Source organism: Faunimonas sp. B44, assembly GCF_052655945.1.
In genome coordinates this window covers 107,800-162,546 of the sequence record NZ_JBQYEX010000007.1, presented here as the reverse complement: position 1 = coordinate 162,546, position 54,747 = coordinate 107,800, and the positions used below count along the sequence as shown (strand labels likewise).

General features: G+C 69.7%; 55 protein-coding genes (2 of these 55 cut by a window edge). 32 read left to right on the top strand and 23 right to left on the bottom strand.

Translation table 11 applies throughout. The annotated features are described in order from the left end of the window. The 3 genes in view from murG to murB are tightly spaced (at most 17 nt apart) and all read left to right on the top strand, a layout consistent with a single transcriptional unit that may run on beyond the window. On the top strand, positions 1–1,018 hold the 3' portion of the coding sequence (murG, locus tag ACUN0C_RS14145; protein ID WP_445467027.1) for an undecaprenyldiphospho-muramoylpentapeptide beta-N-acetylglucosaminyltransferase. The gene continues 104 nt to the left of window position 1, outside the view; 1,018 of the gene's 1,122 nt are visible here — the last part of the coding sequence; the start codon falls outside the window, past its left edge; it ends in the stop codon at positions 1,016–1,018. After that, positions 1,015–2,421 carry a UDP-N-acetylmuramate--L-alanine ligase gene (murC, locus tag ACUN0C_RS14140; RefSeq protein WP_445467026.1) on the top strand — a complete coding sequence of 469 codons (1,407 nt, stop codon included), beginning with the start codon at positions 1,015–1,017 and terminating at the stop codon, positions 2,419–2,421. The genes murG and murC overlap by 4 nt, the downstream gene beginning before the upstream one ends. A 17-nt stretch (positions 2,422–2,438) precedes the next feature. Next, positions 2,439–3,389: a UDP-N-acetylmuramate dehydrogenase gene (gene murB / locus ACUN0C_RS14135; protein WP_445467025.1), complete on the top strand. Its 951-nt coding sequence runs from the start codon at positions 2,439–2,441 to the stop codon at positions 3,387–3,389. A gap of 69 nt (positions 3,390–3,458) precedes the next feature. On the opposite strand, the gene mdoH is transcribed toward murB, so the two are convergent. Both mdoH and ACUN0C_RS14125 read right to left on the bottom strand, forming a co-directional pair. Further along, complete coding sequence (mdoH, locus tag ACUN0C_RS14130; RefSeq protein WP_445467024.1) at positions 3,459–5,618, bottom strand: glucans biosynthesis glucosyltransferase MdoH; 2,160 nt, start codon at positions 5,616–5,618, stop codon at positions 3,459–3,461. Then, positions 5,615–7,126, bottom strand: coding sequence for a glucan biosynthesis protein (locus ACUN0C_RS14125; protein ID WP_445467023.1), 1,512 nt, complete (start codon positions 7,124–7,126; stop codon positions 5,615–5,617). The genes mdoH and ACUN0C_RS14125 overlap by 4 nt, the downstream gene beginning before the upstream one ends. Positions 7,127–7,405: 279 nt before the next feature. On the opposite strand from ACUN0C_RS14125, the gene ACUN0C_RS14120 reads away from it, so the two are divergent. Further along, the gene (locus ACUN0C_RS14120) at positions 7,406–10,138 is read left to right on the top strand and encodes a bifunctional acetate--CoA ligase family protein/GNAT family N-acetyltransferase (RefSeq protein ID WP_445467022.1); all 2,733 of its coding nucleotides are present in this window, start codon (positions 7,406–7,408) and stop codon (positions 10,136–10,138) included. On the opposite strand, the gene ACUN0C_RS14115 is transcribed toward ACUN0C_RS14120, so the two are convergent. From ACUN0C_RS14115 to ACUN0C_RS14105, 3 genes are read right to left on the bottom strand one after another with little or no spacing between them, the layout of a single operon-like run. Further along, entirely contained in the window at positions 10,120–11,292 is a 1,173-nt protein-coding gene (locus ACUN0C_RS14115; RefSeq protein WP_445467021.1) for an osmoprotectant NAGGN system M42 family peptidase, read from the bottom strand. The two genes, ACUN0C_RS14120 and ACUN0C_RS14115, sit on opposite strands and share 19 nt — an antisense overlap. After that, positions 11,292–13,085 (bottom strand): N-acetylglutaminylglutamine synthetase, encoded by a 1,794-nt coding sequence (gene ngg, locus ACUN0C_RS14110; RefSeq protein WP_445467020.1) that lies wholly within the window; start codon positions 13,083–13,085, stop codon positions 11,292–11,294. The genes ACUN0C_RS14115 and ngg overlap by 1 nt, the downstream gene beginning before the upstream one ends. A gap of 10 nt (positions 13,086–13,095) precedes the next feature. Next, the gene (locus ACUN0C_RS14105) at positions 13,096–14,871 is read right to left on the bottom strand and encodes an N-acetylglutaminylglutamine amidotransferase (RefSeq protein ID WP_445467019.1); all 1,776 of its coding nucleotides are present in this window, start codon (positions 14,869–14,871) and stop codon (positions 13,096–13,098) included. 94 nt (positions 14,872–14,965) lie between these two features. Here ACUN0C_RS14105 and ACUN0C_RS14100 point away from each other — a divergent pair, with 94 nt between their 5' ends. From ACUN0C_RS14100 to ACUN0C_RS14085, 4 genes are all read left to right on the top strand, one after another. After that, on the top strand, positions 14,966–15,514 hold the full coding sequence (locus tag ACUN0C_RS14100) for a MarR family winged helix-turn-helix transcriptional regulator (RefSeq protein ID WP_445467018.1): 549 nt from the start codon (positions 14,966–14,968) through the stop codon (positions 15,512–15,514). Then, positions 15,507–15,983 (top strand): MgtC/SapB family protein, encoded by a 477-nt coding sequence (locus ACUN0C_RS14095; protein ID WP_445467017.1) that lies wholly within the window; start codon positions 15,507–15,509, stop codon positions 15,981–15,983. Before ACUN0C_RS14100 ends, ACUN0C_RS14095 begins: the two co-directional genes overlap by 8 nt. 226 nt (positions 15,984–16,209) lie before the next feature. Further along, entirely contained in the window at positions 16,210–17,097 is an 888-nt protein-coding gene (locus ACUN0C_RS14090) for a cyclase family protein (protein ID WP_445467048.1), read from the top strand. 77 nt (positions 17,098–17,174) lie between these two features. Beyond that, on the top strand, positions 17,175–17,924 hold the full coding sequence (locus tag ACUN0C_RS14085; RefSeq protein WP_445467047.1) for a potassium channel family protein: 750 nt from the start codon (positions 17,175–17,177) through the stop codon (positions 17,922–17,924). Between the two features lie 50 nt (positions 17,925–17,974). Here ACUN0C_RS14085 and ACUN0C_RS14080 read toward each other — a convergent pair whose 3' ends face one another. From ACUN0C_RS14080 to ACUN0C_RS14065, 4 genes are read right to left on the bottom strand one after another with little or no spacing between them, the layout of a single operon-like run. Continuing rightward, positions 17,975–18,535, bottom strand: a complete 561-nt coding sequence (locus ACUN0C_RS14080; protein WP_445467016.1) for a DNA-3-methyladenine glycosylase — start codon at positions 18,533–18,535, stop codon at positions 17,975–17,977. Positions 18,536–18,587: 52 nt separating this feature from the next. Beyond that, positions 18,588–18,773, bottom strand: coding sequence for a hypothetical protein (locus ACUN0C_RS14075; RefSeq protein WP_445467015.1), 186 nt, complete (start codon positions 18,771–18,773; stop codon positions 18,588–18,590). A gap of 23 nt (positions 18,774–18,796) precedes the next feature. Further along, positions 18,797–20,203: an NAD(P)/FAD-dependent oxidoreductase gene (locus tag ACUN0C_RS14070; RefSeq protein WP_445467014.1), complete on the bottom strand. Its 1,407-nt coding sequence runs from the start codon at positions 20,201–20,203 to the stop codon at positions 18,797–18,799. After that, positions 20,200–20,508 (bottom strand): hypothetical protein, encoded by a 309-nt coding sequence (locus tag ACUN0C_RS14065; protein WP_445467013.1) that lies wholly within the window; start codon positions 20,506–20,508, stop codon positions 20,200–20,202. The genes ACUN0C_RS14070 and ACUN0C_RS14065 overlap by 4 nt, the downstream gene beginning before the upstream one ends. 190 nt (positions 20,509–20,698) lie before the next feature. Here ACUN0C_RS14065 and ACUN0C_RS14060 point away from each other — a divergent pair, with 190 nt between their 5' ends. The 6 genes from ACUN0C_RS14060 to ACUN0C_RS14035 all read left to right on the top strand — a co-directional run bounded on the left by ACUN0C_RS14060 (position 20,699) and on the right by ACUN0C_RS14035 (position 24,507). After that, positions 20,699–21,046, top strand: a complete 348-nt coding sequence (locus ACUN0C_RS14060; RefSeq protein WP_445467012.1) for a DUF6665 family protein — start codon at positions 20,699–20,701, stop codon at positions 21,044–21,046. Between the two features lie 134 nt (positions 21,047–21,180). Next, positions 21,181–21,576 (top strand): BA14K family protein, encoded by a 396-nt coding sequence (locus ACUN0C_RS14055; RefSeq protein ID WP_445467011.1) that lies wholly within the window; start codon positions 21,181–21,183, stop codon positions 21,574–21,576. 147 nt (positions 21,577–21,723) lie between these two features. Next, the gene (locus tag ACUN0C_RS14050) at positions 21,724–22,554 is read left to right on the top strand and encodes an aspartyl/asparaginyl beta-hydroxylase domain-containing protein (RefSeq protein WP_445467010.1); all 831 of its coding nucleotides are present in this window, start codon (positions 21,724–21,726) and stop codon (positions 22,552–22,554) included. Between the two features lie 202 nt (positions 22,555–22,756). Next, positions 22,757–22,969 (top strand): cold-shock protein, encoded by a 213-nt coding sequence (locus tag ACUN0C_RS14045; RefSeq protein WP_445467009.1) that lies wholly within the window; start codon positions 22,757–22,759, stop codon positions 22,967–22,969. Positions 22,970–23,209: 240 nt separating this feature from the next. Next, on the top strand, positions 23,210–23,587 hold the full coding sequence (locus ACUN0C_RS14040) for a septal ring lytic transglycosylase RlpA family protein (RefSeq protein WP_445467008.1): 378 nt from the start codon (positions 23,210–23,212) through the stop codon (positions 23,585–23,587). A 269-nt stretch (positions 23,588–23,856) separates the two neighbouring features. Continuing rightward, a complete protein-coding gene (locus tag ACUN0C_RS14035) occupies positions 23,857–24,507 on the top strand; it encodes a cold-shock protein (protein ID WP_445467007.1) in 651 nt (216 codons plus the stop codon). A 98-nt stretch (positions 24,508–24,605) separates the two neighbouring features. On the opposite strand, the gene ACUN0C_RS14030 is transcribed toward ACUN0C_RS14035, so the two are convergent. Continuing rightward, entirely contained in the window at positions 24,606–24,836 is a 231-nt protein-coding gene (locus tag ACUN0C_RS14030; protein WP_445467006.1) for a hypothetical protein, read from the bottom strand. Positions 24,837–24,893: 57 nt separating this feature from the next. Continuing rightward, positions 24,894–26,096 (bottom strand): pyridoxal phosphate-dependent aminotransferase, encoded by a 1,203-nt coding sequence (locus tag ACUN0C_RS14025; RefSeq protein WP_445467005.1) that lies wholly within the window; start codon positions 26,094–26,096, stop codon positions 24,894–24,896. 110 nt (positions 26,097–26,206) lie between these two features. Between ACUN0C_RS14025 and ACUN0C_RS14020 the strand changes: the two genes are divergently transcribed. The 5 genes from ACUN0C_RS14020 to ACUN0C_RS14000 all read left to right on the top strand — a co-directional run bounded on the left by ACUN0C_RS14020 (position 26,207) and on the right by ACUN0C_RS14000 (position 29,834). Further along, positions 26,207–27,517 (top strand): NAD(P)H-dependent oxidoreductase, encoded by a 1,311-nt coding sequence (locus ACUN0C_RS14020; RefSeq protein ID WP_445467004.1) that lies wholly within the window; start codon positions 26,207–26,209, stop codon positions 27,515–27,517. Positions 27,518–27,662: 145 nt separating this feature from the next. Then, complete coding sequence (locus ACUN0C_RS14015) at positions 27,663–27,953, top strand: YggT family protein (protein ID WP_445467003.1); 291 nt, start codon at positions 27,663–27,665, stop codon at positions 27,951–27,953. Positions 27,954–27,956: 3 nt separating this feature from the next. Further along, positions 27,957–28,271 (top strand): DUF167 family protein, encoded by a 315-nt coding sequence (locus ACUN0C_RS14010; RefSeq protein WP_445467002.1) that lies wholly within the window; start codon positions 27,957–27,959, stop codon positions 28,269–28,271. A gap of 130 nt (positions 28,272–28,401) precedes the next feature. Further along, positions 28,402–28,842 carry a baeRF12 domain-containing protein gene (locus ACUN0C_RS14005; RefSeq protein WP_445467001.1) on the top strand — a complete coding sequence of 147 codons (441 nt, stop codon included), beginning with the start codon at positions 28,402–28,404 and terminating at the stop codon, positions 28,840–28,842. Between the two features lie 8 nt (positions 28,843–28,850). Further along, on the top strand, positions 28,851–29,834 hold the full coding sequence (locus ACUN0C_RS14000; RefSeq protein ID WP_445467000.1) for a ribose-phosphate diphosphokinase: 984 nt from the start codon (positions 28,851–28,853) through the stop codon (positions 29,832–29,834). Here the strand turns inward: ACUN0C_RS14000 and ACUN0C_RS13995 are convergent. Then, positions 29,803–30,858 (bottom strand): hypothetical protein, encoded by a 1,056-nt coding sequence (locus tag ACUN0C_RS13995; RefSeq protein WP_445466999.1) that lies wholly within the window; start codon positions 30,856–30,858, stop codon positions 29,803–29,805. The genes ACUN0C_RS14000 and ACUN0C_RS13995 overlap by 32 nt on opposite strands. Positions 30,859–30,989: 131 nt before the next feature. Between ACUN0C_RS13995 and ACUN0C_RS13990 the strand changes: the two genes are divergently transcribed. Beyond that, on the top strand, positions 30,990–31,127 hold the full coding sequence (locus ACUN0C_RS13990) for a DUF3096 domain-containing protein (RefSeq protein ID WP_445466998.1): 138 nt from the start codon (positions 30,990–30,992) through the stop codon (positions 31,125–31,127). Between the two features lie 3 nt (positions 31,128–31,130). Here ACUN0C_RS13990 and ACUN0C_RS13985 read toward each other — a convergent pair whose 3' ends face one another. The 3 genes from ACUN0C_RS13985 to phaC form a co-directional block, all read right to left on the bottom strand. Further along, positions 31,131–32,291, bottom strand: a complete 1,161-nt coding sequence (locus ACUN0C_RS13985; RefSeq protein ID WP_445466997.1) for a cell wall hydrolase — start codon at positions 32,289–32,291, stop codon at positions 31,131–31,133. A gap of 306 nt (positions 32,292–32,597) precedes the next feature. After that, the gene (locus ACUN0C_RS13980; protein WP_445466996.1) at positions 32,598–33,737 is read right to left on the bottom strand and encodes a hypothetical protein; all 1,140 of its coding nucleotides are present in this window, start codon (positions 33,735–33,737) and stop codon (positions 32,598–32,600) included. A 72-nt stretch (positions 33,738–33,809) separates the two neighbouring features. Then, the gene (gene phaC, locus ACUN0C_RS13975) at positions 33,810–35,630 is read right to left on the bottom strand and encodes a class I poly(R)-hydroxyalkanoic acid synthase (protein ID WP_445466995.1); all 1,821 of its coding nucleotides are present in this window, start codon (positions 35,628–35,630) and stop codon (positions 33,810–33,812) included. 126 nt (positions 35,631–35,756) lie between these two features. On the opposite strand from phaC, the gene ACUN0C_RS13970 reads away from it, so the two are divergent. The 9 genes from ACUN0C_RS13970 to ACUN0C_RS13930 all read left to right on the top strand — a co-directional run bounded on the left by ACUN0C_RS13970 (position 35,757) and on the right by ACUN0C_RS13930 (position 43,189). Then, complete coding sequence (locus ACUN0C_RS13970) at positions 35,757–36,191, top strand: hypothetical protein (protein WP_445466994.1); 435 nt, start codon at positions 35,757–35,759, stop codon at positions 36,189–36,191. A gap of 73 nt (positions 36,192–36,264) precedes the next feature. Beyond that, complete coding sequence (locus ACUN0C_RS13965) at positions 36,265–37,485, top strand: LL-diaminopimelate aminotransferase (protein ID WP_445466993.1); 1,221 nt, start codon at positions 36,265–36,267, stop codon at positions 37,483–37,485. Between the two features lie 33 nt (positions 37,486–37,518). Next, on the top strand, positions 37,519–38,835 hold the full coding sequence (locus tag ACUN0C_RS13960) for a homoserine dehydrogenase (protein WP_445466992.1): 1,317 nt from the start codon (positions 37,519–37,521) through the stop codon (positions 38,833–38,835). Positions 38,836–38,852: 17 nt separating this feature from the next. After that, entirely contained in the window at positions 38,853–39,845 is a 993-nt protein-coding gene (gene glpX / locus ACUN0C_RS13955) for a class II fructose-bisphosphatase (protein ID WP_445466991.1), read from the top strand. 440 nt (positions 39,846–40,285) lie between these two features. Continuing rightward, on the top strand, positions 40,286–40,573 hold the full coding sequence (locus ACUN0C_RS13950) for an ArsR/SmtB family transcription factor (RefSeq protein WP_445466990.1): 288 nt from the start codon (positions 40,286–40,288) through the stop codon (positions 40,571–40,573). After that, positions 40,570–41,628, top strand: coding sequence for a permease (locus tag ACUN0C_RS13945; protein WP_445466989.1), 1,059 nt, complete (start codon positions 40,570–40,572; stop codon positions 41,626–41,628). Before ACUN0C_RS13950 ends, ACUN0C_RS13945 begins: the two co-directional genes overlap by 4 nt. Positions 41,629–41,640: 12 nt before the next feature. After that, a complete protein-coding gene (locus ACUN0C_RS13940) occupies positions 41,641–41,877 on the top strand; it encodes a thioredoxin family protein (RefSeq protein WP_445466988.1) in 237 nt (78 codons plus the stop codon). Then, positions 41,874–42,785 carry an MBL fold metallo-hydrolase gene (locus tag ACUN0C_RS13935; RefSeq protein WP_445466987.1) on the top strand — a complete coding sequence of 304 codons (912 nt, stop codon included), beginning with the start codon at positions 41,874–41,876 and terminating at the stop codon, positions 42,783–42,785. Before ACUN0C_RS13940 ends, ACUN0C_RS13935 begins: the two co-directional genes overlap by 4 nt. After that, positions 42,785–43,189, top strand: a complete 405-nt coding sequence (locus ACUN0C_RS13930) for an OsmC family protein (RefSeq protein WP_445467046.1) — start codon at positions 42,785–42,787, stop codon at positions 43,187–43,189. The genes ACUN0C_RS13935 and ACUN0C_RS13930 overlap by 1 nt, the downstream gene beginning before the upstream one ends. A gap of 306 nt (positions 43,190–43,495) precedes the next feature. Here the strand turns inward: ACUN0C_RS13930 and infA are convergent, their stop codons facing one another. From infA to ACUN0C_RS13910, 4 genes are all read right to left on the bottom strand, one after another. Continuing rightward, entirely contained in the window at positions 43,496–43,771 is a 276-nt protein-coding gene (gene infA, locus ACUN0C_RS13925) for a translation initiation factor IF-1 (RefSeq protein WP_445466986.1), read from the bottom strand. A gap of 11 nt (positions 43,772–43,782) precedes the next feature. Further along, on the bottom strand, positions 43,783–45,159 hold the full coding sequence (locus ACUN0C_RS13920; protein WP_445466985.1) for a DEAD/DEAH box helicase: 1,377 nt from the start codon (positions 45,157–45,159) through the stop codon (positions 43,783–43,785). A 245-nt stretch (positions 45,160–45,404) separates the two neighbouring features. After that, positions 45,405–46,028, bottom strand: a complete 624-nt coding sequence (locus ACUN0C_RS13915) for a Fic family protein (protein ID WP_445466984.1) — start codon at positions 46,026–46,028, stop codon at positions 45,405–45,407. 24 nt (positions 46,029–46,052) lie between these two features. Next, the gene (locus tag ACUN0C_RS13910) at positions 46,053–46,286 is read right to left on the bottom strand and encodes a hypothetical protein (protein ID WP_445466983.1); all 234 of its coding nucleotides are present in this window, start codon (positions 46,284–46,286) and stop codon (positions 46,053–46,055) included. 218 nt (positions 46,287–46,504) lie between these two features. Here ACUN0C_RS13910 and recJ point away from each other — a divergent pair, with 218 nt between their 5' ends. Then, on the top strand, positions 46,505–48,328 hold the full coding sequence (gene recJ / locus ACUN0C_RS13905) for a single-stranded-DNA-specific exonuclease RecJ (RefSeq protein ID WP_445466982.1): 1,824 nt from the start codon (positions 46,505–46,507) through the stop codon (positions 48,326–48,328). A gap of 41 nt (positions 48,329–48,369) precedes the next feature. Here the strand turns inward: recJ and ACUN0C_RS13900 are convergent, their stop codons facing one another. Together ACUN0C_RS13900 and ACUN0C_RS13895 are read right to left on the bottom strand one after the other, a co-directional pair. Then, a complete protein-coding gene (locus tag ACUN0C_RS13900) occupies positions 48,370–49,383 on the bottom strand; it encodes an NAD-dependent epimerase/dehydratase family protein (RefSeq protein ID WP_445467045.1) in 1,014 nt (337 codons plus the stop codon). 73 nt (positions 49,384–49,456) lie between these two features. After that, complete coding sequence (locus tag ACUN0C_RS13895; protein ID WP_445466981.1) at positions 49,457–51,421, bottom strand: polysaccharide biosynthesis protein; 1,965 nt, start codon at positions 51,419–51,421, stop codon at positions 49,457–49,459. Between the two features lie 199 nt (positions 51,422–51,620). Here ACUN0C_RS13895 and ACUN0C_RS13890 point away from each other — a divergent pair, with 199 nt between their 5' ends. Together ACUN0C_RS13890 and hpf are read left to right on the top strand one after the other, a co-directional pair. After that, on the top strand, positions 51,621–52,565 hold the full coding sequence (locus tag ACUN0C_RS13890; RefSeq protein ID WP_445466980.1) for a helix-turn-helix domain-containing protein: 945 nt from the start codon (positions 51,621–51,623) through the stop codon (positions 52,563–52,565). A 27-nt stretch (positions 52,566–52,592) separates the two neighbouring features. Continuing rightward, complete coding sequence (gene hpf, locus ACUN0C_RS13885) at positions 52,593–52,910, top strand: ribosome hibernation-promoting factor, HPF/YfiA family (RefSeq protein WP_445466979.1); 318 nt, start codon at positions 52,593–52,595, stop codon at positions 52,908–52,910. 65 nt (positions 52,911–52,975) lie between these two features. On the opposite strand, the gene pcaD is transcribed toward hpf, so the two are convergent. After that, complete coding sequence (pcaD, locus tag ACUN0C_RS13880) at positions 52,976–53,764, bottom strand: 3-oxoadipate enol-lactonase (RefSeq protein ID WP_445466978.1); 789 nt, start codon at positions 53,762–53,764, stop codon at positions 52,976–52,978. Continuing rightward, positions 53,764–54,747, bottom strand: the 3' portion of a protein-coding gene (gene pcaB / locus ACUN0C_RS13875; RefSeq protein ID WP_445466977.1) for a 3-carboxy-cis,cis-muconate cycloisomerase. It continues 384 nt past the right edge of the window; only the last 984 of its 1,368 coding nucleotides appear in the window; its start codon lies off the right edge, out of view — the gene reads right to left on this strand; it ends in the stop codon at positions 53,764–53,766. Before pcaB ends, pcaD begins: the two co-directional genes overlap by 1 nt.

Sequence of the window (54,747 nt, the reverse complement as noted above, 5' to 3'; positions counted from 1 at the left end):
GCGCGTCCGGCTTGCGACCGATCCGCGCGTCGGCGACTTCGTCGAGGGCGTCCCGCCGGAGGAGCGTCACGTCGTGCACGCGGCGGCACTCTCCGGCGGCAGCCCGGCTGCCATCCTCCGATCGATGGCGACGATGGGGCGGGGCCTCCTCCAGTCGCGGCGCCTGATGCGCGCCGTCTCGCCCCGGATCGTCGTCGGGTTCGGCGGCTATCCGACCGTGCCGCCGCTCATCGCAGCGCGGCTCGCGCGGATCCCCATCCTGGTCCACGAGCAGAACGCGGTGCTCGGGCGGGCGAACAGGCTGCTCGTCCGCTTCGGCGCGCACCTTGCGACCGGCTTCGACCATCCGAAGGGCGGCGAAGCTGCGCGGGCGCAGACCTTCGTCGGCAACCCCGTGCGGGCGGCGATCGCGGCGATGGCGGAGCGCCGCTTTCGGGCACCGGGGGAGGACGAGCCGTTCAACCTCCTCGTGTTCGGCGGCAGCCAGGGCGCCCGCGTCTTCGCCGATGTCGTGCCGGCCGCGCTCGGCGAGCTCGGAGAAGCCGAGCGGCGCCGGATCGCGGTCGTCCAGCAATGCCGGCCGGAGGACATCGTCCGCACGCGGGCGAGCTATGCCCAGCTTGGGATCGCGGCCGAACTGGAGCCCTTCTTCAGGGACATGCCCCGGCGCCTGGCCGATGCCCATCTCGTCGTGAGCCGCGCCGGAGCCTCAACCGTCACGGAGATCGCCGTGGTCGGCCGCCCGGCCATGCTCGTGCCCTATCCGCACGCGCTCGACCACGACCAGGCGGCCAATGCGGCCGCGCTCGCCGCGGCCGGCGGCGCCTGGCTCGTGCCGGAGACGGAGTTCACGCCCGGGGCCTTTGCGAAGCGGCTCGCGGCCCTTATTGAGGCGCCTGGGGAACTGGAGAGCGCGGCCCGGGCCGCGGCCGGGCAGGGCCGCCCGGATGCCGCCGAGTGCCTTGCGGACCTCGTGGCGGGGATCGCAAGCGGCGGCCACGGAGTTGATGCCGGATGAAAATGCCTCGTGACATCGGGCCGGTCCATTTCGTCGGGATCGGCGGCATCGGGATGAGCGGCATCGCCGAGGTGCTTGCCAACCAGAACTATCGCGTGACGGGATCCGACGTCGCCGAAAGCGCCAACGTGCAGCGGCTGCGCGAGCACGGCATTCCGGTGCAGATCGGGCATCGTCCCGAGAACGTCGAGGGCGCGGCCGTCGTGGTCGTGTCCTCCGCGATCAAGCGCGACAATCCGGAGCTGAGGGAGGCGCGCGCCCGCGGCCTGCCGGTCGTCCGGCGTGCCGAGATGCTCGCCGAGCTGATGCGGCTCCACTCGGCGATCGCGATCGGCGGCACGCACGGCAAGACCACCACCACGTCGATGGTGGCGGCGCTGCTCGACGCCGGCGGCTTCGACCCGACGGTCATCAACGGCGGCATCATCAACGCCTACGGCACGAACGCCCGCATCGGGTCGGGCGACTGGATGGTGGTGGAGGCGGACGAATCGGACGGCACGTTCGTGAAGCTGCCCGCCGACATCGCGATCGTCACCAACATCGACCCGGAGCATCTCGACCATTACGGCTCGTTCGACCAGGTCCGCGCGGCCTTCCGGGCCTTCGTGGAGAACGTGCCGTTCTACGGCTTCGCCGTGATGTGCCTCGACCATTCGGAAGTGCAGGCGCTCGTCGCGCGCATCGAGGACCGCCGCATCATCACCTATGGCCGCAATCCCCAGGCCGAGGTGCGGTTCGCCGACCTGCGCCCGGACGGGGGGCTGTCGCACTTCACCGTCGAGCGGCGCGACCGCGTGACCGGCGAGATGGAGACCATCGCGGACCTGACCCTGCCGATGCCGGGCGTGCACAACGTCTCCAATGCGACGGCGGCGATCGCGGTGGCGCGCGCCCTCGGCATCCCCGCCGACGCGATCCGGAAAGGGCTCGCCGGCTTCGGCGGCGTGAAGCGGCGCTTCACCCATACCGGCACCTGGAACGGCGTCGACGTCTACGACGATTACGGCCATCACCCCGTCGAGATCGCGGCGGTCCTGCATGCCGCACGGTCGGCCGCGAGGGGGCGGGTCATCGCCGTGGTGCAGCCGCACCGCTATACGCGGCTGCACGCCCTCTTCGCCGAGTTCTGCACCTGCTTCAACGAGGCGGACACCGTGATCGTGGCCGAAGTCTATTCCGCAGGCGAGGCGCCGATCGAGGGCGCCGATCGTGATTCGCTGGTGGAGGGGCTGCGCGCCGGCGGCCACCGGGACGTGCGCCCGCTCGCCGGCGAGGAAGCGCTCGCTCCGATGGTCGCGGGCCTTGCCCGTCCGGGCGACATGGTGGTCTGCCTCGGCGCCGGCTCGATCTCCCGCTGGGCGAACGCGCTGCCGCAGGCGCTCGCCGTAGTGAAGTCCTGACCTCGGGTTTCCGCTCCATGACGAACCATCTGCTCGACCGTCTGCGCGACCGCCTCGACGGCTTCCGGGGCTCGCTCCAGCCGGATCAGCCGCTTGCGCCGGTCGTGTGGTTCCGCGCCGGCGGCCCGGCCGAGATTCTGGCGATGCCGGCCGACCAGGAGGATCTCGCCTTCCTGATGCGGGCGGTTCCGGAGGAGGTGCCGGTCACGGTGATCGGGCTCGGCTCGAACCTCCTCGTGCGCGACGGCGGCGTGCCCGGCGTGGTTATCCGCCTGTCGGCGCGCGGCTTCGGCCAGGTCTCGGTCGAGGGCACCCGCATCCGCGTCGGCGCCGCGCTCGCCGACCGCCGCGTGGCGGCGCATGCGCTGGAAGCCGGGATCGGCGGGTTCGCCTTCTACCACGGCATTCCCGGCGGCATCGGCGGCGCGCTCAGGATGAATGCGGGTGCGAACGGCGTGGAGACCAGGGAGCGCGTCCTCGAGGTCGTGGCGATCGACCGCCGCGGCGAACGGCACGTCCTGACCAACGCGGACATGGGTTATTCCTACCGCCATTCCTCGGCGGCGGACGATTTGATCTTCGTCGAGGCGCTCTACGAAGGCCATGCCGAGGAGCGCGAGGCGATCCGGGCGGCGATGGACGCCGTCCAGGAACACCGTGAGACGGCGCAGCCGATCAAGAGCCGGACGGGCGGGTCCACGTTCAAGAACCCGCCCGGCGACAAGGCCTGGCAGCTGATCGATGCGGCCGGCTGCCGCGGGCTTTCCATCGGCGACGCGCAGGTCTCCGAGATGCACTGCAACTTCCTGCTCAATGTCGGCAATGCGACCGGGCACGATCTGGAGCTCCTCGGGGAGACGGTGCGCGCCCGCGTGCTGGAGCGATCCGGCATCCGCCTCGACTGGGAGATCAAGCGGATCGGCCGGTTCGGCCCGGGCGGCGTCGTGGAGCCCTTCCTCGGCGCCTGACCGGGACAAGCGACCGCAGCGATGCCGCGACGAGCGTCGGCGCGGTTTCTCCGCGCCGGCTGCTGCGCCTCAGGCGCGGCGGGCGACCGCCTCGGGCACATCCGCCGCGATGGCATCGACCGGGAGCCTGGCGATCGCTTCGGCGAGATCGGCGTGGGCGGCGACGTAGAGCCGCTCGCGCCCCTTCAGCCAGGACAGCGCCTCCGCCTGCGTCGCCGCCTCGCGCACCTTGGCCGTCGCGGTCAGCTGCTCGGGCTCGGGATGCCCGCGGCGCGGCGCCGGCGGCTCGCCCACGCGCTCGAAATGATTCTGCCGCGCAACCGGATCGCAGACCAGCGCCTCGATGCCGTCCGCAGGCAAAGCGGGTAGGGCGGCTTCGATGGCATCGGCCCGCAGGAGGATCGGGTCGGGCCGGGTCTCCTCCGGCGTGACGAGCACGCCGGCCCGCGCGAGCGCGTCGCCCGCCCGTGCGCTGCCGCTCATCCAGGAGAGCGGGATCGAGAAGGCGAGGCCGATGATGACCGGCGAGAGCCAGGCGAGCATGACCGGCGCGATGAAGGCGGCGAGCACGGTCACGGCGATGCCGGCCACCGTATGCCAGCGATGCCTTATCATCGCCTCCGCCCAGTCCGCCGCCTCGTGGCCGCGGCGCTGCTTCGCCCAGCCGGAATCGCGGCCGAGCAGGATCTCGAAGACGTGGCGGCTGTGGACCAGCATCATGATCGGCGCGTAGAGCGAGGTGATCAGGATCTCCAGGATCGCGCTGGCGACGAGGCCGAGCGCGCCGCCGGAGCCCCGCCGCAGATCCGGGTCGAGCAGCGCCCGCACCAGGCCGAGCATCTTCGGGAAGAAGAGCACGCCCATGGTGAGGATGAAGAGCTGGATCATGCGCTCCGAATCGAAGCGCGGCCAGGTCGGGAAGAGCTGGAAGTCCTTGGCGAAATATTCCGGCCTGATGAAGTGCGCCTGCGTGGACAGGGCGAGGCCGGCGATGATCAGCAGGAGCCACATCGGCGAGGCGATGTAGCTCATGATCCCGGTCGCGAAGTGGACGCGGCTCGGCCAGGCGAGCCCGCGCGCGCCGATCACCTTGCCGTGCTGGAGATTGCCCTGAGCCCAGCGCCTGTCCCGGATCGCCACGTCGATGAGGGAGGGCGGGCTTTCCTCCCACGAGCCTTCGAGCTCGGAGGCCATCTCCACGCGCCAGCCGGCGCGCCGCATCAGCGCCGCCTCGACGAAATCGTGCGACATGACGTGGCCGCCGAAGGGCTTGCGGCCGGGCAGGTCGGGCAGGCCGCAGGCGCCGGCGAAGGCGGCCGTGCGGATGATCGCGTTGTGGCCCCAGTAATTGCCGTCGAAGCCCTGCCAGGCGGCCAGCCCGCGGGCGACGATCGGCCCGTGGATGCGGCCGGCGAACTGCTGCAGCCGGGCAAACAGCGTGCGGCTGTTCGCCAGCACCGGCACCGTCTGCAGGATCCCGAGGCGCGGGTCGGCCTCCATCGCACGGGCGAGCGCCACCAGCGTCTGCCCGCTCATCAGGCTGTCGGCGTCCAGAACCACCATGTGGTCGTAGCGGCCGCCCCAGTTCTCGACGAAGTCCTTCAGGTTGCCGGCCTTCTTGGCCGTGTTGTGCCACCGCCGGCGGTACCAGACCGGCATCGTGCCGGCGAGAGCGGATGCCAGGCGGCTGACGGAGGTGGTCTCGCGGATCCAGGCGTCGGCGTTGGTGGAATCGCTCAGGATCACGATCTCGAAATTCGGGGCGGCGCCGAGACGGGCGAGATCCTCCGCCATGGCCTGGAGGCACGCGGTCGTCCGCCGGGGATCTTCCTGGTAGATCGGCATGACCAGCGCGGTGCGCGCCGAGAGCGGCCGCGGGTCGACGGCGAGCGTGCGCATCCGCGGGCCGGCGATCACGCCGGCGAGCGCCGTCGTCGCGGCAAGCGCGATCCAGGCAAAGGTGACCGTGAAGAGCGCCGTCATGACGCCTTCCAGGATCGTGGTGCCACCGATCGAGACCACCGCGACCATCTGGTAGAGGCCGAAGATCGTGAGCGCGAGCGCACCGCCGAACGTCACGAACCGCGCCCAGGCCACCCTGAGGTCCGGCCGGTCGGGCATCACGCCCTCCGGCGCCTTTCCGAGATCCTGCACGGGCATGGGCAGCGGCTCGCGGGGCGGCATGCCGGCGCCGGTGACGAGCTGAAGAACGGAGGTTTCCGTGGTCATCGTCTGGTCCATCGGTAGAGCCAGGTCTCGCTCGCGGGCTTGCCGTCGGCGGTGATCCGAAGGCGGAGCTCGGACAGCGCCTCGTTGCCCGGGTCGAGTTGGAAGGAGGCGCGGATCGTGCCGTCGTTCGGGTTCTGCTGAAGGACGGGGTGGACGACCTCCCCGGCCGACGCGCCGACCTCCAGGGTCAGCGTATCGATCGGCGGCAGGTTCGGGCTCTTGAAGTCGACGGCGAAGATGCGCCGGTTCTGGTTCATGGTCAGGCCGGATCGCGAGGCGGTGGCGGCGAGGAGCTCGTGCTCGACATTCTGCAGCCAGCGCAGCCGGTAGCGGCAGGTCCAGGGTTCGCCCTGCGGCAGCGGATCGGCGGGCCGCCAGAAGGCGGTGACGTTGTCGTGGATCTCCATGTCGACCGGGATTTCCAGGAGAACAACGTGGCCCGGGCCCCAGTCGCCGAGGGGCTCCACCCAGACGCTGGGTCGCCGTTCGTAGCGCGCCTCGAGGTCCTGGAAGCGGTCGAAGCTCCGCGCGCGCTGCATCAGGCCGAAGCCGCGCGGCGCCTGGTCGCGAAACGCCGAGAGCTGAAGCTCGGCCGGGTTGGCGAGCGGGCGCCACAGCCATTCGCCGTTGCCCGTCAGCATCAGCAGGCCGTTCGAATCGTGGACGGCGGGGCGGAAGTCGTCGAAGCGGAACCGGTTGGTCGCGTCGAACAGGAACATGGAGCTGAGCGGCGCGAGCCCGAGCCCGCCGAGCTCGGTGCGCGGGTAGAGCGTTCCCTCCACCTCCATGACCGTTTCCACGCCCGGCTGGATCACGAACCGGTAAGCGCCGGTCGTGGACGGGCTGTCGAGGAGGGCGTGGATCGTGATCTCGCGCGTCTGCGGTCCGGGCGCCTCGATCCAGAAGCGGGTGAAGCGCGGGAATTCCTCGCCTTCCGGCGCCGCAGTCTTGATCGCGAGGCCGCGCGCCGAGAGCCCGTAGACCTGGCCCTGCCCGACGGCCCGGAAATAGGAGGCGCCCTGGAAGACCAGGAACTCGTCCCAGACGTCGGGCGCGTTGATCGGGTGGCGCAGGCGGAACCCGGAAAAGCCGACATCGGCGTCGGCCGGCGGCTGCGGAGCCTTCCCGAAGTCGAACAGCTCCGGCGTATAATGGATGCGCCGGGCCTCGCCGTTCTCCACCAGCGCGATGTCGACGCGGTCGCGATAGATGAACCCGCGATGGAACAGGTCCACCGTGAACGGCATCTCGGTCCCGGCCCAGATACGGGCCTCCGGCCGATACCGGATGTCGCGGTAGAGATCGTAGCCCATGTCGCCGAGATCGCCCGGCAGCGCGTTGTTCGGTTCCCGGTAGGCTTCTGCGGAAAGCGCCTGTGCGGTCTCGAGCAGCCAGTCGCGGCTGAACGGCACGGGATCGTCGAGAAGCGGCAGCGGCGCCTGCGCAAACGCGGCGGGCGAGCGCAGGGCGGCACTGGCCACCGCCAGTGCCGCCGGCAGACCGGACACAAAAGTTCGCCTGTTCATGAACGCCCTATGCGGCCGACGGAGACATAGCGGTGCCGTCGACACTCTCCTGAGAAGTCACAACGATCCGGCAGCCCGCTCGGTTGCGGCTGTCCATCTTTTTCGCATTTGCGAGATAATTCCGCCGACTCGGCGGGCGACAAGGTTGATCAATGCCGTTGGCTCCCGCAAGAGGTCCATGGGCGTACCCGGCGCGTCCGAGCGTCGGTGCTCGGCCTGCGGGCAGCCCGGATCGCACTGCAGCAAATCCGAGGCCAGATCATGACCACCAGAAACCTCGGCAAGGTGTTCGAGCCGCGCTCTGTGGCGCTCTTCGGCGCGAGCGACCGTCCGGGCTCGATCGGCAACACCGTTGCCAGGAACCTCCTGCAGGGCGGGTTCGCCGGCAAGGTCTTCCTGGTGAATCCGCGCCGCCCGCTCGTGGAGGGAAAGCAGAGCCTCGCCGATGCGGGCGAGCTGCCGGAACCGGTCGATCTCGCCGTCATTGCCGCGCCGCCGCCCGCAATCGCGGGCGTCCTCGACGCCGTGGGCGTGCAGGGCACGCGCGCGGCCGTCGTGATCAGCGCGTTCCCGGCAGACGCCGAGGGGCAGGCGGCTCAGGCGGAGATGATGGCCGCGGCGCGCCGGCACGGCATCCGTCTCGTCGGGCCGAACTGCATCGGCATCCTGTCGCCGCATGTCGGGCTGAATGCGAGCTTCGTCCATCGCAACGCGACGCCGGGGCGCCTCGCCCTGATCTCGCAGTCCGGCGCGATCCTGACCGCGGTCCTCGACTGGGCGACGTCGCGCGGCGTCGGCTTCTCGCACCTCGCCTCGGTCGGCAACATGGCGGACGTCGATGCCGACGACCTGATCGACTATTTCGCGGCGGACCCGCAGTGCCGCGCGATCCTGCTCTATCTGGAGGGCATTGCCGACGCCGCGGCGTTCATCTCCGCCGCGCGTGCGGCGGCGCGCATCAAGCCGGTCGTGGCGATCAAGGCGGCGCGCGCGAAGGCGGGCGTGCAGGCCGCGCGCACGCACACCGGGGCGATGGCCGGCTCGGACGCCGTCTACGACGCGGTGCTCGAGCGCGCCGGCGTGCTCCGGGTCGACGACCTCGACGACCTGTTCGGCATGGCGGAGATGCTCACCCACATCGCGCCCTTCGAGGGGGAGCGCCTCGGCATCCTGACCAATGGCGGCGGCGCCGGGATCCTCGCCGTGGACAGCCTCGAGGCGGCCGGAGGCGAGCTCGCAACGCTCGCGCCGCAGACGTTCGAGCGCCTCGACGCGCAGCTGCCGCCGACATGGTCCCACGCCAATCCCGTCGACATCATCGGCGATGCAGGGCCGGACCGCTATCGCGCCGCGCTGGAAGCGATGCTGGACGATCCCGGCGTGGATTCCGTGCTCGTGCTCTATTGCCCGACCTCCGTCACGACCGGCTCGAGCGCGGCGTCCGCCGTCATCGACGTCGTCCTCGCCCACCGGCGGGACGGCACGAAGCGCAAGCCCGTCCTGACCGTCTGGCTCGGCGCGGAATGGGTGGAGGTCGCCCGCCGCGCCTTCGCGGAGGCCGCAATCCCCACCTACGAGACGCCGGGCGCGGCGGTCGAGGCCTACATGAAGCTCGTGCGGTATGCGCGCATCAGGAAGGGCCTTCTCAGCATACCGCCGCGTGAAACGCCGACCTTCCGCCGGGATCGCGCGCGGGCTGCCGCGATCATCGACCCGGCCACTGCTTCGGCCGGGGGCTTCATCAACTGGCCGAAGGCGCACGAGGTGCTGGCGGCCTATGACGTTCCGGTCGTGGATGCGGGCCTGGCACGTTCGCCGGAGGAAGCGTCCGAGATCGCCGGGCGGATCATCGGCCGCGGCCGGCGCTGCGCGATGAAGATCGTTTCTCCCCAGGTTATCCACAAGTCCGATGTCGGCGGCGTCCGGCTCGACATCGCGAGCGCGGAGGAGGCCCGCGAGGCGGCGGCCGCGATGGCGGAATCCGTGCGGCGCGCAGTGCCCGGGGCGACCGTCGAAGGCTTCATGGTCGAGGAGATGATGGAGCGCCGGCGCGCGATCGAGCTGATCGTCGGCCTGGCGGACGATCCGACCTTCGGGCCGATCATCCTGTTCGGCGCCGGCGGCACCGCGGTGGAGGTGATCGGCGACAAGGCCATCGCGCTGCCGCCGCTCGACCGCGAGCTTGCGCTGCAGCTGATGGGCCGCACGCGGATCATGAAGCTCCTGCGCGGCTATCGCGACGTGCCGCCGGCGGACATCGAGGCTGTCGCCGACGTGCTGGTGAAGGTGTCGCAACTGGCCATCGACTTCCCGGCGCTGCGGGAGCTCGACATCAATCCGCTCCTCGCCGACGCGTCCGGCGTCGTCGCCGTCGATGCCCGCATGACGGCGCGCACCGTGGAGGGCGGCGCGAAGAACGGCGTCGCCCGCTTCGCGATCCGGCCCTATCCGGAGGAGCTCTCGGAGACGATGACGCTCCTCGACGGCAGCGAGGTCTTCGTGCGGCCGGTGAAGCCGGTCGATGCCTGGCTCTACCAGGACTTCTTCGAGCATCTCGACCCGAACGACATCAGGCTGCGGCTGTTCTCCTACCGCAAGCAGTTCACCGAGGAATTCGTCGCCCGCCTCACGCAGGTGGACTACGCGCGCGCCATGGCCTTCGTCGCCTTCACGCCCGACGAGGCCCACATCCTCGGCGTTTCCCGGCTGATCCTCGATCCCGATTGCGAGCGCGCGGAATACGCCGTCATGGTGCGCAGCGACCTGAAGGGGCGGGGGCTCGGCTGGCTGCTCATGACGAAGCTCATCGCCTATGCCGGGAGCGAAGGCATTCCCGAGCTTTACGGGCACGTCCTCAAGGAGAATGCGAGCATGCTCCAGATGGCCGGCGAGCTCGGCTTCCGCACCGAGCCCGAGCCGGACGACATGTCGGTCGTGCTGGTGCGGCTCGACCTCCGGCAGCGTGCCGCGGAGGATCAGCCGTCGCCGGGCTGAGGATCGGCGACCGTGATGTCGCCGGTGAGGGTCTGCTCCGCCTCTTCCATCGGCAGCGTCGGGAAGCCCTTGAGCCCGGCCGCGATCAGCGCATCGCGGGGCACTTCGAGCGGGCTCATGACATAGGCCGTCAGCAGTTCCGACAGCGAGCGCAGCGCGTGCATGTGGATCCGCTCGTAGCCGTGCGAGGCATCGACGCCGAAGGCGATGAGGGCGGTCCGCACGTCGGCGCCGGATTCCAGCGCCGAGGCGGAATCGGAGCGGTAATAGCGGAAGACGTCCTTGGTGAAGCGGATGTCCTCCTCGCGGCAGAGCCGGACCATCTGGTGCGTGAGGTGGTAGTCGAACGGGCCGGTCTGGTCGGCCATGGCGATCGTCACGCCGAACTCGGATGAATTCTGTCCGGGTGCGGAGGTGCCGTTGTCGACGGTCACCATCGAGGCGATGTCGGGCACCAGGATCGACGACGCCCCGAGGCCGACCTCCTCCGCGATCGTGAAGAGCCAGTGGGTGTCCACGACGATGTCCGCGCGCTCGCGGACCAGCGCCTCCATGGCCGCGAAGAGCACGGCGACGCCGGCCTTGTCGTCGAGATGGCGGGAGACGATGAAGCCGTTGGCCAGGAATTCGGGCTGCGGGTCGATCGCGATCGTGTCGCCGACGTCGATGCCGAGGCGTTCCAGATCCGCGCGCGAGCGCGCGAGCGCGTCGACGCGCAGTTCGACATGCTCCCAGCCCGTCGGCTGCGTGTCGACCTTCTCGTTGAAGGTGTGGCCGGAGGCGAGCAGCGGCAGGATGCTGCCCCGGTAGCTGCCGTTCTCGGAGAAGATCGTGCAGCGCGCGCCTTCCGCGAAGCGCGCCGACCAGTGGCCGATCGGAACGAGCTCCAGCCGGCCGTTCTCCTTCAGCCGCTTCACCTGGGCCCCGAGCGTGTCGACATGCGCGACGATCGCGCGCCCGGCGCCGCGATTGCGGCCGCGCATCGTGGCGCGGATCGCGCCGCGCCGGGTCAGCTCGTACTCCACGCCGAGGCGGGTGAGCTCGCGGCAGCATTCGCGCACCACGACGTCCGTGTAGCCGGTCGGGCTCGGAATCGAGAGCAGCGCCTCGAGCCGGTCCTGCAGGTACTGTGTGTCTATCGCGAGGCGGGGCATCAGCGGCGTGCGTCGGATCCGGCGGCCAGTCGCGCCGCGAGCGGCATCGACAGGGGGAACAGCAGGTCGACGAAGCGCTCGGCGGTCGGCTGCGGCTCGTGATTGGCGAGCCCGGGCCGCTCGTTCGCCTCGACGAAGGCATAATAGGGCTCGCGCGGCGAGCGGACCAGCAGGTCGATGCCGGTGACCGGGATGCCGATCGCGCGGGCGGCCTTCACGGCGGCGGCGACGAGCTCGGGATGGACCTCGTCGGTGACGTCGTGAATGGTGCCGCCGGTGTGGAGGTTCGCCGCCTTGCGCACCGTGATCTCGAGCTCGGGCGGCGGGACGTCGTCGAGCCCGAAACCGGCGGCGCGCACGGCGCGCTCGGTCTCGCCGTCGAGCGGAATGCGCGATTCCCCGCCGGTCGCGGCGGCGCGCCGGCGGCTCTGGTGCTCGATGAGGGTGCGCACGGTCGAGCGCCCGTCGCCTACGATGCGTGCCGGTCGGCGGATCGCCGCCGCAACGACGCGATAGTCGATCACGATGAGGCGCAGATCCTCACCTTCGACGAAGGATTCGATCACCACCCGGTCCGAGATCGACCGGGCCGTCTCGATCGCCTTCATGACGTCCTCGAGGGCGTCGAGCCCGACCGCGACCCCGCGGCCCTGCTCGCCGCGGGCGGGCTTCACGACGAGCTTCCCATGCTTTTCCAGGAAGGCTTCGATCTCGTCCGGGTCGCCGGCCTCGATCTGCTCCGGCACGGTCACGCCCGCGGCCGAGACGACCCGGCGCGTGACCGCCTTGTCGTCGCAGATCGACATGGCGATGGCCGAGGTGAGCTCCGAGAGGCTCTCGCGGCAATGGATGGACCGGCCGCCATAGGTCAGCCGGAAGAACCCGCCCTCCGCATCGGTGATGTGGACGTGGATGCCGCGCCGGCGGGCCTCGTCGACGATGATGCGGGCGTAGGGGTTCAGGCCCTCGTCCCGTTCCGGGCCGGTGAAGAGCCGCTCGTTGATGGGGTTCTTGCGCTTCACGGAGAAGAACGGGATGCGGCGGAAGCCGAGCTTCTCGTAGAGCGCGATCGCGTGCGTGTTGTCGTGCATGACCGAGAGGTCGACATAGGCCGCCCCCCTGGTCTTCATGTGGTCGGCGAGCTGCCGGACGAGCGCCTCACCGATGCCGGGGTGGGAGGCCTGCGGGTCGACCGCGAGGCACCAGAGGGAGGCGCCGCGCTCGCGGTCGCGGAAGGCGCGGAAATGGTCGGCGCCCGTGACCGTCCCGATGATCTCGCCGTTCACGGCATCCTCGGCGACGAGGTAGACGATCGACCGGTTGTCGTGCCGCGACCAGAAGAACTCGGGCGGGACGGGCACCATGTTGCGCGCCGCATAGATCCGGTTGACGGCCTCGGCGTCCTGCGCCGACGCGAGCCGCCGCACCTGGAAGCCGCGCCGGGGGCGGCGGCCCGTCCGGTAGGTCGCGAGGTCGAGCCGGTAGGTGTGGGAAGGGTCGAGAAAGAGCTCCTGCGGGGCGAGCGCGAGGAGCACGTGCGGATCGCGGACGTAGACGGCGATGTCGCGCCGGTCGATCGCCTCGTCGCGGATCTCCTCGATAAGGCGGCCAGGATCCTCGAAGGTCTGCGCGAAGATCAGCCGGCCCCAGCCGCAATCGAGGCAGGCATTCGCAGCCTGCGGCTCCCCTTCGATTTCGGTGCCGTAGGTCGGCTGCCAGCCGTCCGCCCGCATGCGGCGCAGCCGGCGGCCCTGCGCGCTCCGCCCCGTGCGCGCTCCCGTCGGTCCCGACATCGCCGCCCCCTCAGATGTCGTTCGCCTGCAGCCAGAGCTCGAGCAGGGCCACCTGCCAAAGCTCCGAGCCGCGCAGCGGGGTGATGTGCTCGGTCGGAGCGGCGAACAGGGTCTCCAGATAGTCCTGCCGGAACAGCCCGCGCTCGCGGGCGGCCTGCGAGCCGAGCGCGTCGCGGACGAGCTCGAGGTAGGGGCCCTGCAGGTATTTCAGGGCAGGGACCGGGAAATACCCCTTCTTGCGGTCGATCACCTCGCTCGGCACGACGAGGCGGGCGACATCCTTCAGCACGCCCTTGCCGCCCTGCGCGAGCTTGTGTTCCGGCGGTATGCGCGCTGCGAGCTCGACCAGCTCGTGGTCGAGGAAGGGCACGCGCGCCTCGAGCCCCCAGGCCATGGTCATGTTGTCGACGCGCTTGACCGGGTCCTCGACCAGCATGACCTGCGTGTCGATGCGCAGCGCCTTGTCCACCGAGCCGGTCGCGCCGGCGCGGGCGAAATGCGCCGCCACGAAATCGCGGCTGACATCCTCCTCGGCGAGCCAGTCCGGGCCGAGCTGCCGGCCGAGCGTCGCATGGTCGCGGTCGAAGAAGGCCCGGGCATAATCGGAAACGGGGTCGTTCGAGCTGGCGAGCGGGGGATACCAGTGATAGCCGCCGAAGACCTCGTCGGCGCCCTGGCCGGACTGCACGACCTTCACATGCTTGGAGACCTCCTGCGAGAGGAGGTAGAAGCCGACATTGTCGTAGGAGACCATCGGCTCGGACATCGCCCCGATCGTGCCGGGGAGGGCGTCGAGGAGCCGCTCGGAGGGCACGAAGATCTTGTGGTGGCGCGTGCCGAAACGCTGCGCGATCAGGTCGGAATAGACGAACTCGTCGCCCTTCTCGCCGTGCGCCTCCTCGAACCCGACCGAGAAGGTCATCAGGTCGCTCTGCCCCATCTCCGCGAGGAGGCCGACGATGACGCTGGAATCGACGCCCCCCGACAGGAGCACGCCGACCGAGACGTCCGCGACCATGCGGCGCTCGACCGCGGTGCGCAGCGCGGCGAGCGTGCGGTCGCGCCATTCCTCGGCGGGCAGCCGGATCTCGTCGGCGGTGCGCTCGTAGTCCGGCGCCCAGTAGAGCCGGTCCTTCGTGCGCCCGTCCGGCTCGACGATGCGGATCGTGGCCGGCGGCAGCTTGCGGACGCCGGCGAGGATCGTCCGCGGCGCCGGCACCACCGCGTGGAAGGTCATGTAATGGTGGAGCGCGATGCGGTCGACGGAGGTGTCGAGGCCGCCGCCGGCGAGAAGCGCCGGAAGCGTCGAGGCGAAGCGGAGCCGGCCGTTCCCTTCGGAGTAATAGAGCGGCTTGATGCCGAACCGGTCGCGCGCCATCACGACCCGGCCCGTGTCGCGCTCGCTTATGACGAAGGCGAACATGCCGTGGAAGCGGTCGACGCAATCCGTTCCCCAGGCGTGCCACGCCTTCAGGATCACCTCGGTGTCTCCGGAGGAGAAGAAGGAATAACCCTTGCCCTCGAGCTCGGACCGGAGCTGCGGATAATTGTAGATGCAGCCGTTGAAGACGCCCGTCAGGCCGAGATGCGGGTCCATCATCGGTTGTTCCGAGCGGTTCGACAGGTCGATGATCTTGAGGCGCCGGTGCCCGAAGCAGGTTCGCCCGTGCATGACGAGGCCGACCCCGTCCGGACCGCGCGGCGCGAGCGCCTCGCCCATTTTCGTCACGACCGCCGCGTCGGCCGCACCGCCATCGAATCGCACTTCGCCGCAAAGACCACACATGAGGGGCTGGTTCTTCCTCGCTGCCGTTCCAGATGATTAGAGCTCTAAGGATTAGCAGGCGAAACTCGGTTTGGCTAATTTGGTTGCATGAGTGATGAGCGGAACGGCATCAGGCGAAGGCGAACTCCCGGGCGAGGTGGATGCCCTCCACAAGGGCTTGCGGCGGATCGCACGCGTGCTCGACATCCGGTCGAAGGAGATCGAGCGCAGGCTCGGCCTGACCATTCCGCAGTTCGTCGTGCTAAGAGCCATCGCGTCGCTCGGGGAAGTCACCACGGGTGCGCTTTCCGCCCATGCCGACCTCAGCGCCGCAACGGTGGTCACCGTGCTCGACAAGCTCGAGGCCCGGCGCCTGGTTGAGCGCTATCGCTCGGGAGCCGACCGCCGCATCGTCCATGCCCGGCTCACGGCGGCGGGCCGCGACGTCCTTTCCGCGGCCCCGAGCCTGCTTCCGGAGCGCTTCGTCACCGCTTTCGCCGCGCTGCAGTCGGAGGAGCGGAACATGCTTGCCGAGAACCTGTTGAAGCTCGCCGGCCTGCTGGAGGTCGCGGCGCGCGATCCGGAGCTGGAGGGCCGGTCCCCGCGACCGCTGCCGCGCGCTGTGGCGGACGGCAGAGCCTGGAGGACGGGCAAAGATGGATGACCTTCTTGCGAGCGCACTCGGCGAGACCCACCTGCCGGCCGACGCGATCGTGCTCCGCCTGTTCGTGGCGGCGCTGCTCGGGGGCCTGATCGGCATCGACCGCGAATGGCGCGATCGCCCGGCCGGACTGCGAACGCATGTCCTGACCGCGCTCGCCGCCGCGGTGTTCACGGTGCTCACGCTCGAGATCGTGATGAGCGAGGTCATCCGGGATGACAGCGTGCGGGCCGATCCCGTGCGCGTGATCGAGGCGGTCACCGCCGGCGTCGCCTTCCTCGCGGCCGGCGCGATCATCCAGGGCCGGGGCGAGGTGAGGGGCCTCACGACGGGAGCCGGCATGTGGCTTGCCGGCTCGCTCGGCGTGGCGGCCGGGCTCGGCTATTTCGGGATCGGCTTCCTCGCGGCGGTGCTGGGCCTCTTCGTCATCGTCGGCCTGCGCTTCGTGGAGCGCGCGGCCGGGCGGAAGTGATCTTGCTTACCAAATGCGGGGCGTCCCGATCGCAGACGGCGAGAGCGGGGCCGAAGGCTCGGAGGCGAGCGCGGATGGCATGGCGGCGTTCGCGCGGCTAAACTCGGCGCCTCGCGGCCGCGCCGCTGCCGGCCGGACCGGAGGAGGAGAGTCGATGCGCCTTGCCACCTTCCGCCATTGCCTCGCGCTCGCCGCGACGCTCGCTTTCGCGCCGCACCCGGCGGCAATGGCGCAGAATGCGCCCGAGCAGCCCTCGTCGCTGTGGCGCGCCTACGACGAGATCTTCAAGTCCGCGAAATACATCGACCTGACGCATGCGTTCTCGCCGACGCAGGCGGTCTGGCCGGGCTTCGGCAAGGCGCGGTTCAGGCCGGCGGTCGCGGGCAAGGACATCGAAGGCTATGTCAAGGCGGGCGACGCGTTCACCTACGAGCGGCACGGCTTCGTGGCCACCGCCTACGAACTGCCGACCGACCAGTACGGAACGCAGCTCGACCCGCCGGCGCACTGGGAGCCGATGGGCGCCACGATCTCCGACATCCCGGCAACCTACGCGATCCGGCCGCTCGTCGTCATCGACATTTCCGGCAAGGTCGCCGGGAAGGCCGACTACCACCTGCAGGTCGCGGACGTCGAAGAGTGGGAGGCCCGGCACGGGCGGATTCCGGAAGGCGCCGTCGTCATGGTGCGGTCCGACTGGTCGAAGAAATGGGACGATCCGGAAGCGTTCGGCGCGAAGGCGTTCCCGGGCGTCTCACTCGACGCGCTCAAGTTCCTGCACGGCGAGCGCAAGATCCTGTTCCACGGCCATGAGCCGCTCGACACCGACACCACGCCCACGCTGGAGGGCGAGTACTGGCTCATGCACAATCACTACGCCCAGGCCGAGGGCGTCGCCAATCTCGACCAGGTGCCCGAAGCGGGGGCGCTTGTGGTGATCGGGTTCGCCAAGCCGCTTGGCGGCACCGGCGGATACGCACGCTACGTCGCGATCGCGCCGTCCGACTGGCCGCATGGCGTTTCGATCGACGAGATGCCCGGCGCGCCGCTTCCGATGCAGAAGAACCCGCTGAAGCGGGACGAGCACGGCGTGATGCGGCCGACCGCGCCTTGAGCGAAAGCAGCGTCGACGGACAGGCCCGGACGGGGGCGTCCCGGCCGCGCGGCCGCAAGCCGGATTGGCGCGCCCGCATACGCGAACTCTACGAGGGCAGCGGCCGCCGGAGCGACCATTTCCGCAACGGCATCCTCGTCTTCGACATCGCGACGGTGATCTTCATCATCGTCACCTCGTTCCTGCCGCGCTACGACGCGTTCGAGGTGGTCGACGTCGTGCTCGGGCTCGTGATCCTCGCGGACTTCCTCGCGCGGCTCGCGATCAGCCGGAACCGCGTCCGGGATTTCGGACACATATCCACGGTCGCGGACGTCATCGCGATCCTGTCCTTCCTGGCGCCGATCGCGGGCGAGGGCGCCGGCTTCCTGCGCGTCCTCAGAACGCTCCGGCTTCTCTATACCTACCAGATCATCGCCCGGCTTCGCCGGCGCTACAGGCTCCGCCGGCTCGATGAAGACCTGGCGATCGCCGTCATCAACCTCTCCGTGTTCCTGTTCGTGATGACGGGCATCGTCTACGAGACGCAGCACTGGCGGAACCCGGACATCGGCAACTATGCCGACGCCCTCTATTTCACCGTGACCGCGCTCACGACGACCGGCTTCGGCGACATCACGCTGCCCGGGACGAGCGGGCGCATGGTGTCCGTCCTCATCATGATCTTCGGGGTCGGGCTCTTCCTGCGGCTCGCGCAGGTGCTCTTCCGTCCCGACAAGGTGCGCTTTCCCTGCCCGACCTGCGGGCTGCAGCGTCACGACCGCGACGCCGTGCACTGCAAGGCATGCGGGACCACCCTGAACATCCCCGACGAGGGCACGATCTGAGGGCGCGCCGGGACGGCAGGCGTGGTGCTCCCGAGCCGGCCCCGGCGCAGCTACGGGACCGCGTGCCGGTTGAGGCGCGCCGGGCCGCTGAGCGAGGGGCTGCCGATCTCGAAGAAGCGGAGCGGCCGGTCGGCCGCCTTGGAGATGCCGATTCGGGGGCCCACCGCGATCGTGCCGACCGGCCCGACGGCTGCGGCGAGATAGAGGCCGCGCTCCGCGCAGAGGTCCGCACCGTCGTCGGCGAGCGTGACGCCGAGATAGCGGGCGAGGCGTCCCGGCCCGCTGGCGACCTTCCGGTCCGGAGCGGCTTGGCCGGGCTCGGCGATCGGTTCCGCGGCGCGCAGCAGCACCGCGGTGCCGGTCCCCTCCGCCTCGCTCGTGACGTTGAGCACCGGCCAGCAGCCATACGCGATGTAGACATAGGCGTGGCCGCGTTTCAGGAACATCGCCGCGTTCCGACGCGTGCGGCCGCGGAAGGCGTGGCTCGCCGGGTCGTCCTCGACATAGGCCTCCGTCTCGACGATCCGTCCGGCGCGCAGCCCCTCGTCCGTCAGCCGGCCGACGGTCTTGCCGATCAGGAAGCGGGCGAGGTGAGAGGTGTCCGGCGGCAAATCCTCCCGGCGCAGCGGGGGAAGCTCGCGAACCGGTCGCGGCGGCAATGCGTCAGGAGCGATCGTTATGGCGGTCGGCACCCTTGTTCCGGTCGGCGCGCTGCGCGGCGGAAATGTCGCCCTGCCGGCTCTTTTCCGCAAGGGGATTGGGCGAGCCGGCTGCCCCCTCGCGCGGCTCGTTCGGCGCCGCATCCCGCGTGTTCTTCGGCGACGTGTTCTTGTCTTCCGTTCCAGCCATCGGCGTCTCCTTGAGGTCGGCCGTCAGTCCAACGCCGGGGCTGTTTCGCCGTTCCGGAGGGCGGTCGTCCTCTCCTGAGGCGGTTGGGGTCGGGCGTGCGCCGCCGGCCGCGGCGTGTGCGCCTCCTCGATGACCTGCTCCAGCACGGTGGCGTCCGGTGCGTCCGGCACGATCAGGCGGGCGCCGCGCTCGTAGGTGAGATAGCGCCAGAGCCATTGCAGCGTGACGCTGAGGCGCTTCTCGAAGCCGACGAGCAGCCAGACGTGCACGATCGCCCAGAGGATCCAGGCGGGAAATCCGGTGAGGTGCCACGTGCCGAAATCAAAGACGGCGGCGTTCCGGCCGATGATCGCCGTGTTCCCGCGGTTCCGGAAGACGAACGGTTCCGGCGCGGTGCCGGTCTCGAATTCGCGGGCGAGGGCGGCGCCGAGATGCTTGCCCTGCTGGCTCGCGACCTGGGCGAGGCCCGGCAGGGGCTCGCCGTCCGGCCCTTCGCAATGGGCGAGATCGCCGATCGCATAGATGCCGTCGTATCCGGGGACCGACAGGTCGGATGCGACGACGATCCGGCCGGAGCGGTCGCGCTCGGCCTCGATCCATTGCGAGGCGGACGAAGCCTGCACCCCGGCGCCCCAGACGATCGTGCCCGCCGCGATCCGCTCGTCCCCCACCACGACGCCGTCGGGCTCGATCCGTTCGACGGGCCTGTCGGTCATGATGGTCACGCCGAGGCGCTCCAGCCGCTCGTGCGCATAGGCGGAGAGCTCTTCCGGGAACTGGGGCAGAATGCGCGGCCCGGCTTCCACGAGGATCACCCGCGCGGCCCGGGGCTCCACGTGCCGGAAGTCGCGGGCCAGCGTGAACCGGGCGAGTTCGGCGACGGCGCCCGCCATCTCCACCCCCGTCGGTCCGCCGCCGACGATCACGGTCGTGATGAGCGCGTTCTGCCGCGCGGGATCACGGGTGATCTCGGCGAGCTCGAAGCACTGCAGGAGCCGGGCGCGGATCTGCCGGGCGTCGCGGATGCCCTTGAGCCCCGGCGCGATCTCCGACCACTCGTCATGGCCGAAATAGGCGTAGCGGGAGCCGGCGGCGATGACGAGCCTGTCGAAGGGGAGATCGGGCGCGCTGGCGAAGCGGACGACGCGCCGGGCCGTGTCGACGCCGGTGACCTCGTCCATGAGGACGTCGATGTTCGGGTAGCGGCTCAGGATGCGGCGAACCGGCTGCGCGATGTCGGCGGGCGACAGCGCGGCCGTGGCGACCTGATAGAGCAGCGGCACGAACAGATGGTAGTTCCGGCGGTCGACCACCGTGACATGGGCGCGCGCATTTCCGAGCGCGCGCGCGCAGGCCAGGCCGCCGAAGCCCGCCCCGATGATGACGACCCGCGGCGCTGCTCCCGTTGCCGGGGCCGCGCTGTCCGTCATGCCGTTCCGGGCGTGAAGGACGGCGGGTCGCTGGCCGGGAACGACTCGTCGGCCGCCTCGTCGACTCTGTCCCAGCGGCCGCGGTCGTCGCGGGTGCGCTCGCGGCCGGCAGAGCGGATCTGACCGTAGTCGCGGTCCATCGGCCCCTCGGTTTCGCCGCCTGCGAAGGCGGCCGCCCGGCTTCGCGGCGCGTACCGGCCGCCGCGCGCGCCGCCGAACCCGAGTTCGCCGCGCTGCATCGCCCGCGCGATCAGCACTGCCGAGGCCCCGAGGGCGGCCCAGTAGACGAAGTTCCTGAATGCCAAGTCCGTGTCCCCTTTGTCGATGTCGGCCGGGCCTGCGCGATTGCGGAGCCCGGAGGCCGTGCAGAGTAATGTCCGGGTGACGGGTTTTTCCCGCATCCTCGTCATAGAAACGGTTGCAAAGGTCGCCCGTTCCTTGAACTTGCCGGGCGCTTTCCCCGGCCCCATCTCGGGGGCAGCAGAGGAGCCGCCCTTGTCCGTTCGACCGCCGCAGATTCTCGCGCCGCGCCGGCTGCCCCAGGCCTGGGACGCACTCCAGCACGAGGTCGTGGCCGAGAAGGCCGCCACGCTCGGGCGCCTGGCGACGCGTCTCGAGACGGCGCTCGCCAGGCTGGAGGCGTTCGAAGCCGCGGGTCCGGGAGAAGCGGGATCGGCCGAGCGCGCATCGCTGCTGGATGCGGCGGGGGAGGCGCTCTGGCATTTCGTGATCCAGCGGGAACTGTGCGGCTTCCGCAACAGCGAGGACGTCATGCGCGCCTACAGGGTGCCCGCCGCCGTCCGTGCGCGCATGGGCATCAGGCCGCCGGTGCGGCAGCCCTGACGTTGCCGCGCGGGAACGGGAGCCGAGCGACTGCATTCATTCCGCATTCAGGATGAATGGCCCAGTTTGCCACTATCGGATGCATCGGCAGTGGGGAGAGGCCCCGGCAAATGCATCGCAGGAGGTTTGATCCGATGCGTTATCTGAAGTCGATTGCCGCAGCGGCCGCCGTTTCGGTCGGTGCGCTGAGCTTCGCCACGGCCGCCGATGCCGCTCCGCGGCGCGGGTGGGGGCCCGGGCCCTACCAGGGCCCCGTCGTCGTGCACCGCCACAACAATGGCGGCGCCGTTGCCGCCGGGATCATCGGCGGTCTCGCCGTCGGGACCATCCTCGGCAGCGCCCTCAGCGCGCCGCGCTATGCGGCGCCGCCGGTCTACGGCGCGGTCCCGGTCTACGACGCGGTTCCGGTCTACGGGCCGGCCCCCTGGTCGCCGGACTGGTACGCCTATTGCGCCTCGAAGTACCGCTCGTTCGACGCGGGCAGCGGCACCTATCTCGGGTATGACGGCCGCCGGCACCTCTGCCAGTAGGCCACTCGCCTCACCGATGCGTGCGGGCCGGCCTTGCGCCGGCCCGTTCTCGTTTCTCCCGCCTTGTTGGAGAATCGGTTGCAAACGCGATATGTCCTCGCTCTTCCACGGCAGATGATCCGTACTGCCGGCGCAGGAGCGGGCGAGATGACGTTGCAGGCCGACACGAAGACGAACGACAGCCGGAACGCCCCGGCGCAGACTCGCACCACCTCCGGGCTCGACCAGACGATGGACAACCGCCCGGGGCTCATCAACCGGGCGATGACCCGGCTGGTCGCCTGGGCGGAGGCGCTGAACCTCCGCCATTCCAAGGTCGGCAATCCGCCCGTCTACGACAATGCCGTCTTCCCCTGGGCAGCCGAGATCGAGCGCGAATGGCACCTCATCCGCGAGGAGCTCGACCGCGTCCTGGTGCGCAAGGACGAACTGCCCGGCTTCCACGAAATTGCCGGCGACGTGAAGGCGATCAGCGACGACAGCAACTGGAAGACCTTCCTGTTCTGCGCCTACGGGCTGAAATCCGAGGCGGCCATCCGCCAGTGCCCGGAGACCTGGCGCATCCTGCAGAAGATCCCCGGCCTGAAGACCGGCCTGTTCTCCATCTTCGAGCCCGGCAAGCACCTGCCGCCGCATCGCGGGCCCTATAACGGCGTGCTGCGGTTCCATCTCGGCCTCCTCGTGCCGCCCGAGCCGGACAGGATCGGGATCAGGGTATGCGACGAGATCTGCCATTGGGAGGAAGGCAAGGCGCTGATCTTCGACGACGCCTACGAGCACGAGGCGTGGAACCATTCCGACAAGGTGCGGGTCGTCCTGTTCGTGGACTTTGTGAAGCCGCTCTCCTTCCCGGCCAGCGCGGTGAACTGGGTGCTGCTCAACATGGCGGTGTTCACGCCGTTCATCCGCGAAGGCTACAAGGCGCAGAAGAGCTGGGAGAAGCTGTTCTTCGGGGAAGGGGAGCACGCGCGCAGCTGAACGAGCCGCCGGCTCGCCTTGCCACCAGCGTCCGGGTTCGCATAATGCTGGCCTTGATGCGCCTTCTGTTGGATGGGCGCGATCTCGGATTGCGGTTTGGACTGCCGCCCGCGTTCGGCGCGGGCATGATCGCCTCTCCCGTTCGAGCTTTCCGCGGGCGCAGCCCGCATCGACATCCGACCCGAACAGGAAAGGGATTTCCATGAGCCAGACCGGCACCGTCAAGTTCTTCGACAGCACCCGCGGCTTCGGCTTCATCACGCCGGAAGAGGGCGGCAAGGACGTGTTCGTGCATGTCTCTGCGGTCGAGCGGTCCGGCATTCCGCCGCTGGCGGAAGGGATGCGCGTCCGTTTCGACCTCGAGCAGGATCGCCGCGGGCGGGGTCCCCAGGCGATCAATCTCCAGATCGCCTGACCCGGCGGGAACATTCCGCCGTCTCACAAACGAATGGCGCCGCCGGAGCAGATCCGGCGGCGCAGTTCGTTCAGGTAGGTACATACGTTTACAGGAGCAAAGGCCACAACGCGCCGGGCAAGGGCTCGGTTCCGTGTCGGCCCGGCTTTTTTGCGACAGCGCCCGATTGTCGTCCCTTTTCACCCGCACATGCCGCTGCGCTCCCGTCGAGGAGCTTGGGAAACAGGGGAAGATGGGCGAATGAAACTGGCAAGAGCCCTTGCCGTGGCGGCCGCTGCCGCCGCACTTTTCACGACGACACTCGGCCCGGCGGCCGCCCAATGCGGCGGTGCGTCCTGGTATGCGCTCTACTCGCAGACCGCATCCGGCGAGAAGATGAACCCGGAGGCGCTGACGGCGGCGCATCGCTCGCTGCCCTTCGGGACAAAGGTGACCGTCGAGGACCTGAAGACGGGTCGCGCCGTCACCGTCCGCATCAACGACCGCGGCCCGTTCGTCGGCGGCCGCGTGATCGACGTCAGCCGCGCCGCGGCATCGAAGCTCGGCTTCCGCTCGCGGGGCCTGACCAAGGTCCGGCTCACCGTGGACGGCAAGGAAGTCTCGCCGAAGAGCTGCTGATCCTCCGCACGACCCTCAGCGAGGCGGGGCCGAGGCGGGTCCCGCCCTGAAATCCGCTTGCCGTTGCTTTTCCCCTCAGGCATAAGGGACAAGCGACGGCTTCGGTTGCGGAAGCCGGCGAGGTTCGATGAGGCCCCGAGGATCGCATTTCCCGGCCAGTTGATGAAGCCCTCTCCGAAAGACCGCACGTTTGCCCGCGTCGAGGCCAGCCCCAATGATCCCTGGCGGCCGAACGACTTTTTTGATTCTTCGAGAGGACTGGTTGAGTGATGAACGGACGCAATCGCGGCGGCGACGACGAAGAGTTTTTGGATCCTCCCGGCGGGCGTGACCGGGATCGCGGGCCGCGGCGTGGCGGCCAGCGCGAGGTCGGTGCGGAGCGTGAGTTCGGCGCCGCGGACCTCGGCGGCGGGTTCAGCGCGGGCGGGTATGGCGATCGGCCGCGCGGCGGCGGCGGTGGCGGCGGCTATCGCGGCGGCGGCGACCGCAGCGGTGGTGGCGGCGGCGGCTATCGCAGCGGCGGCGGCGGTGGTTATGGCGGCGGCGGCGATCGCGACGGCGGCGGCGGCGGATATCGCGGCGGCGGCGGTGGCGGCGGCTATCGCGGCGGCGGCGGTGGCGGTGGTTACGGCGGCGGCGGCGGCGGCGGTTTCGGTGGGGGCGGACGCTCCTTCCAGGATCGCGAACCCCGCGAGCGCGGTCCGCGCCAGACCGGTACCCTGAAGTTCTTCAACGCCGATCGCGGCTTCGGCTTCATCACGCCGGACGGCGGCGGCAAGGACGTCTTCGTCCATATCTCCGCAATGGAGCGTTCCGGCCTGCCACAGGTGGCGGAAGGGGCGAAGCTCTCCTTCGAGACCGAGGACGATCGCCGCGGCCGTGGCCCGCAGGCGGTGAACCTTCAGATGGCCGAGGAATAAAGACGGGCCCGTTCGGGTTTCGTGCGAACGGCGGGGCCTTGCCCCGCCGTTTTGCGTTCTGGTGATCGGTTCAGGATCGGCTTGGCGAGGCCGCTTGCTCAGCGCTTCCGTTCGCCGCCCGTGGCCCGTTTCATGGCGTCTTCCGTTTCCGAGCCGGATCCGGGACCGCCGTCGCGCGCGAGTTCGGCGCCGAGCCGCGCATGCTGCGCATCCGGCCGCTGCGCGGCGTCTGCGAGGGCCTGCCGGCGGGTCATCGCCGGCTCTTCCGGCTCGTTCCGGCTCGCGTTGAGCGCCTCGATCTCCTCGGGCGGGGCTTTTCGATCCGTCATTGCGGCCTCCGGCGGGTTCCGGAGGCCAACGCCCGGGCCGAACGCGCCGTTCCGATGTCAGTTCAGCGCGTTGCAGAAGCGCTGGATCCGGGTGCAGGCCTCCTCGAGCACCTCGGTCGACGTGGCGTAGGAGATCCGGAAGTTCGGCCCGAGGCCGAAGGCCGAGCCGTGCACGACCGCGACGCCCTCGGCGTCGAGCAGCTCGGAGACGAAATCCTCGTCCGTCTCGATCGTGCGGCCCGAGGGCGCGCGCTTGCCGATCGTGCCGGCGCAGGACGGGTAGACGTAGAAGGCGCCCTCCGGCAGGGGGCAGTCGATGCCGTTCGCCTGGTTCAGCATCGACACGACGAGGTCGCGCCGCTCCCGGAACGCCTGCTTGCTCGTCTCGACGAAGTCCTGCGGACCGGTCAGGGCTTCGACCGCTGCCCATTGGGCGATCGTGCAGGCGCCCGAGGTCTGCTGGCCCTGGATCATGGTCATGGCCTTGACGAGGATGTCCGGCCCGGCGGCGTAGCCGATCCGCCAGCCCGTCATGGCGTAGGTCTTGGAGACGCCGTTCATGGTCAGCGTCCGGTCCTTGAGGCGCGGTTCGACCTCGGCGATCGTGGCGAACGGCTCGTCGGTGTAGAGCAGGTGCTCGTACATGTCGTCGGTCAGGACCCAGACATCCGGATGCCGGAGCAGCACCTCGCCGATTGCGCGGAGCTGGTCGGCCGAGTAGCCGGCGCCCGACGGGTTGGACGGCGAGTTGAGCAGGAGCCACTTCGTCTTCGGCGTGATTGCCGCCTCGAGGGCTTCGGGGGTGAGCCGGAAGCCCGTCTCGATCGGGCAGTCGACGATGCGCGGCTCGCCGCGGTTCAGCATCACCATTTCCGGATAGCTGACCCAATAGGGCGCCGGGATCAGCACCTCGTCGCCGGGATCGAGGGTGGCGGCGAAGGCGTTGTAGAGGATCTGCTTGCCGCCGGTGCCGACGATGACCTGCTCGGGCTTGTATTCGAGCCTGTTCTCGTTGCGGAACTTGTCGGAGATCGCCTGCCTGAGCGGAACGATGCCGGGGACCGGCGGGTACTTCGTCTCGCCGCGCCTGATCGCCTCGATCGCGGCCTGCTTGATGTTGTCCGGCGTATCGAAGTCGGGCTCGCCGGCGCTGAGGTCCATGACCTTCCGGCCGGTCGCGCGGATGTCCCGCGCCTTCTGCGTCACGGCAAGCGTGGCTGACGGCTTGACCCGCGAGAGGTGGGCGGCAAGAAAGCTCATCGAAAGGCTCCGGAAAGCGCGTTGCGGGTGAGGGGCTGACGGCGGCGTTCCTAGTAGGACCGTCGCTTTTCCGGCGCAAGCGGCTGCGACAAGACGGGCGGGTCGACGGGATGAATCTGCATGGGTTGGCGGTCGAGCGCGCGGCGGCGCAGGGGCCGATCGGTGTCGCCCTGATCGGCGCCGGAAAGTTCGGCTCGATGTTCCTTGCCCAGGTCCCGACGATGCCGGGCGTCCGGATCGTCGCGATCGCGGACCTCAGCCCAGACCGCGCGCGCGGGCGCCTGGTCGAGGTCGGTTGGGACGAGGCGCGGATCGGCGCCGTGCGGCTCACCGACGACGCCGAGGCGGCGATCGCTGCGGCGGGCGTCGAGGTGGTGATCGAGGCAACCGGCGACCCGATCGCCGGCGCCCGGCATGCCTTGGCGGCGATCGCTGCCGGGCGGCATCTGGTGATGGTGAACGTCGAGGCCGACGTGCTGGCCGGCCCGGCGCTGGCCCGGCGCGCAGCCCGCGCCGGCCTCGTCTATTCGCTCGCTTATGGCGACCAGCCCGCTTTGATCGCCGAGCAGGTCGACTGGGCCCGCGCCTGCGGCTTCGTGGTTGCGGCGGCCGGGAAGGGCACGAAATACCTGCCGGAGTACCATTTCTCGACGCCCGACACGGTCTGGAGCCATTACGGGCTCAGCGCCGCCGAAGCGGCCGCGGCGGGCATGAACAGCCAGATGTTCAACTCGTTCCTGGACGGCACCAAGTCGGCGATCGAGATGGCGGCGGTCGCCAACGCCTGCGGTCTCGACGTCCCGACCGGCGGCCTGTCGTTTCCGGCCTGCGGCGTGGACGACCTCGCGCATCTGCTGCGCCCGAAAGAGGTCGGCGGATGCCTCGACCACGACGGCATGGTCGAGGTGGTCTCCTCGCTGGAGCGCGACGGGCGGCCCGTCTTCCGCGACCTGAGGTGGGGCATCTACACGGTCCTGAAGGCGCCGAACGATTATGCGGCGGCGTGTTTCCGGCAGTACGGGCTGAAGACCGACGACAGCGGCCGCTATGCGGCGATGTACAAGCCGTACCATCTGATCGGCCTCGAACTCGGCATCTCGGTCTATTCCGCCGCGCTCCGGGGCGAGGCGACCGGCGCGCCGAAGGGATTCCGGGGCGACGCCGTGGCGGTCGCCAAGCGCAGGCTGAAAGCCGGCGAAAGGCTGGACGGCGAGGGCGGGTTCACGGTCTGGGGGCGGCTCGTGCCGGCCGCCGAGAGCACGGCGTGCAGCGCGCTTCCGATCGGCTTCGCGAAGGACGTCACCCTCAGGCGCGACCTCGCGGAGGGGAGCGTCCTCACCGCCGGCGACGTCGACCTGGCGGTCGAGCGTCCCGTGCTGGAGCTCCGCCAGGAGACGCTCGGCCTGTCAGACCCGAACTGACCCGAACTGACCGGCGTTCCGCATGTCCGACGCAGCGCGGCGGCGGATCGGAGCGGTGCCGGCGATCGGCGCCGGGTCCTTGTAACGGGGTCGGGCGGCGGCTACATCGGCAGCGTGCCGCCCGGAGCGGCGGACGGGATCCACGATGCGCGCACTCCTCGACGTCATCCTGCTGGCGCTGAACCTCTACACCTGGGTGATCATCGCGTCGGCGATCTTCTCCTGGCTCTATGCCTTCAACGTCGTCAATCCGCGCAGCACGTTCGTCAGCACGGTCGGGCGGATCCTCTACCAGCTCACCGAGCCGGCGCTCCGCCCGATCCGGCGCTACGTGCCCACGTTCGGCGGCCTCGACATATCGCCGATCATCCTGATCCTGCTCGTCTTCCTGGTCGAGCGGATCATCATCTACTACCTCTATCCGAACGTCTTCTGAGGCATGGGCGGGCGCCCCTGGCGCGCCACCGCCGGCGGGCTGGTGATCGTCGTCCGGCTGACGCCGAGAGCCGATCGCGACCGGCTCGACGGCGTCGAGATCCTCGCCGACGGCAGGCCCGTCCTGAAGGCGCGCGTGCGGGCCGTGCCCGAGCGGGGTGCTGCGAACGAAAGCCTGGAGCGGCTCCTCGCCGCCAGCCTGGGTCTGCCGAAATCGGCCGTCGCGATCGCCTCCGGCGGCAGCGCCCGTCTCAAGAGCGTCCGTGTCGCAGGCGATCCGGCGACCCTGGAAGCCGCCCTGGAGCGGCTGACCTCCTGACCCGCGATTTTCGCGAAGGACCTTCGTCATTGCGGTGAGTCAAGGCAGCCGCCGCCGCATCCGTCTTCACTCGTCGCCGCAAGTCGCCATGCGCGTACGGCATTCGCGCGGCGTAGAAGGAAGAAGAGCCATGAAGATTGCGAACGAGGCCTGGATCCTGGTTGCCGACGGCCGCAAGGCCATCATCATCAAGAACATCGGCGACGAGCTCTACCCGAACCTCAAGGTCGAGACGGTGCTCGAGGACGAGAATCCGCCGACCCGCGCCCAGGGTGCCGACCGTCCGGGCCGGGTCCACGACAGCGCGACCGAGCGCAGGAGCGCCGTCGGGAACACCGACTGGCACGACGCCGAGGAAGCGCGGTTCCTCGGCACGGTGGTCGCCCGGCTCGAGAAGCTCCAGCGCAAAGGGTCGTTCGACCAGCTCCTCGTCGTGGCGCCGCCCCGCGCGCTCGCGCAGCTTCGGACCGCGATGCCGGACGCCGTGCGGCGCGTGATCGTCGCCGAGATCGACAAGGACTTGACGAAGCATCCCGTCGGGGAGATCGAGAAGGCGCTCGTCGCCCACTGAGGAGAGCCATGCTGCGCCTGTTCGCACTCGCCGGCAGCCGTCCCTTCGGCGAGCGCGTCGCAGCCGCCCTCGGGCTTGCACTTTCCGAACACGAGGAGCGCGCGTTCGAGGACGGCGAACACAAGGCGCGACCGCTGGTCGGGGTGCGCGGGGCGGATTGCTACGTCGTGCTGAGCCTCAACGGCACGGACGGTGCGAGCGCGAACGACAGGCTGTGCCGGCTCCTGTTCTTCCTGGCCACGCTCAAGGAGCACGGGGCGGCCCGCGTGACCGCGGTCGCCCCCTATCTGGCCTACGGCCGCAAGGACCGGCAGACGAAGCCCGGCGATCCGGTGACGACGCGCTATCTGGCGCAGCTTTTCGAGGCGGTCGGCACGGACCGGGTGATGACGCTCGAGGCGCACAACCTCGCGGCCTTCCAGAACGCCTTCCGGTGCGAGACGGTGCATCTCGACGGCCGGGCCCTCTTCGCCGAGCGGGTGCTCGCGGCGAGCGGGGGCGCGCCCCTTGCCGTCGCATCCCCGGATCCCGGCGGCGTGAAGCGCGCCCAGCTCTTCCAGGAGCGGCTGGAGACTCTCGCCGGCCGAAGCGTCGGCGGCGCCTTCATGGAGAAGCGGCGGAGCAGCGGGGCCGTCTCGGGCACGTTGCTGGTCGGCGACGTCGCCGACGCGGACGTGCTGATCGTCGACGACATGATCAGCACCGGCGGCACCATGCTGCGGGCGGCCGAGGCCTGCCTCGCCGCCGGCGCGCGACAGGTCACGGCAGTCGCCGCGCACGGGCTCTTCTCGGAAGGGGCCGCGCAGGCGATCGCCGCGCCGGCATTGGCGCGCGCGCTCGTCACCGACAGCGTGGCGCCCCTGCGCCTCCCCACGGACCTGATTGCCCGGAAGGTCGAAGTCGTCACGGCGGCGCCGCTCTTCGCCGAGGCGATCCGCCGCTGCCATGAAGGCGGCTCGATCAGCGAGCTTCTCGGCGACCTGCCGCGTTGAGGGCGTCCTCCGCGATGCGGAGATAGGCCTCCGCCATCGGCTCCCACTTCTCGGGCGTGCGCGGCTTCGGGTCGAGCAGATGGGCGAGCGCGAGGCGTGCCCGCAGCACCGAGCGGAAGGCGCGGTAGAGCGCAAGCAGGCGGGGCGAAGGCTCGCGCCCGAGCCCCGCCGCGATTTGGGCCCGAAGCACGGAATCGACCCAGGGTGCGCCGAGCCGCTCGCATTCGAGGCCGAGAAAGGCCGTCTCGTCGAACGGATCGACGAGGCGCAGGCCGCGGTTGAACTCCAGGCAGTCGATGATCAGCGGCGGCTCGACCAGGCAGACGTGCTCGGGCCTCAGGTCGCCGTGGCCGTCGACGACATGGCCTTCGACGACACGCCGGGCCAGCACCTCGCGGTCGCTGTCGAGGAGGGCCTCCAGCCGGTCGACGATCGCGATGCGGCGGGCCTGATCCCCGGCGCCGGGGACCCTGCCCAGGACGTCCCGGTTCTCCGCCTGCTCGACCTTCATGATCTGCCACGGCAGGTCGGCATCGATATCGGGGCGTTCGGCAGCCCGGTAGAAGGCAGCCAGGCGCTCGCCCACAGCCTCGACCTGCGCGCGCGTCAGGCGCCCCGATCGCAGCACGGCGTCCAGCATCGCCTCTGCCGGCAGGCGGCGCATGTGGACGAGCCACTCGACGACATGTCCATCGCCACCGACCTGCAGGCCCCCGTCCGGGCTGCGGGTCAGCGGGAGCACGCCGCGGTAGACGTCGCCCGCAAGGCGCCTGTTCAGGCGGACCTCCTCGCGGCAGTTCGCTTCGCGGGCGGCAAGGGTGGAGAAATCCAGGAAGGTGTTGCGGACGGGCTTCTTCAGCTTGAGCACGGTCGGCCCGGCGAGGAACACCCAGGACATATGCGTCTCGCGCGCCTCGACGTCCTTCGTTCCCGCCGGCCATGCGTCGGCGCTTGCGAGGAACCGCACCTTGTCCGCGAGCGGGGTTTCGCTCGTCGCGTCGGGCGTGGCTGTCTGAAGGGTCATTCCGGCACCGGTGCGCCCTTGGGCGGGGAGCCGTACTCTGGCCGGGCGCTGGTGCGGCGGCAATTCAAATCGGGCCGCGGGACTGCTGGAACCACCGGGCTGCCCCGCCGGTTCTGGGACCAGGAGAGCACATGACTTTCGACATCGTGACCGTCCAGCCGCTCATCGCCCTGATCGCCGGCATCCTCATCCTGGTGATGCCGCGGCTCCTGAACTACATCGTGGCGGTCTACCTGATCTTCATCGGCATCTCGGGCCTGCTCGGCTGACGCTCAGCTCCAGCCGCCGCGGTTCGTCCGGTAGAAGATGTGGCGGCCGATCGTGTCGACCTTCTTCATGCTCCGCGCCCAGCGCGGGTTCACGTAATCGGCGTGGTAGTGCGTCGAATCGGCGACCGCGTCGAGCCAGTACTTTCCGTTGGTCACTTCGCGCGCGATGGTGCGCGCCTGCAGCCAGGCGGCCGGCGACCGGATCCGGTCCTTGATGCCGTCGCAGGCGAAGGAGAACTGGCAGCGGCCGCGCCAGTCCTCGTTCTGGTAGACCACGCCGCAGATCGAACCCGGGTAGGCGGGGTTCTTCACGCGGTTGAGGATCACCTGCGCGACGGCGACCTGGCCCGTCGCGGGCTCACCGCGGGCCTCGAAGTAGATGCCGCGCGCCAGGCAGTTCTGCTCCTTGGTGGAATGCACGAGTTCGGGAAGCGGGTTGTCCGCCCAGGCGTGGCGCGCCCGGAAGCGGTTCTTGAGCCAGCCGACCACCGTGTCCGGCTTCTTCTGCGGCTTGACCTGCGTTTCCGGCGCCTCGACCCGGCCCTGCCCGCTCATCAGCGTGTCGAAGGGGACGTCGAGTCCCTGTTCCTGAGGCGCATAGGCGACGAGGTGCGGGGTCGCCCAGGCGCCCGGCGAATAGACCGCGGGCGCGGCTGCCGCCCCGCCGGTCTCGGCGCCGGCGACGAGATGCTCGCCCACCGCCGCGGCCCCGCCTCGGCTGAACGCCGAATAGGCCGCCATCAGCGTCTCCGCGTCGCCCCGGGAGGTTTGTGCGAAGGCGACCTTCGGCAGCGCCTCCTCTTCATAGGAGGAGAAGATGTCCGGGAGGCGCCAGACGGTGCCGGAGGCGGGTATCCGCTCGGCTGCCTGCGGCTCCCGCGTCCGGGTCATCAGCAGGTCGCCCTTGCCGGAGCGGTTGACGGCGGGGCCGGATAGGCCGACGCGCGCCACCCGCTCGAGGCCGGCTCCGGCGGCAGGTGCGAGCGCCGCTTCGGCATTGGCGGCGAAGGGAAAGCTGGCGTCGTGCCGGGATGCCAGCGCGATGGCGGCGAGATAGTTGTCCCAGGATCCGGAATTCGCGACCGAGAGGAACGCGGGCGCCTTGCTCAGATTGGCGGGAGACGCGCCCATTGCCAGGAAGGTGACGCCGAGAAGCCCCGCCACGGGCGCACGCCGCAATCGAAAACGCCGAGAGACATAGGTCATCCTGCGAACGCACCCCACACTGCCGTTCGGCGGACCGACGCGGGCAGTCCCCTGCGTCGCCCCGGCAACAGGACGACAGGAAATCGAATCACGGTTGACAGGGAGTTAACGGGCCGGATTTCGCCGGCCTTCCTCGCTGCCCCACCGCGTCTTCTTTGTTCAATGAGGCGAGAGAATGGCTCTGCGGGAGCCGCCCGATGTGCTCGCAGGCGGCGGGGCCCGGAGCGGCCGCCATCGGCCGATCCGGCAAATGGTTGCGCCCGGCTACTCGGGCGTGTTCGCGCTGACCGTGGCGTTGAGCTTGTCGGGCAGCGTCTGCGGCGCCGAGCCCAGCGTCTGCAGGATCTCCGCACCGGAGACCGGCGCCTCCGGAGCGACCCTGATCGTCAGGGATTGCGGGCTCGCAAGGAACGCACCGATCGCCGTCGCGACCTGGTTCTGGAAGTCCGGATTGTTGATGGCCATCAGCAGGAAGGGCAGGGCGGCCGAAAGCTGCTGCGCGTATTGCTCGGTCGGGACGCCCTGCAGCCTCGCCTGCGAATCCAGGATGCGGCCGGCGAGCGAGTCGTCGACGTAGCGCAGCGTGAGATCATGGACGTCCAGCCGCGTCGCGATGCCGCTCGCATCGACGCCCTCGCCGGTCGGCGCGACCGGCACGTTGCCGACCCGGCCCTCGAAGGAGAGGCGGCCGCCTTCCTCCATCGCGATCTCGAAGTGGCGGACGGTGAGGACGTTGGTCTCCGGATCGAGGCCGCCGTCCCAGCTCATGTTCAGCCTGATCGCGTCATAGCCGAGCGCGTTCGGATCGAATGCCGTTCCGGCGAACATGTCGGCCGGAATGACGATGCCTTCGACGGTTCCGTTCGATTCCTGCGGGGCGTCGTCGACGATCTTCTCGGCATTGATGAGGATCCGCTCGATCGTCACGTCGGCGGGCGCTTCCTTGCCGCGCACCCTGATCCCGAGGGCTTCCGCGGATTCGTAGACGACCCCTTGCGTCAGCGCCTGCTCCTTCAGCCTTTCGGGCGAAAGAACGCGGACATTCGTGAGGATGGCGTTCTCGACCGTGCCGCTGCTGTCGCCGCTGACCGTGCCGTCGGAGAGCGTCACCTGCGGGCTCGTGAACGCCGCATCTTCGGCGTCCTCCGGGGCCCGGATCACGGCCCGCGCGAAGCGGACCGAATTCACGCCCTCCCTGTCGCCGAAGGTCAGGCCCTCGATGACGACGTCGCTTCCCTGTTGCGTCGCCCGCTCGAAATGGGCGGCATTGTCGGTGCCGCTCGCCAGCGCCGTGCCGAGCGCCCGCGCGGCAGCTTCGGGCTCGATCGCGGCCGCGGGGTCGAGCGCCAGCGCGCAAGCGAGAGCGCCAGCCAGCGCACTGGCCGTGATTCGATGAAGCGGCATTGGTGTCTCCAGAATTAGCGTCCGCCTAAATTGGGCACCCGCCGCCTGGCAGGCAAGCGTGCGGAGGGGCGATCAGGCCTGGACCTGGACGTAGGAGCCGGGCGCGTCCTCGATCGGCTTCAGCTTCCCGCCGCCGGGCCGGCGCTTGCGGACACGCCTGTCGTCGAGGCTTTCGGTCCAGGCGTGCCAGTCGGGCCACCACGAGCCGGGATGCTCCTCCGCCTTCGCGAGCCAGTCCTCGAACGCGCCCTCGGGCGGGCCGTCCGCCCAGTACTGGTACTTCTTGCGGTCGGGCGGGTTCACCACGCCGGCGATGTGGCCCGACCCGGCGAGAACGAACCGGACCGGACCGCCGAACGCCTGGGAGCCGAGAAACACCGAGCGCGCCGGGGCGATGTGGTCCTCGCGCGCGGCGAGATTGTAGATCGGGACGGTGACGCGCGAGAGATTGAGCCGCACGCCCATCACCTCCATCTCGCCGCGGGAGAGCTTGTTCTCCAGATAGCAGTTGCGGAGATAGAAGGAGTGGTTCGCGGCCGGCATCCGCGTCGCGTCGGCGTTCCAGTAGAGGAGGTCGAAGGGGAACGGCTCCTGCCCCTTGAGGTAGTTGTTGACGACGTAGGGCCAGATCAAATCGTTGGAGCGCAGCAGGTTGAAGGCGGTGGCCATCTTGCCGCCTTCCAGATAGCCGGACTTCTTCATGCGCGCCTCGACGGCGGCGATCCGGTCGGGATCGGCGAAGACCTTCAGGTCGCCGGCATGCTGGAAGTCGACCTGGGTGGTGAAGAAGGTGGCGCTCGCGATCCGCTCCTCGCCGATGGCGGCCGCATAGGCGAGGCTGACCGCCAGCAGCGTTCCGCCGACGCAATATCCGATCGCGTTGACCGCGCGCTCGCCGGTCGCCTTCTCGATGACGTCGAGCGCGTGGAAGATGCCCTCGTCCATGTAGTGGTCGAAGCTCTTCGCCGCATGGCGTTCGTCGGGGTTGACCCACGAGATCACGAACACGGTGTGCCCCTGCTCGACCGCCCAGCGGATGAACGACTTCTCCGGGTTGAGATCGAGAACGTAGAACTTGTTGATCCAGGGCGGCACGATCAGGAGCGGCCGCTTCAGGACTTTCTCGGTGCTCGCCTGGTACTGGATGATCTGACAGACGTCGTTCTGGTCGATCACCTTTCCGGGCGTGACCGCGATATTGTGGCCGATCCTGAACTTGGTGTGATCGGACTGTCTGATCTTGAGGCTGCCCTTGCCCGCCTCGATGTCGTCGGCGAGCATCTTCATGCCTCGGGCGAGGTTCTCGGCGTTGGAGACGGCGGTCTCCTTGAGGACTTCGGGGTTGGTGAGGGCGAAGTTGGTCGGCGACAGGGCGTTGTTGATCTGGTCGATGTAGAAGCGCGCCTTGTGGCGCGTCGCCTCGTCGACCCCATCGGCGCGCTCGACGAGTTCCTCCATCCAGCGCGACGTGGCGAGATAGACCTGCTTCAGGGCGTCGAACATCGGGTTCTCGGACCATTCGGGATCCTTGAACCGCTTGTCGCCGGCCTTCGGCTCGATGACGTGCTCGGGCGTCTCTCCCGTCGCCCGCCTGAGCGCGCCGGTCCATATCGACAGATAGTTTCCCCACAGGCGCGTCTGCGCCTCGATCATCCGGGCCGGATCCGACGCCCAGTACTCGCCGATCTTGCCGACGGTCCTGAGGACGTCCTCCGAATGCTCGGCGATCGCCTCGGCCGGGCTCTCGCCCGAATCGCGCGGCTTGAGATAGGCGGCGAGCGCGCGCCCGCCTTCCTCCAGCGCCCTGGCTAGGTTGCGGGCGAACGCCTCGGGGTCTCCGGCCAGATAGGTCGGGGCGACGGGCGCCTTGGCGTCGTCCGTTTTGCCGCTCATCTGCGTCTTCCCCTGCGCGGTCGTGCTGCGGTTAAGGATGGCAAGCTTGCCGCGCCTTCATGATATAGGATCGCGACGTGCAAGAAACAGGCCCGGCCGGCGGCCGGCACCGGCAATTGTGGCGGAATGACAAGCTCATCACCATCGAACCTTGGTCGGATCGCGGCGCTCGCCTTGTTGCCCGCCATAGGCCTCGCCGGGTGCCTCGGCCCGGACCTCAACGCGGCCGGAGAGCCGGATCCGAGGGCCCTGCAGAACCCGGCGCGCGCCGCCGCGATCGAGGACATCCGCCAGCGGGCCGCGACCGCCAGCGCTGCGGAGCAGGGCTATCCGTTCGTCTTCGACAGCCCTGCCACGCCGGCCGGGCCGGTCAAGTCGGCGCGCGAGGTGAAGGAGGCCGAGCAGGGGCTGCTCGCGGCCGGCCAGAGCAGCGCGGCCTCGGTCGGTGCCGCCGAAGTGGCGGCGATGCAGGACAGCGCGCTCCGGCTGCGGCGGCTCGGCGCCGGCCATGTCGCCGAAACCCAGCGGGCGATCGAGGCCGAGAGTGCCGCGGCACAGTGATCGCCGCAGCCATTTTGCTTGCGTACCGTTCTAGTTGGCGCGAGAAGCGCGCTCTTCGCTCCGGATGGTGGTCATGGACGAGTTTCACAAGATCAGGCGGCTCCCGCCCTACGTGTTCGAAGAGGTCAACCGGCTGAAGGCCGGGGCGCGCGCCCAGGGCGCCGACATCATCGACCTCGGCATGGGAAACCCGGATCTCCCCACGCCCCAGCACATCCTGGACAAGCTGGTCGAGACGGTCGCCAAGCCGCGCACCAATCGCTACTCCGCCTCGCGCGGCATTCCGGGGCTGAGGCGGGCGCAGGCCGCGTATTACGCGCGCCGCTTTGGCGTGAAGCTCGACCCGGACCGCCAGGTGGTGGCGACGCTCGGGTCCAAGGAGGGCTTCGCCAACATGGCGCAGGCGATCACGGCGCCGGGCGACGTGGTCCTGGTGCCGAACCCGAGCTACCCGATCCATGCCTTCGGGTTCCTGATGGTCGGCGGGGCGATCCGCCACGTGCCGGCCGAGCCCGGGCCGGAATTCTTCCACGCGCTCGAGCGGGCCGTCCATCATTCGATCCCGAAGCCGATCGCCGTGATCCTCTGCTATCCCGCCAATCCGACGGCCTACGTGGCCGATCTCGACTTCTACCGGGACGTGGTGGCCTTCGCCCGCAAGAACGGCGTCTTCGTCCTTTCCGATCTGGCCTATTCGGAGGTCTATTTCGACGATGCGAGCCCGCCGCCCTCGGTCCTGCAGGTGCCGGGTGCGATGGACGTGGCGGTCGAGTTCACCTCGATGTCGAAGACCTTCTCGATGGCGGGGCTGAGGATGGGCTTCGCGGTCGGCAACGAGCGGCTCATCGCCGCGCTGTCGCGGGTGAAGTCCTACCTCGATTACGGCGCCTACACGCCGATCCAGGTGGCCGCGTCGGCCGCCCTCAACGGGCCGCAGGACTGCATCGCGGAGATGCGGGCGACCTACAAGCGCCGCCGCGACTGCATGGTGGAATCCTTCGGGCGTGCCGGATGGCCGGTGCCGCCGCCGCAGGCGAGCATGTTCGCCTGGGCGCCGATACCGGAGCGCTTCCGCGATCTCGGCAGCCTGGAGTTCTCGAAGCTCCTGATCGAGAAGGCCGACGTTGCCGTCGCCCCCGGCATCGGCTTCGGCGAGCACGGCGACGGCTACGTCCGCATCGCGCTGGTGGAGAACGAGCAGCGGATCCGCCAGGCCGCCCGCAACATCGCCCGTTTCCTTGCCAGTGCCGACGAAACGTTGCACAACGTCGTCCCGATCAGCGCCACCCGCTGATCGAGATTTTTCGTCGCACAGGATCGGAGCGTGATGCAGGAACCGCTGCGCGTCGGCATTGCGGGACTGGGGACCGTCGGCGCGTCGGTCGTGCGCATGTTGCGCGACAATGCCGACGCCATTGCCATCCGGACCGGGCGTCCGGTGGAAGTGGTCGCGGTCAGCGCGCGCGATCCGCGGCGGGAACGCGGCATCCGCATGGACGGCCTGGAATGGTTCGACGACCCGGTCGCGCTCGCGCGATCGAACGCGATCGACCTCTTCGTCGAGCTGATCGGGGGGGAGGACGGCGTGGCGCGCGAGAGCGTGAGCACGGCGCTCGCCTCGGGGCGCAGCGTGGTCACCGCCAACAAGGCGCTCTTGGCGGCGCACGGGCTCGAGCTTGCGCGGCTGGCGGAGTCCCGCGGCGGCGCGCTCTCGTTCGAGGCCGCTGTCGCCGGCGGCATTCCCGTCATCAAGACGCTGAGGGAAGCGCTCGCGGGCAACCAGATCCACCGGCTCTACGGGATCCTGAACGGGACCTGCAACTACATCCTGACCCGGATGGAGACGGAGGGCCTGACCTTCGCCGCCTGCCTGAAGGATGCCCAGGAGCTCGGCTACGCCGAGGCCGACCCGACCTTCGACGTCGAGGGCTGGGACACGGCGCACAAGCTCGCCATCCTCACCAGCGTCGCCTTCGGCACCGAGATCGACAAGAACGCGATCTTCGTGGAAGGCATCTCGACGATCGAGCCGGAGGACCTCGCAGCCGCCGACGAGCTCGGCTACCGGATCAAGCTGCTCGGCATCGCGCAGCGCACCGACACCGGCATCGAGCAGCGCGTGCATCCTGCTATGGTGCCGAAGGATTCCGACATTGCCCGCATTTCGGGCGTGACCAATGCGGTGGCGGTGGAGGGGGATTTCGTGGGCTGCGTGGTGCTGTCGGGCCCGGGCGCCGGCGGACACGCCACCGCATCCGCCGTCGTCGCCGACATCGTGGACCTGGCGCGCGGCAACAGCGTGCCGCCGCTCGGCCGCCCGACCTCTGCGCTGGAGCCCTATGTGCGGGCGCAGATGCGAACCCACGAAGGCGGCTACTACCTCAGACTGCGCGTGCCGGACCGGCCGGGCGCCTTTGCGGCGATCGCCCAGCGCATGGCCGACGAGGACATCTCGCTCGATTCGATCGTGCAGCGGAACCGGCCGCCGAGTGCGGCACCGCGCCACCTTTGCGACCAGGCCCAGCCCGTGACCATCATCACGCACGAGACGACTGAGCGCGCGGTGCGCACCGCGCTCGGGCAGATCGAGGCCGACGGCGTCGTGGTCGGCCGCGCCCAGCTCATCCGCATCGAGAACCTCTAATCCGTCTGGAGACAAGCATGCCCGTCGCCGATCCGGCCGAAATGGACCGCATCCTGACCTTGGAGCTCGTCCGCGTCACCGAGCGGGCCGCCGTGGCGGCGGCGCTGGTGCGCGGGCGCGGCGACGAGAAGCTCGCCGACCAGGCGGCGGTCGACGCGATGCGCACCGAGCTCAACCGCCTCAGCATCAGGGGCCGGGTCGTGATCGGCGAGGGCGAGCGCGACGAGGCGCCGATGCTCTATATCGGCGAGGAGGTCGGCACGGGCGACGGGCCGGAGGTGGACATCGCGCTCGACCCGCTCGAGGGCACGACGATCTGCGCCAAGAACCTGCCGAACTCGCTGGCGGTGATCGCGATCACGCATCGCGGCGGGCTGCTCAACGCACCCGACGTCTACATGGACAAGATCGCGATCGGCCCCGGCTATCCGGACGGCCTCGTCGATCTCGACATGCCGCCGGCCGAGGCCATCCGCCGCGTCGCCAAGGAGAAGGGCGTCCGCCCGCGCGACATCTCGGCCTGCATCCTCGACCGGCCGCGCCATGCCAAGCTGATCGACGCGGTGCGCGAGACGGGCGCCTCGATCCGGCTCATTGGCGACGGCGACGTGGCGGGCATCATTCACACGACCGCCGCGGACGACACGGGCATCGACATCTATCTCGGCACCGGCGGCGCGCCGGAGGGCGTGCTCGCCGCGGCGGCACTTCGCTGCATCGGCGGCCAGATGTGCGGGCGGCTCATCATCGACAGCGACGAGAAGCGCGCGCGCGCCGAGCGGATGGGCATTTCCGACCCGAGCCGCGTCTACCGGACGGAGGACATGGCGTCGGGGGACGTGCTCTTCGCGGCGACCGGCGTGACCGACGGCAACCTCCTTCAGGGCGTCAGCTTCGATCACGGGATCGCCACGACCCACACGATCGTGACGCGCTCGCACACCGGCACGCAGCGCTGGGTCCTGGCCAAGCACAGGCTCGCCGGCGGCAAGTTCGGCTTCATCGACTAGCCGTCTGATCCTGGGCTTCGAGGGAGCATCCTCGTCCGGGTCACGGCGGCGGCCTTGCTGCCGTCCTGCGCCACGACGCCTCGGCGTTTCAGGCTGACTGCCGAGCCAGCAATGCAGGTCCGGCGGACCGGCGGCCGTTCCGGGTCGCCTGACGCCTCCGGTTTCCAGCCCGCGTTCGGTGTGGCGATGCCGAGCGACCATGTCGCCCCGCGCGAGCAAGGTGCGGGCTTGCGGTTCATCGTCTCGACGTCGCTCCGAGGCGAAGGATCGGGCGGATGCCGACGGTCGATGCCCCGCCCGGCCGCACGGCCAATCGCGCGACAGGCGATCAAGGCCCTCTCCAGGGTTCTGCGCAGTCGGCGCACGCGAACGCCCGAAGCTCGCGATCCGTTTGACATGGATCAAAGCGCATATGCGTCGGCGCGCATAAACACGTCTGCATGCAGGCGATCCTGACGGCCATTCTCGATCCGACCCGCCGCGCCGCCCTCGCGATTCTTTGGCGCGGGGGCGAGCACTGCGTCTGCGAACTGATGGCTCGCCTCGATGCGACCCAGAGTCGGATGTCGCGGCACATGAAGGTGATGCGCGACGCGGGTCTCGTGCTCGACAGGCGCGACGCGCAATGGGTGCGCTATCGCCGCAACCCGCACCTTGCGCCGGAACTCGCGGCGGTGATCGACGCAGTGCTCGCCGCGGAAGACAGATCGGAAAGGAAGGTCGCATGACCGTCGAAGCGCATGCCACGGCCCCAGATCGCGGGGCGCCCGACTGGCTTTGGTACGTCGGCGTGCCGGCTGCGGGCGTGATCCTGTATCTCGTCTACGGCCAGCTGATCCCGATCTCGGAATGGGTGACGTCGCTGTTCCCGGTGGCGCGCGACAGCCATACCGGCGAGGCCATCGCCTTCTTCGTCTATGACGTGCCCAAGGTGCTTCTGCTGCTGACCGGCATCGTCTTCGTCACGGGCGTGCTGCGCAGCTGGTTCAGCCCGGAAAAGACCCGCGCGATCCTCGCGGGCAAGCGCGAGATCTGGGGCTACCCGCTGGCCGCCCTGCTGGGCGTGCTGACGCCGTTCTGTTCCTGCTCGTCGGTGCCGCTCTTCATCGGGTTCGTCTCGGCGGGGATTCCGCTCGGCGTGACCTTCTCGTTCCTGATCGCGGGGCCGATGGTCGGGCCGGTGGGGCTCGGGCTGCTCTACGGTCTCGTCGGCTGGCAGGTCGCGACCATCTACCTCGTCTACGGCTTCACCATCGCCACCGTCGCGGGGTTCGTCCTGGGCCGGATGAGGCTGGAGCGGTATCTGCAGGACTGGGTGCGCGAGCTGAACGCAGGGCCCGTCGGAGACCTGCCGGAGGAGCGGCTGACGCTGGTGGACCGGCTGAAGGTCGGCCTCGAGCAGGTCCGCGAGATCGTCGGCAAGGTCTGGGTGTGGGTGCTGGCCGGCATCGGCATCGGCGCGGCGATCCTCGGCTACGTGCCGGAAGAGACGATGCTGCGGATCATGGGCGGCGAGGCCTGGTGGTCGGTGCCTGCCGCCGTGGTCGTGGGCGTGCCGATGTACACGAACGCGGCCGGCGTCATCCCGATCGTCGAGGCGCTTCTGGGCAAGGGCGCTGCGCTCGGCACGACGCTCGCCTTCATGATGTCGGTCATCGCGCTCTCGCTGCCGGAGATGATCATCCTCAAGCAGGTGCTGACCCTGCGGCTGATCGCGATCTTCGTCGCCGTCGTCGCGGCGGGCATCCTCGCCACCGGCGTTCTGTTCAACTTCCTCCTCTGAAAGGACACCCGAATGAAAACCGTCAAGGTCTACGGCCCCGGCTGCAAGCGCTGCGAGGCGACGGAAGCCATGATCAAGGATGCCGCGTCGCGGCTCGGCGTGGAGGTCGCGGTGGAAAAGGTCACGGACGCCAAGTCCATCGCCATGGCAGGGGTCATGTCCACGCCCGGCATCTCGGTCGACGGCAAGCTCGTCCATGCCGGCGGCCTGCCGGACACGGCGAAGCTCGAAAGCTGGCTCGGCGCATGATCCGCGCCCTGATCGCTGCCGTCGCTCTTGCGGCGCCGACCGTCGCCGCCGCACAGAGCCTCGACGTCCGGCCCGTGACCGACGGCGTCTGGGCCATCGTCGGCGAGAAGGAGCAGCGCAGCCCGGAAAACCTCGCCAACAACGCGACCTTCGGCCTCGTCGTGACCGGGGCCGGCGCGGTGCTGATCGATCCGGGCGGATCGTGGCGGGGGGCCGAGGCGTTGCACGAAGCGATACGAACCGTAACCGACCGGCCCGTGACCCATGTCGTCAACACCGGCGGGCAGGACCACCGCTGGCTGGGCAACGGCTATTGGCAGGCGCAGGGCGCGACGGTGATCGCGAGCGCCGCAGCGGTGGAAGACCAGCAGGCCCGCGCCTCGATGCAGTTGACGGGTCTGGCGCAGCTGATCGGCGACGCGCTCGAGGGGACCGCACCCGCCTATGCAGACGTGACCTTCTCCGACACCTACGCCTTCGAGGTCGGCGGCTTGAGTTTCGAGATCGTGCATCCCGGCCCTGCGCACACGCCCGGCGACAGCTTCGTCTGGGTGCCGGAGCGCGACACCGTGTTCACCGGCGACATCGTCTACGTCGAACGCATCCTCGGGGTCGGCGACCAGAGCTCGATCGCCGGATGGCCCGCGGCCTTCGAGGCGGTCGAAGCGACCGGTGCGGCGCATGTCGTGCCGGGTCATGGCGGCCCGACCACGATGGAGCGGGCGCGCGCCGACACCTACGAATACCTGATGAACCTGCGCGCGCAGATCGGCGCCCTGATCGAGGAGGGGGGCGACATCATGGCCGCGCCGCAGGTGGACCAGTCCGCCTTCGCCGGGCTCGAGCAGTTCGACAGCCTCGCGGGGCGCAACGCCCAAACCGCCTTCCAGCAGATGGAATGGGAATGATGCTCGAATACCGCGTCACCGCGCGCCGGATCGACGGCCACGGCTCGGAGGCCGAGGCAAAGGCAGCGCACATCGTGCTCGACACCGGCATGGCGGGCCGGGACGATGCGTTCAACCCTGCCGAGATGCTGCTGGCGAGCCTGGCCGCATGCCTTCTGAAGGGGGCCGAGCGGGTAACGCCGATGCTCGGCTTCGATCTGCGCGGCATCGAGGTCAGCCTGCACGGCATCCGGCAGGACAGCCCGCCGAAGATGGTCCGCATCGCGTACGATATCGTGGTCGATACGGACGAGACCGACCAGCGGCTCGACCTGCTGCATCGCAACCTGCGCAAGTACGGCACGATTTCCAACACGCTGGCCGAGGCGACAGAACTGGTCGGGACGATCCGGCGGAAGGGCTGAGCCAGTGCCCGTGACCATGCCGATGCCCTTGATCGCACCGCATTGATCCGGGCCGGGCTGCCCGCGGGGCAGCAGTCGGACTCCTGACCGGCTCGCTCGTGGACTTCTGGCGGATGCGGTGCGCAGCCCGACCGGTGTGGCCGGGCGAAACCGAACGTGGGGTTCGAAGAAGAGGCGGTGCCCCCACGCCCTGCGGGTCGCTTTGCCAGGCACGGGCTTCACGAGCCTAAGGGTTCGCCCACGACCGGAGCGAAATGCCGGGGACCGAACGTCGTGCGGAGGGGCCGGCGGAAAGCCGGCTCCGCCTCAGCGGCGGCGCGGGGGAGGCCGGCGCGGGGGGCCGCCCGGGCGCGGCCCGGTGTCGCCCTTGTGGCGGAAGTTGATCCGGCCCCTGTCGAGATCGTACGGCGACATCTCCACGATCACGCGGTCGCCGACGCCGGTCCGGATGCGGAACTTCCGCATCTTGCCGGCCGTGTAGGCGAGGATCTCGTGGTCGTTGTCGAGCCGGACGCGGAAGTTCCCGTCCGGGAGCAGTTCGGTCACCGTGCCTTCGAACTCGAGAAGTTCTTCTTTCGCCATCAAACCTCCATTCAGCGCTGGTCGCGGCGCTCGCCGCTCCCGCTGCCGACGCCGCCTTCGACCTTGCGGGCCGGCCGGTTCCGCATGAAGCCGACGCCGGCCATCCCGGCGCGTCCGCCGTCATGGCCTTCCGTCTCGACCGGGCGACCGCTCGAGCGGGCCGGGCGGCCGCCCTGTCCGCCGCCGCGGCCCCGCCGGGGCGGGCGCCCCTGACGCGCGCCGCCTTCGCGCTCGCCCGGCCGCGCCGTGACCGCCGGCGTGCCGGTGCGCCGGTCCTCCGAGGGAATCGAGAGGCGCGTCAGCTTCTCGATCGCCTTCAGGAGCGGTGCCTCTTCGCTTGTGCAGAGCGTAATGGCAATACCCGCGGCACCGGCCCGGGCGGTTCGCCCGATGCGGTGGACGTAGGTCTCCGCGACCTCGGGCAGGTCGTAATTCACGACATGGCTCACGCCGGCGACGTCGATGCCGCGTGCCGCGATGTCGGTCGCCACGAGCGTCACGATCTCGCCCCTGCGGAAGGCGGCGAGCACGCGTTCGCGCTGCGGCTGCGACTTGTTGCCGTGGATCGCCGCGGCGGGAATGCTCGCGTTTTCGAGCGACCGCACCAGCTTGTCGGCGCCGTGCTTCGTCCGGGTGAAGACGAGAACCCGGTCCGGCCTTTCGTGCTTCAGGACGTCCGCCAGCGTGCCTGCCTTGGACTGCCTGTCGATGTGGATCACGCGCTGCTCGACCCGGTCGGCCGTCTTGGCGATGGGGGTCACGCTGACCTGCGCCGGATCGCGCAGCATCTGCTGCGCGAGCTCGGCGATCGCCGGCGGCATGGTCGCCGAGAAGAAGAGCGTCAGGCGCTGCTTCGGCAGTTCGGCGACGATCTTGCGGATGTCGCGGAAGAAGCCGAGATCGAGCATCTGGTCCGCCTCGTCGAGCACGAGCGTCTCGACGCGGTCGAGCCGCAGCGCCCGCTCGGAGAAGAGGTCGAGCAGCCGGCCGGGGGTGGCGACGAGGACGTCGACGCCGTTGGCGAGCGCCCGCTTCTGCCGGCCGATCGGGACGCCGCCGATGGCGAGCGTCGTGGTCAGGCGCATGTGGCGCCCGTACTTGCGGAAGCTCTGCTCGATCTGGCCGGCGAGCTCGCGCGTGGGGCTGAGGACCAGGACGCGGCAGGCTAGCCGCTCCGGCCGCTTCGCCGCCTGGGCGAGCCGGTGCAGGATGGGCAGCGCGAAGGCCGCGGTCTTGCCGGTTCCCGTCTGCGCGATGCCGACCAGGTCGCGGCCGGCGAGCACGACGGGGATCGCCTGGACCTGGATCGGAGTGGGGGTGAGGTACTGCGCGTCGGAAAGCGCGCGCTGGATGGACTCGTCGAGCCCGAAATCACTGAAAGATGTCAAACGTGAAGCTTCCTATGGCGTGGCGACGGTCTGCGCTGAAGAGCGCATCCGGTCGGACGCGGGACAGAGACATCCCGCGTGGCCAGGGCTGTCCGAAATTCTAGAAAAGGGCGGACCAAGCTGCTGTGAAGCGCCGTACACGCTGTCCGCGAACAGCCCGAAACGGCTGCTCGATGGCGCGTACTTAGGTTGTTCACAGCCGCTTTGCAAGGGATTGGAATGGAGCGAGTGCCTGAGGCTGCAGATCAGCGCGTCCCGCTGCCAGGAAACGAGAGGCCGTCGTCGCTCAGCTGAGCCTCCAGCAGGCCCGCCAGGTAGTCCTCCATGTCCGAGAAGTCGAGATGGCCTGCATCCCAGGCGGAATCCGCCGCCATCAGAGCCTTCTCGTAGTCATCTCTCGTGTCCCGGATTCGCTCCGGGATAATCTTCCGGCCATGCAGAAGAGCGCCTGAGCGGACGCACAGGAGGTAATAGGAAGCGGCACGCGCGGTTCGCCCGTTTCCTTCGATGAACGGATGGATCCAGTTCAGCCGCCACAGGCCATACGCAGCGAGTTCGGTCGGACTCCAAACGTACCAGTTCTCCTGAACCGTCGATATGAACCGATCCATCCAGTCGTCAATGTCATTGAAGTGTGGCGGCTTGTGTTGACCCACGTAGATGGGCTCTCTCCGGAATCGCCCGCCGAACTGAGAGATGTTGGCGACGGCGACATGGTTGAGAGCCCAAAGTAGGTACTTGTCGAAAGCAACGGCGCCTTTCAGCAGGCCGATCTCGATGCAATTTGTCAGAAGCTCATATTGCCGGTTCAGGTTCTGCTCCTGAACGCGGTCGTAAAGCTGCTGGTTTTCCTGTTCAAGGATAAACATGTCGGCAGAAGTCGGCGGCAGCTCTCATGCGCCAGGTGAACCGTCATCGGTTGTCGGCGTAATGCGAATGCTGTCCACGGCTCGTCGAGCGGATTCCTTGGTGATTCGTGATCCCTTTGGCGCATTGCCGTACACGAAGCTTGCCCGCTGCTCGCGAAGCAGCTCGTCGCTGACGACAACGGTCTTTGCGCGCGCCAGCAGTTCATCCAGGCGAGGGCGCTCGGGCGCGCGTTTCAGGGCTGACTTGCGTTCGGCCATCGTGTCGTCCTCCTGATCCAAGGAAAGCATAGCACAGGGAAGATGCCGCAGGCCCGTGTTCCCTGCCGCAGGCTGATTGGCGTTGGCTGCGAGCGGGTCATCCACGGCACCCACTGCGTGCGTTCTCGTCCGCTCCAGACGTGAGTCCCGTCCGCCGCAGCGATGCGACTTGGCGGATGGGCGTTGTTCCCGCGGCCGCGCCGCGCATAATCGCGGCCATGTGGGGATTCGGTGAGGCGCGGAGCCGTTCGCGGCCCTTCCTGGGCGTGTCGCGGTCGGCGGCCGGCCGGGAATGGCGGTCGCGGCTCGACCAGGCGGGCGAGGCGCAGGCGGCGAGCATCGTGCAGCGGCACGGCACGCCCGAGCTCGTCGCGCGCGTCCTCGCCGGACGGGGGCTCGACTGCGAGCGCGTGCCGGGCTTTCTGGATCCCTCGCTCCGCCACGACATGCCGGACCCGTCCACGCTTGCCGACATGGATGCGGCCGCGGCGCGGATTGCCGACGCCGCCGAGCGCTCCGAGCCGGTCGCGATCTTCGGCGACTACGACGTCGACGGCGCGACCTCCTCGGCGCTCCTGCACTGTCTCCTCGGCGAACTCGGCATAACTGCCCGCATCTACATCCCCGACCGCATCTTCGAGGGCTACGGCCCCAATCCCGCGGCCATCGAGACGCTGGCGGGCGAGGGCGCGCGGCTCATCGTCTGCGTCGACTGCGGCTCGACGAGCTTCGATTCGCTGGAGACTGCGGCCCGGCTCGGCACCGACGTCGTGGTCGTCGATCACCACCAGGTCGGCGTCTCGCTGCCGCCGGCCGTCGCGATCGTCAATCCGAACCGGCAGGACGACGTGTCGGGGCAAGGGCATCTCGCCGCGGTCGGCGTGGCGTTCCTGGTGGCGGTCGCCGTCGTGCGCGAGCTCCGCCGCCGCGGCTTCTTCGCTGCCCGGCGGGAGCCCGATTTGCTGGCGCTCCTCGACCTCGTGGCGCTCGGCACGGTCTGCGACGTCGTGCCCCTCACCGGCCTCAACCGCGCCTTCGTGACGAAGGGGCTGATCGCCTTGCGCCGCAACGGCCGCGTCGGGCTGAAGGCGCTCGCCGAAGCGGCGCGGCTCAAGCGGCCGACCGAGACGAGCCATCTCGGCTTCCTGCTCGGGCCGCGCATCAATGCCGGCGGCCGCATCGGGGACGCCGCCCTCGGCGCACGGCTTCTGACTTGCGTCGACGCCGCGGAAGCGGCCGCCATCGCCGAAACGCTGGAGCGCCTGAACGCGGAGCGGCAGGCCATCGAGCATGCCGCCGTCGAGGCGGCCGTGGCCGAGGCCGAAGCCGATATCGGGTTCGGGCCGGGCCCGAGCGTCGTCACCGTCAGCGCACCCGACTGGCATCCGGGGGTGGTCGGGCTGGTGGCGTCGCGGCTCAAGGACCGGTTCGAGCGGCCGGCGCTCGCCGTCACCTTCGAGGGCACGGGTGGCCGCGGCACGGGGTCCGGCCGCTCGATCACGGGCGTCGATCTCGGCGCCGCGGTGCGGGCTGCGGTGGAGGCGGGGCTTCTCGTCAAGGGCGGCGGGCACGCAATGGCGGCAGGCCTCACCGTCGAGAGCGAGCGCCTGGCGGATCTCCGGGCGTTCCTGGAAGAGCGGCTCGCGGGCGCGGTGGCGGCCGCGCGCGAGGACCGCCCGATGCTGATCGACGGCGCCCTGACGGAGAGCGGCGCGACGCTCGCGCTCATCGATGCGCTCGAGCGCGCCGGCCCCTACGGCCCCGGCCATCCTTCGCCGGTCTTCGCCTTCCCGGCGCACCGGGTCGTCTACGCCGAGCGGGCCGGCGCCGACCACGTGCGCGTCAGGCTGTCCGCCGGGACCGGCGGCACGCTGAAGGCGGTGGCGTTCCGCGCCGCGGACGCGCCGCTCGGCCGGGCACTTCTCGAAGGCCGCGGGCGGCCGCTCCACGTCGCCGGCACGCTGTGCCTCGACCACTGGCAGGGGGCGGCCGCACCGCAACTGCGCATCCTGGACGTCGCGACGCCGACCGATCGCGTCTGAAGCGGGGGAGGGCTCGGGTCGCCCGGCGGGGTGGGAAAGCCTCAGCCCACGCCGGCGCCGGGGGCGCCGTAGAACCCGACATACCAGTCGACGAAGCGCTTCACGCCCTCCGCCACCGGCGTGTCCGGCCGGAAGCCGATCGCTGCCTTGAGGTCGTCCACGGATGCCAGCGTCTTGGGCACGTCGCCGGGCTGCATCGGCTTCAGCCGGATCTCGGCCGTGCGCCCCGTCGCGGCCTCGATCGCGCGGACGAATTCCCACAACCCGACCTCGCGGTCGTTGCCGATATTGTAGACCCGCCAGGGCGCATGGCTCGTCGCCGGGTCCGGGTCGAGCGGATCGAAGGCAGGATCGGGCGCCGCCACATGGCCGAGAATGCGCACCACGCCCTCGACCACGTCGTCGACATAGGTGAAGTCGCGGCTCATCTCGCCGCGATTGTAGAGGTCGATGGGCTCGCCGGCGAGGATCGCGCGGGTGAACTTGAAGGGCGCCATGTCCGGCCGGCCCCAGGGCCCGTAGACGGTGAAGAAGCGCAGGCCCGTGGTCGGCAGGCCGTAGAGATGGCTGTAGGTGTGCGCCATCAGCTCGTTGGCGCGCTTCGTCGCGGCATAGAGCGAGACGGGATGGACCGAAGCCGCATGCTCGTCGAAGGGCTGGCGGGCGAGCGCGCCGTAGACGGAGCTCGACGAGGCATAGACGAGGTGCTCGACGCGGTTGTGCCGGCAGGCCTCCAGTACCGACAGGAAGCCGTCGATGTTGGCGCGCGTGTAGTCGAACGGGTGCGTCAGGGAATGGCGGACGCCGGGCTGGGCAGCAAGGTGGATCACGCGGCCGACGCGCTCGTCGCGGACGAGGGCGGCGAGCGGCTCGGGCTCGGCCACGTCCATTGGCCGGAACGAGAAGCCGGGACATCCCGACAGCGCGTCGATGCGTGCCCGTTTCAGCGCCGGGTCGTAATAGGGGCTGAGATTGTCGACTCCCAGGACGCGGCGGCCGTCGGCGCAGAGGCGGCGGGCGACGTGGAAGCCGATGAAGCCCGCGGCGCCCGTCACGAGGACGGGGCGCGGATCGGCCGGTCCGGCTTCGCCCGCGCCGCCGCGCGACGGTAGCGTCGGTTCCGACACCTCAGTGCACGGTCCGCGGCGTAGCCGCCAGCCCGGCGGCAGGGGTCGCAGGAACCCGCTTGGGAAGCGCCCCGCCGGCTCCCGTGCCGGCGAATTCCGGGACGATCGCGCCGAGGATCTGCCGGACTTCCTCGACGTCGTCGGCCCGCGCCGCGTCCTCGATGCGCCGCAGCGCCGACATCAGCGCTTCGCGCGGAAAGAGGCGCGGCGAGGCCACGAAGACGCCGGCGGTCGATGTCGCGGCGGTCGCCTCCTCGGGGTCGAACAGTTCCTCGAACAGCTTCTCGCCCGGGCGGAGGCCGGTATAGGCGATGGCGATGTCCACGTCCGGCCGAAAGCCGGAGAGTGCGATCAGCATGCGGGCGAGCTCGACGATGCGCACCGGCTCGCCCATGTCGAGGACGAGGATGCGGCCGCGCTCGTCGGGGTGGCCGAGGCCGTGCACGGCCGCCTGGAGCACGAGCTCCGCCGCTTCCCGGATCGTCATGAAGTAGCGCTTCATGTCCGGATGGGTGACGGTGACGGGGCCGCCGGCACGGATCTGCTGCTCGAAGAGCGGCACGACCGAGCCGTTCGAGCCGAGCACGTTGCCGAAGCGCACGGTGATGAAGCGCGTGGCGTCCGCGGAGACGTCGAGCGCCTGGCAATAGGCCTCCGCAACGCGCTTGGTGGCGCCCATGGCGCTGGTCGGGCGGATCGCCTTGTCCGTGGAGATGACGACCATCGCCTCGACGCCGTTCGCGACTGCGGCGTCGGCGACGTTGCGCGTCCCGATCACGTTCGTCAGCACGCCTTCGGAGGTGTTCCATTCGACGAGCGGGACATGCTTCAGGGCCGCGGCATGGAAGATGACGCCCGGCCGCTCCCGCTCAATGATCCGGTGGATGCGGTCGCGGTCGCGCACGTCGGCGATCAGGCTGGCGCGGTCGAGGGCGGGCGCGGTCTCGGCGATGGCGCGGTCGATCGAATAGAGGTTGTACTCGCCGCTGTCGACGAGGACCAGGCGGCTCGGCCCGTAGCCGGCGACCTGGCGCGCGATCTCCGAGCCGATGGAGCCGCCCGCGCCGGTGATCAGCACGATGCGGTCGCGGATGAGGTGACGGATCTGGTCGAGCTCGAGCCGGACCGGCGGCCGGCCGAGCAGGTCGTCGAGCGTGACGGAGCGGAATTCCGGCTCGTCGTCGCCAAGCAGGTCGGCGGATTCGGCGACGCGCTTGACCGCGATGCCGTGGGCGGCCGCGGCAGTGGCGATCGGCTGCAGTTCCTCCCGATGCTCCTGGGGCGCGGCGAGGACGATCGCGTCGGGCTTCAGCTCGTTGCGCTCGAGATTGGCGAGGATGGCATTGATCTCGCTTGCACCGCCGAGGAGCGGCGCGCCCCGAATGCTCCTGCCGCGCGAATCGAGCTTGTAGTCGACGACGCCGACCACGCGGTAGTTCGGGCTGCCTTCCAGGCCGAAGCGGCGGATGATGCGGTCCGCCTGGCCGGCGCTGGCGACGATCAGGAGCCGCTGGCGACGCGCCGGCGCGGTCCGGAAGTTCTTGAGCGCGGCGATGCCGCCGTCCTTGACGAGGCGGTGCACGAGCCTCGGCGCCGCCAGCATGACGATCAGGATGAACCAGGCGATGAGCGGAACCGAGCGCGGCACGTAGGCGAGCCGGTTCACGAGGAACATCAGGACCAGGAAGGAGAGCACCGTGGTCGTGCTGGCCAGCACGATGTTGCGCAGGTCCGTCAGCGAGGCGAAACGCCAGATCCCGCGGCCGACCCCGAAGGCCCAGAAGGAGAAGCCGGCGACGACCGCGAAGATGACGACGGCGGCGACGATCTCGTCGGACGGCGGCAGGCGCGACCAGCCGTAGCGCAGCAGCAGCGCGAGCCACATGGAAAAGCCGGCGGCGATGACGTCGTGAACGCCCGCGGCCAGGCGCTTCTTGGTCGTGATGGACGGACGGCTCAGGCGCAACGCTTCGGTTCCGATACTCGCAACCGGGGAAGCTCGCCCCGGGGCATCGCCGTACGTGCCGGAGATGCTGAATTTACGTGCATCCAATAGTGCGGCGTGCCTACATTCCGCAACCCTGTTGGAAGAACCGCCGTCGGCGAGCATGGGCCGCCGACCGCCCCGAAGCACTCGGAGGACGCCGGGCTCCCAGATGTCCCGCATGCAGAGCATCCCGCAGTTCCACCTTTACGGAGAAGCGGCCGAGGAGACTCCGTTCGACTTCGTCTCCGTCGAGCTGATCGAGGACCGGGCAAGGGGCGGCGGCTGGCGGATCGAGCCCCACAGCCATCGCAACCTCGACCAGATCATGATCCTGCGCGAGGGCGGCGGGCACGCGATGATGGAGGGGGTGGAGACGCCGATCGGGCCGCGCTCCGTCGTCCTGGTGCCCGCGACGAGCGTCCACGGATTCACCTTCGCGGACGGCACCGCGGGCGCGGTATTCTCCTTCACGAGCGATGTGCTGCGGGAGCAGCGGGACGGCGCCGGCTCGGTCTACGACCGCCTCAGCGCGATGTTCGCGAGCCCCGTTGCGACCCTTTCGGGAGAGGACTGCTTCCGTGCGGTCTGGAGCCTGGCCGAGCGGCTGAAGGGGGAGATCGAGACCGACGCGCCCGCCGCCCGGATCGCGGCCCGCGCCTGGCTGGCGCTCCTCGTCGTCGAGATCGTCCGGCGCGTCGCGGGATCGGAGCACAGCGGCGACCATCTGGTCCCGCGCGCTGATCCGGTGCTGGACCGCCTCAGGTCGCTGATCGAGGAGCGTTTCCGGGAAACGCGCCGGATCGGCGCCTATGCCGGCGCGCTGGCGATGACGATCGACCGGCTGACCGAACATACCAAGCGCGTCGCCGGGGTGACGCCGGCCCACATGGTGCGGACGCGGGTCATCGTGGAGGCGAAGCGCCAGCTCGTCTTCACGGACCTTTCCGTGGGCCAGATCGCCTTCGAGCTCGGATTCTCCGATCCTGCCCATTTCTCGCGCTATTTCCGCCGCTACGCCGATGTGACGCCGCAGCAGTTCCGGGAGCATCACAAGCCGGACGTCCGGCAGCCTTCGCATGGTCGCCCGGAGGGGGCGGAAACCAACGCCGGTCCGTCCCGTTGACCTCTGCATTGAAGGGAGAGCCCATACATGCCTGAAAGCGTGGACACGCCGATCACGGTCGGAAGCTCGAGCATCGATCTCGGAAGCGCCATCCGGGAGCACGCCGAACAGGAGATCCTGAAGGTCGCGGACAAGTATTTCCGCAGGCTCAACACCGCGTCGGTCCACTTCACCGGGGAGGGCGACGATTTCCGCTGCAGCGTCAACATCCGCATGGGCGGCCTCGACATGATGAGCGCCGAGGCGGAGGCCAAGGACGCCTATCTCGCCTTCAACAGCGCCCTCACCAAGGTCGAGAAGCAGCTGAGGCGCACCAAGCGCGAACTGCGCGACGACAAGCACTGAGTGCGGCTCCCACGCGGGGGGATCCACGCCCGCGTGGAGCCGGCCCGCCGCCGATCGCGCGGGTCCTACCTTCCGCCGGCCAGGTAGGGCAGCACGACGGCGTTGAACCGGGCGGGCTGCTCCACGTTCGAGAGATGGGCGGCGGGGATGCGCTCGCTGCGGGCGCCGAGAACGCGCGCGGCGATCGCCATGCCCTGTTCCGGCGTGGTCGCCGGATCGTGCTCGCCCACGACGATCATGACGGGCGTTTCGATCAGGCCGAGGACGTCCCGGAGATCCATGTCGCGGATCGCCGCGCAGCAGCCCGCATAGCCGGTCGGATCGGTCGCGGCGATCATCGCCCGTATGCGATCGACTTCCCCGGGGTTCTCCTCCCGAAAGGCGGGCGTGAACCAGCGCTCGACCACCGCCTCCTGGATCGCCGCCATGCCGTTCCGCTCGACCGTCCTGATCCGACCGTCCCACAGGTCGCGCGGCGGAAGATGGGCGGCCGTGTTGCAGAGCGCGGCATGGCTGAAGCGCCGCGGATGGTTGGCCGTGAGCCACAGGCCCGTCATCCCGCCCATGGAGAGCCCGCAGAACGCGGTCTTCTCGATCTGGAGCGCGTCGAGGAGCTCGATGACGTCCCGCCCGAGCCGATCCATCGTGTAGGGCCCTTGCGGCGCTTCGGACCGGCCGTGGCCGCGCTGGTCGTAGCGGATCACGCGGAAGCGCGCGGCGGCCTCTGCCATCTGCCCGTCCCACATGTGGAGGTTGGTGCCGAGCGAGTTTGAGAAGACGAGGGGAGGCGCGTCGGCGTCGCCTTCCACCTGGTAGTGGATGGATATTCCGTCGCCGGTCCTGAACTCCGCCATCACTCCGCCTCCATTTCCCGCTTCGCCTCGTCCACGGCCATGCGCACCATGTCGGCCGCTGCGCCGAGATAGCGGGCCGGGTCGAGCGCCCGGTCGATCGCCTCCGGGCCGAGCACGTCGGTGATCGCCGGGTCGTCCTTCGCCACCGCCGCAAGCGCACGCTTGTCCCTCGCGGCGGCCTTCGACGCCGCCTCGACGCGGTGGTGGGCCTCCATCCGGCCGATCTTCGGGGCGAGCGCCATCATGAGGCTCTCCGCCAGCGGCAGCCCGAGCGTCAGCCCGAGGTTGGCCCGCATCCGCTCCGGGTCGAGCTCGAGCCCCTCGATCAGGTCCGCGATGCGCTCCGCGCTCCCGCCGGACAGCAGGAACAGGTCGCGCATCGTCTCCCATTCGGCGGGCCACGCCCCGGGCGAACGCTCGTGCTCGTGCTCCATCGCACCGTGGATGATTGCCATCAGCCCGGTGACGCGCCGGTGGTTCGCGCGCACGGCGGCGGATGAGACCGGATTGCGCTTGTGCGGCATCGTCGACGAGCCGCCCTTGCCGGGTGCGGAGGCCTCGAACGCCTCGCCCACCTCCGTCTGCATCAGGAGCTGGACGTCGGTCGCGATCTTGGCGGCGGCGCCTGAAGCGATCCCCAGCGCCGATGCGATCGTGACGATCCGGCTGCGCTCGGCATGCCAGGTGATCGCCGGCTCCGGCAGGCCGAGCCGCGCCGCGAGGGCGGCCCTGACCCTGAGCCCGTCGCCGCCCAAGGCGGCGAGCGTGCCTGCCGCGCCGCCGAACTGGACCGCAAGCGCCTCCGACCTTGCCCGGCGGATCGCGCGGTGCGCGGCCGCAAGCCCGGACAGCCAGACGGACGCCTTGTGGGCGAAGGGGATCGGGAGCGCATGCTGCAGCCACGTCCGCCCCGGCATGATCGCGTCGCCCTGCGCGGCCGCGAGCGCGATGCACGCGCGCATCCCGCGGCGGAGGTCGGCCGC

What these genes read in the sequence shown, in the direction of transcription:
- ACUN0C_RS13935 (WP_445466987.1), top strand. Translation starts at nt 41,874, where the DNA reads ATGATCCGCGCCCTGATCGCTGCCGTCGCTCTTGCGGCGCCGACCGTC.
- ACUN0C_RS13945 (WP_445466989.1), top strand. Translation starts at nt 40,570, where the DNA reads ATGACCGTCGAAGCGCATGCCACGGCCCCAGATCGCGGGGCGCCCGAC.
- ACUN0C_RS13915 (WP_445466984.1), bottom strand. Translation starts at nt 46,028, where the DNA reads ATGTTTATCCTTGAACAGGAAAACCAGCAGCTTTACGACCGCGTTCAG.
- ACUN0C_RS14035 (WP_445467007.1), top strand. Translation starts at nt 23,857, where the DNA reads ATGAACGGACGCAATCGCGGCGGCGACGACGAAGAGTTTTTGGATCCT.
- ACUN0C_RS14015 (WP_445467003.1), top strand. Translation starts at nt 27,663, where the DNA reads ATGCGCGCACTCCTCGACGTCATCCTGCTGGCGCTGAACCTCTACACC.
- ACUN0C_RS14075 (WP_445467015.1), bottom strand. Translation starts at nt 18,773, where the DNA reads ATGGCTGGAACGGAAGACAAGAACACGTCGCCGAAGAACACGCGGGAT.
- ACUN0C_RS14090 (WP_445467048.1), top strand. Translation starts at nt 16,210, where the DNA reads ATGGCGCAGAATGCGCCCGAGCAGCCCTCGTCGCTGTGGCGCGCCTAC.
- murB (WP_445467025.1), top strand. Translation starts at nt 2,439, where the DNA reads ATGACGAACCATCTGCTCGACCGTCTGCGCGACCGCCTCGACGGCTTC.
- ACUN0C_RS13940 (WP_445466988.1), top strand. Translation starts at nt 41,641, where the DNA reads ATGAAAACCGTCAAGGTCTACGGCCCCGGCTGCAAGCGCTGCGAGGCG.
- glpX (WP_445466991.1), top strand. Translation starts at nt 38,853, where the DNA reads ATGCCCGTCGCCGATCCGGCCGAAATGGACCGCATCCTGACCTTGGAG.
- pcaD (WP_445466978.1), bottom strand. Translation starts at nt 53,764, where the DNA reads ATGGCGGAGTTCAGGACCGGCGACGGAATATCCATCCACTACCAGGTG.
- ACUN0C_RS13950 (WP_445466990.1), top strand. Translation starts at nt 40,286, where the DNA reads ATGCAGGCGATCCTGACGGCCATTCTCGATCCGACCCGCCGCGCCGCC.
- ACUN0C_RS13890 (WP_445466980.1), top strand. Translation starts at nt 51,621, where the DNA reads ATGCAGAGCATCCCGCAGTTCCACCTTTACGGAGAAGCGGCCGAGGAG.
- ACUN0C_RS14070 (WP_445467014.1), bottom strand. Translation starts at nt 20,203, where the DNA reads ATGACGGACAGCGCGGCCCCGGCAACGGGAGCAGCGCCGCGGGTCGTC.
- ACUN0C_RS14005 (WP_445467001.1), top strand. Translation starts at nt 28,402, where the DNA reads ATGAAGATTGCGAACGAGGCCTGGATCCTGGTTGCCGACGGCCGCAAG.
- ACUN0C_RS13960 (WP_445466992.1), top strand. Translation starts at nt 37,519, where the DNA reads ATGCAGGAACCGCTGCGCGTCGGCATTGCGGGACTGGGGACCGTCGGC.
- ngg (WP_445467020.1), bottom strand. Translation starts at nt 13,085, where the DNA reads ATGTCGGGACCGACGGGAGCGCGCACGGGGCGGAGCGCGCAGGGCCGC.
- ACUN0C_RS14045 (WP_445467009.1), top strand. Translation starts at nt 22,757, where the DNA reads ATGAGCCAGACCGGCACCGTCAAGTTCTTCGACAGCACCCGCGGCTTC.
- ACUN0C_RS13965 (WP_445466993.1), top strand. Translation starts at nt 36,265, where the DNA reads ATGGACGAGTTTCACAAGATCAGGCGGCTCCCGCCCTACGTGTTCGAA.
- phaC (WP_445466995.1), bottom strand. Translation starts at nt 35,630, where the DNA reads ATGAGCGGCAAAACGGACGACGCCAAGGCGCCCGTCGCCCCGACCTAT.
- ACUN0C_RS13995 (WP_445466999.1), bottom strand. Translation starts at nt 30,858, where the DNA reads ATGACCCTTCAGACAGCCACGCCCGACGCGACGAGCGAAACCCCGCTC.
- ACUN0C_RS14025 (WP_445467005.1), bottom strand. Translation starts at nt 26,096, where the DNA reads ATGAGCTTTCTTGCCGCCCACCTCTCGCGGGTCAAGCCGTCAGCCACG.
- ACUN0C_RS13970 (WP_445466994.1), top strand. Translation starts at nt 35,757, where the DNA reads ATGACAAGCTCATCACCATCGAACCTTGGTCGGATCGCGGCGCTCGCC.
- ACUN0C_RS13980 (WP_445466996.1), bottom strand. Translation starts at nt 33,737, where the DNA reads ATGCCGCTTCATCGAATCACGGCCAGTGCGCTGGCTGGCGCTCTCGCT.
- mdoH (WP_445467024.1), bottom strand. Translation starts at nt 5,618, where the DNA reads ATGACCACGGAAACCTCCGTTCTTCAGCTCGTCACCGGCGCCGGCATG.
- ACUN0C_RS14120 (WP_445467022.1), top strand. Translation starts at nt 7,406, where the DNA reads ATGACCACCAGAAACCTCGGCAAGGTGTTCGAGCCGCGCTCTGTGGCG.
- ACUN0C_RS13990 (WP_445466998.1), top strand. Translation starts at nt 30,990, where the DNA reads ATGACTTTCGACATCGTGACCGTCCAGCCGCTCATCGCCCTGATCGCC.
- murC (WP_445467026.1), top strand. Translation starts at nt 1,015, where the DNA reads ATGAAAATGCCTCGTGACATCGGGCCGGTCCATTTCGTCGGGATCGGC.
- recJ (WP_445466982.1), top strand. Translation starts at nt 46,505, where the DNA reads ATGTGGGGATTCGGTGAGGCGCGGAGCCGTTCGCGGCCCTTCCTGGGC.
- ACUN0C_RS13910 (WP_445466983.1), bottom strand. Translation starts at nt 46,286, where the DNA reads ATGGCCGAACGCAAGTCAGCCCTGAAACGCGCGCCCGAGCGCCCTCGC.
- ACUN0C_RS14100 (WP_445467018.1), top strand. Translation starts at nt 14,966, where the DNA reads ATGAGCGGAACGGCATCAGGCGAAGGCGAACTCCCGGGCGAGGTGGAT.
- ACUN0C_RS14055 (WP_445467011.1), top strand. Translation starts at nt 21,181, where the DNA reads ATGCGTTATCTGAAGTCGATTGCCGCAGCGGCCGCCGTTTCGGTCGGT.
- ACUN0C_RS14095 (WP_445467017.1), top strand. Translation starts at nt 15,507, where the DNA reads ATGGATGACCTTCTTGCGAGCGCACTCGGCGAGACCCACCTGCCGGCC.
- ACUN0C_RS14040 (WP_445467008.1), top strand. Translation starts at nt 23,210, where the DNA reads ATGAAACTGGCAAGAGCCCTTGCCGTGGCGGCCGCTGCCGCCGCACTT.
- infA (WP_445466986.1), bottom strand. Translation starts at nt 43,771, where the DNA reads ATGGCGAAAGAAGAACTTCTCGAGTTCGAAGGCACGGTGACCGAACTG.
- ACUN0C_RS14050 (WP_445467010.1), top strand. Translation starts at nt 21,724, where the DNA reads ATGACGTTGCAGGCCGACACGAAGACGAACGACAGCCGGAACGCCCCG.
- ACUN0C_RS14000 (WP_445467000.1), top strand. Translation starts at nt 28,851, where the DNA reads ATGCTGCGCCTGTTCGCACTCGCCGGCAGCCGTCCCTTCGGCGAGCGC.
- hpf (WP_445466979.1), top strand. Translation starts at nt 52,593, where the DNA reads ATGCCTGAAAGCGTGGACACGCCGATCACGGTCGGAAGCTCGAGCATC.
- ACUN0C_RS13930 (WP_445467046.1), top strand. Translation starts at nt 42,785, where the DNA reads ATGCTCGAATACCGCGTCACCGCGCGCCGGATCGACGGCCACGGCTCG.
- ACUN0C_RS14105 (WP_445467019.1), bottom strand. Translation starts at nt 14,871, where the DNA reads ATGTGTGGTCTTTGCGGCGAAGTGCGATTCGATGGCGGTGCGGCCGAC.
- ACUN0C_RS14010 (WP_445467002.1), top strand. Translation starts at nt 27,957, where the DNA reads ATGGGCGGGCGCCCCTGGCGCGCCACCGCCGGCGGGCTGGTGATCGTC.
- ACUN0C_RS14115 (WP_445467021.1), bottom strand. Translation starts at nt 11,292, where the DNA reads ATGCCCCGCCTCGCGATAGACACACAGTACCTGCAGGACCGGCTCGAG.
- ACUN0C_RS14030 (WP_445467006.1), bottom strand. Translation starts at nt 24,836, where the DNA reads ATGACGGATCGAAAAGCCCCGCCCGAGGAGATCGAGGCGCTCAACGCG.
- ACUN0C_RS14020 (WP_445467004.1), top strand. Translation starts at nt 26,207, where the DNA reads ATGAATCTGCATGGGTTGGCGGTCGAGCGCGCGGCGGCGCAGGGGCCG.